A 56,356-nucleotide genomic window follows, 5' to 3' on the forward strand; every position below is an offset into this window, starting at 1 on the left:
TGATGCGCGAGAGCGTCGAGTCGCCCGCCGTCGACGTGACTTCGACTTCGAGGTAGCCCTCCTCGTTGATGGCGCCGGCGTACACCTCGTCACCTACCGTCTTGTCGACGGGAACGCTCTCGCCGGTAATCGGCGACTGGTCGACCGCGCTCTCGCCGTCGGTGACCGTGCCGTCGAGCGGGATCTTGTCTCCGGGGCGGACGACCACGGTCTCACCCACCTCCACCTCGTCAGCGGGCACTGTGACTTCCTCGCCGTCGCGCACGACGGTGGCCTCGTCGGGCGACAGCTCCATCAGCTCGCGCAGGGAGTCCCGCGCCCTATCCATCGCGTAGTCTTCGAGCAGCTCGGCAATGCTGAACAGGACGGCCAGCGTCGCCGCCTCGACGAAGTAACCGATACCGGTCGCCGCGATGATCGCCGTCCCCATCAGCAGGTCTATGTCGAGGCTTCGGTTCTTCGCGGAGTAGTACCCGCTGCGGACGACGGGGACGCCACTGGCGGCGACGGCGCCGAGGAACAGGATGTCGGCGACGTGAAGCGGGTAATCGAGGACGCTCGCCACCGCGACGTTCTGTGTCGTCAGGAGAAACTCGAAGAGGAGGCCGACCGTGACGAGTGCCGCGCCGAACCACGTCTTCTTCGCGCGGGGGCTCGTCCAAACCTCCGACGGCGGCGCGATGTCGACACCATCATCCGTTTCATCCGTCTCGTCGTCCGACCCTCCGACGACCTCGTAGCCGGCGGACTCAATCGCGTTGACCACGTCGGCCTCGCTGGTGCGATCGAGGTCGTACGTGACGTTGGCCGTGCCGGTCGTTGGCTGGAGCGTGGCGTCGACAACGCCGTCGACGCGCTGGAGGCTCTTGTCGACTTTCTGAGCGCAGGACGGACAGTCCATCTCGGGAACGACGAGGCGAGCGGTCAGCTCCCGTCGCTGGCCGTCCCCGCTCGCGTCCCCCGCTGTGTTCGGATTCTCTGTCATTACTTCACAGTAGGGGCGTCAGTTCGATAAGCCTTAGTTGGAATATTCCAAACCGAGAATCAGCGTGTTGCCGGGGTCTCTTCGGGCGACTTTTCGCCGGCGACGTGCTGCTTCGCCAAGTGTTCTTCCGCCCGACGGAGTCGGTAGGTGAGCGTCGATCGCGGCACTCCGAGATGCTCGGCCAGTTCGCCGACGTCGACCTCTCGGGGCGACTCGTAGTATCCGTGTTCAACGGCGGCCTGGAGTGCGGCCTCCTGATCTGGAGACAGACGATTTTGCCTCTCATCGACTCCCCCCACTGACGCTGTCATCTCCGTGGTTCGAAGCATCTCCATCTGGGCGCAGTCCCCGACGGCGACTTCGAGGGCGTCGAAGAACGCGGCTACATCGCCCTCTCCGGAGTGGATCAGCCGCCACGTGTAATGGCGACCCTCGTGACGGGTCTCGAACAGCACGCCATCGCCGAGGTGGTCGCGAGCGATGTGGGGGACAGATGCGCAGGAGGGGGTTCGCTCCCAGTCGGAGTACAGGACGAGTGTGTCGTCCATGCGGTCGAGAATGTGGGTGGTTTGGGTTGCGCCGCAGTCCTCGGTCACGAGGCAGTCGGCGTAGTAGTCGCTGGTGAGAAAGGCGTCCTCGATGGCGTCGAGTGCCTCCGGAGTACCGGTCGCGTGGTCGACCCGCCAGAGCTGCTCGGCAGTGGCGTGCAGCGAGAGCGAGCGGACCCGAGCGCCGGGGTGGTTGGCGAGGGCGTCCGCTACCCTGTTACACCCCGACTCGTATTCGAGGGCGAAAACGAGTTCGCGCATACTCACACGTAGAGGGTGGCTGGATATAACACGTCGGCTCGGAGCTTCCATCGTACTGATTGGAGTCCCACCAAATCGTAGTCTCATCTCTAGGCTGCCGAAAATAGTATAGCAGTATATGGTGTACACAATTTGAATTAGTCCAAAACGTCCTTTTTGATGCCTCAAGAGCCCTAATTCGAGCAATACGCGTTTGAGGCAAAGTGCTTACGTTTACTCCAATAAGCGTACTTTGTCCGACCAAAATCCCACGATGCATAGGACTCAATCCTATCCTCGATCGTGAATCCGACGGTGATCAGCCCAGTTGGTCAACCTGCGATGATAGATACTCTTGTAGAGCGCTGACCGTCTCTTCTCAGACAGCTGCTGCCCCGAAATCACTGCGATATCCGTGCTTGAATTCTTTCACTCGGTCATATTTCCAGTCCACGCTCAAGTTGCTCCTACAGCGCAGCCTCATCTCCTCGCCGCAGATGTGATATAGTACCCTTTGTTGTCGGCGAACCGTGGATAGTGACCGTTCGCTTGTGGGTTCTCGGGAACGACCTCGTCGTCAGTCATAGTTCGGCCTCGGTGAACGCCTGATCGATGACGTCCTCGCTGGGGGCGTTCAGGTAGGGCTCAATCGCCGCGAAAGAGTCCCACCCACCGACGGCCATCACGACACGGGGATTCATCTGTTCGTCGACGAGGAGCCGTTGAGCGAAGCGCCGGCGGAGATCGTGAGTCGAAACCTTCTCGAAGTCGTCATCATCGGTCGCGTCGGCTGCACGTGCAGCGGTTCGGCGCACGACGGCCCGGACACCCGGTTGAGACAGATCGATGTAGGGGTCGTTAGGTGCGATATTATGCTCGTTCTGGTAGCGCTGGAGCGCTCCCTCAACATCGCTCGGCAGATACGCGTCGCGAGGCTTTCCGCCGTTTCCGCCCGTGTCCTTGCCAGCGCGGACACGCAGTCGGTATTGCCCGCTCTCTGTTTCCTTCACGTCTTTCGGACGCACCTGCGGAATCTCGAACGCCCGCAACCCCACGAACGCGCCTAATTGGATGATGATGTCATCTCGTGTGCTGTTGGCGGCCCGACGGAGGTCCTCGATTTCCTGGTCGGTGAGCCACACCTTGTGTTCGTTCCCAGCTGTCGATTCGATACGCATTACGATTACTTATATTTCCGTTTGTAAAGTATCTAGTGGTTAGAAAAAGCGGGGGTATACACACCGGATTTCCGCTGTAAATCGCGGAATCTGTTACGACTTATCTAACAAGTCGTTACTGTATCGATATTCACACTGAGCGACGTTCCGGAAGGGTATCTTCCTGGCTTCAACCCCGCGCTTGAAGACTTAGGACCGGTCTCTACTCCTTCAGACGCTGAGGACTACTCGTTGTGGTAGATGTGAAGGTCGGCGAAGTCCTGCCAGTTCTGTAGGAGGTAGTCCCGCATCCGATAGAAGGAGTAGCCGTCATCAAGCCACACCTTCTTCTCTTCGTCGCTGTCAGGAGGTAGATACTCCTTGTCGAGATGTGGTTGACCGTGACGAGTATCCATCCCCACGATTTCGTCGTTTTCGTCGAGTGGTGACTCGGCTTTCTGGACGAGGGACCACCCGTAGTTTTCGGCGTCTTCTGTGGGATTGTAGTTATCGAAATCGGAGGGGTCGGGTTCGACATACCCGACAAGAAAGTAGTTGTCTCCCCGATAGTTTCCGAGGTCGATACTGTCAAATCGTTCCATCGACCATCACCTGTGCACCTGTCGCCGTTGCGTTTGTGTTCGTAATCATTCAACTCACCAGAGAATCCACTGCTCGCGCGCACCCGTCGCACCAGCATAGCACCCGCTCTGAATCTGGTGATTTCACGGTATAGAAGGCCGCTACTCAGACAGTAGATGGGTAGAACGCCGGCCGGCGTAGCAGAGATGCTCTCATTATACACAACGAGTGCTGGCCACTTAAATTTTTCGACAATATATTTAGAGACAAGATATTAGCTGAAAAGCCTAAATTCTGCACTATCGAAACACTCTTGACCGTTGCAGTTCTAACAACGGTTAAGGAGTAATGAATATGCCTGAGTTCGAAGACCCACCAGCTTCGGTGTCCGATCCGAACGACTTCGAGAGCGAGGAGGCAGACGTAGATGACCGTCTGAAACGCCGCGCTGCGTTCTCGGAAACGCTCACACAGCACGGATTCCCCGACACGCTTGTTCTCGCCCGGGAACGCGCCGAGGATATCTTCCACGACCGCCGCCTGGATCTGCTCGATTACTTGAAAGACCATGAGCCCAACTCGGTCCGCGCTCTCGCTGATGAGTTAGGTTACGACAAAGGTGTGATCAGTCGCGATCTTCAGAAGCTCGCCCGCATTGACGTCATTGAGTACGTTGAAGACGGTCGTGCGAAAGCTCCGCGGCTCAAGCACAACCACATTGCCATCGAACCGGTCGTCTGATCACACTCTATACCTTCTATTCTTCCTCTCTTTCTACGGCTCTGAAAAGCCGGGATACTCCGCCCAACACCGTTTGTTGGCTAAGCAGATACTTCGCCACGTTAACCAACGCTATCCGAGAGAATGACCGAATGTTGGTTAACGAGCCCTAAACACTCTAGGAACAGTAGCTAGTCCTCTTGACACGAGCACCGATGACCGACCGCACCTACCTCCGGGCGGCCCTCAAGGCGGGCTTCGAGGTCGCCGACCTCGCGAAAGCCCACGACGTATCGAAGAAATCCATCTATCGAGCCATCGACCGGCACGACCTCACACGAGAGCAGCCGCAGCGTAACGGCGCCGCCCGGTGGCTCTGGAACGCACCTCCGGATACGGTCCTGGGGGATGACTGATGGGCGCGATCGAACCGCTGTCCCCGAGAGCGCGAACGGCACCGTCGACGGCGAACTCCTCCAGACCATCGAGGCCGTCGAGGAAGGCGACTTTCTCGTGCTCAACAGCGACTTCCGGATTTGGGAGGTAACCGACGTGGTCGACCGCCCGATCGAGGACCCGGCTGACGACCGCCAGTCCAAGCACGTGCTCCGTCTGGCCAATTAGTACGCTACCTTCGGCCTGGAACTCATCGAGTATCCCGACTGCCACGAGGCAACTATCCACGTTCTGGAGACCAACGACTGCTACGAGGCCGACCAGACATTCTCCGTCGACGACGTCCAGGTGCTGGACCAGGAGGTCCCGTGGGTGGTCGTCGAGAACGCGTCGGCGTATCACTTCCCGGACCCACACGCGGCCGCCTACGGCGAAGCTGCGCCCGCATGTGGGGTCGGCGATGCGGACGACAGCTTTCGGATAACACGCATCAACACAGTCTACCCCGCCTACTCCGGCTGTCGGGACTGCTTGCGCCACGCCAAGCCCGTCAAACTGCAGCCGGTCCACTGTCCGAAGTGCAACAAAGCCACCTGCCACGGGATGTTTCAGGAGGTGGAGATGGCAGCCGTCGACGCCCTCTCAATCACGTGTCCGAGCGACTGATGTGACTTCGACGGTGTCGTCGAGCTCCCTTTCGAACGGTGACCCTGGGGGTGTGGTGTCCGATGTGGTACTGCTCTTGATAAACTATATCTGGCTATATGGAATTTCTCAACACCCTACAGTGATTGCTACAGGAAATTCTATAGCAATCCCTATATGCAGTTCAAGCAGCAATTCGGTAGACACCATCAGCGAGTCGCCTGCAAACCGCCGTTGTTTGGAGGTCGTTCAGCTGCTTAGACTGTATTCCCTCACTCCAGGTTCTTCTCGCGGTCCTGCTGACTACAGGGCACAAATATTATATAAATGGCGACGTATGTGTACGTATGCGTCCAGAGATACCATCGAATCTCGAAGAGCGAATTACAGAGGTCTGCTGGGAGGCTGGATATCCCTCGACTGGCGAGTTCGTTCGTGAGGCGACGAGGCGGCACGTAGATGATCTGAAAGATAAACAGGGACAAGGAGACTCAGGAGTTTTAGTTTTCGAGGATGATGAACTGGACAAGCCCCGACACAGGATTCCTGTTGAATTCCGTCTTGTAATGAGTAAGGATGGCGTCGAAATTGAAGCTATAAAGGTGACCCACGTGAACCGAGATGGGTACAACTGGTTCGACGGGGAAGAGCAAAAGCGCGTCAGAGACCACCTTACCCATGGTGGCAATACCCTGCTAAGTTTTCAGAATCTAAATCGAGAGTTCGAGATAGACCCGAAACTCACGTGGAAAAGAATAGACAACGATCAGTTCTCAGTGGTGGAGCTAGAACTTCTTAATCCCGTAACGTGGAAGTAAGCAAATTCAGCACGCTCCTTCTGTTATACGGTGAGGGTTCAGCAGCACTCCAAGTCTCTATAGCGAATCCTAAAGAATAGCCTATATTAATTCCTATAGTCCTTTTGTGGCCTGTTTTCGGACCGCTTCCCGGACGGCCTCGAATTGCTCCGGGGCTGCTTCTTGGAAGCCCACACGCAGTGCTAACCGAAGAATCGCACTCCGGTCAACATTACTCTCCTCGATATCGAGTCGCTCCTGGAGCCCATGACCGACTGCATCCAGATGATCTGGATTCTCCTCGAGGGCTCGGATGAAGGCCGCGAGCTGGCCGTCCCACACACTGACCGTCTTTTGCTGATCGCCGGCGTCGATAGCCTCGAGCTCGTCGACGATATCCTCGACGAGGTCCTGCCGGTCCATCTCCTTCGCTGCGGAGTCCAGTCGGTCACCCTGCGAGGTCTGTGCTTTCAAATCTTCTAGGTCTGGGTCGTCACTCATCGGTCTCACCGTCCAGCTGTTCGACCAGCGCGCTAGCGGCGTTCAGATACGCGTCACGGGCCCGGCCCGCAGTGGTCGAGGGTTCGGCTATCGCGAAGGCCGTCTCACCGCTCTCAGCAGCGTTGCGGATGTCCTGTGAGTACGGTACGTAGGCCGGCGCAATCGCGTCGGGATACGCTTCTTGGAACGATTCGAGATACTCCTCGGCGAGATTGGTCCGGGTGTCGACCTTGTTCGGGAGAACGAGCGACAGCTCGATATCGACGGCGAAGTTCTCGTCGATCTTCTCGAGGTCCTGGCGGAGTGCATCGGCTTGCTCGGCTTCGAAGGGTCCCATCTCGACAGGCGTGATGACGTGGCGAGCCGCCCAAAGGCCGTTGTAGGAGACGTTATTGGTCATGCCCGGCAGGTCGATGAGAACGACATCGTACGAGAGCGGGTCGACGTACTCGTCGAGGAACTGCTCGAGGCGACTGTACCGCTCGCGAGCATCGTCGATGTTCCCGAGCTCGGCATCAAGCGTGTCGAGCCCCGGGTGGGCGGGGATGAGGTCCGGCCCCTCGTCGGTCGCGATGACTAGGTCGGCGACCGCGTCGTCGCCAAGCTTGCCGGCGATGGTGTCCCAGGCATCGTCAAAGACCGTGCTGATGTTGGGCCACGCCTCGTCAGTGTCGATCTGCTCTCGGTACTGGCCCCAGACGCCGAAGTGTTTCGCGAGGTCGCCTTGCTTCCCGGCGAGGTCGATGAGGAGGACGTCGTGCCCCTGTTCGCTGAGTGCGACGCCGAGGTGGGCTGTCGTCGTCGTCTTGCCGGTGCCGCCTTTGTCGAGGAACGCGGCGGCGCGTAGTGTATCTGCCATTTGCTGTCCCTATAGTACTCACTATAGGATTTGCTGTAGGCTTAAATCTATGTCAGACATTTATTGAAAATGGAATATAGGTATTCCTATAGGTCCCCTTTAGTTACAATCTAACAGTTCGGATTACTACCGTTGATTGTATGCTTTTTCACCGGTGCTAGCCGTCGGCGGTCAGCACTGGTTGATGGCGCCAGTGAATCGGCCAGTCAAATTGAGACGAGCATTTCAGTCCAGCAAAAGCGATTCGTCAACATACTTCGGCTCGGGGAGGTCGATATCTGTGCCGATATCGTACTTATCGAATGCTTCGGGTACGAACCCACCTTTCAATTCTGCTGCCGAAATCTCTATCTCTCGATGGCGAGCGACCAAGAGATGGGCAGCGGTAGCGTGACTGAAAACTGCTTTCCACGTGTGAGCGTTGCTCAGACGGTCATTATGCGCATCGGCGAGTTGTTGGAGCGATTCACGCGTCGCTGCCTCGTCGTTCTCGAGAAGTGATTCGTGGAGGTTCGACAGAAGTTCCGTTTCCTGTTTGTCGTTATCGCAGACGTACTTGTCGAGGTACATTTTAGCCTTGCTGTCGTTGCCCTGACACAGATGTGCTAATGTCGAGAGCTTCCAATAGTTCCTATTGGAGCCGCTCCCCACGCCGTAGTCAGCTTCGAAGCGGTCAGCCATCTCCAGCAGGTCGTCCGTCAGAGCATCAAGCAAACGGCTGTCTCCCGCGAGCGTAGTAATGTACAGACACCATTTGAGATTGAAGCCAAACCCCATCCGATGACTCTTGCTGAGGTCGTCCCAACAATCGACGGCTTCCTGACGCATTGATCGGGCATAGAGACCAGCAGTTGCGTACTCTTCTCTAGCTCTGTGGACCTCACCTAACAGTACGGAACAGTTCCCAAATCTCCACCACTTTTGAAACAAACTCCGGTAATTACTATATATCGGTTTTCCATCATTTATTCTTTGTTTCAGGCCCCAGTATGCAGAATCGAGATCGTCTTCAAGTCGGTTCCGAAGTTGTTTTGCATCATCTTTACCATTCATGGTCATTCTGTCAGTCCTCCGGCTTTGAAATGATAGACGCGATCAAAAATATCATCCACATAATAACCCCGGGAACTGCCGGTAGAGATTGCTTTTTCGCTTCTGGAAGCAGTGCTATAAAAATATGTTTTATCATATAAATTCGCCTCTATTCTGCTACTTATGGCACTCTCAACTGATGATTGGCCTGTTCCTCTTTTAATTTCAGTTTTATGTTTAAATGAGTCACTAATATCGAGAGGGTTTGTTGTCCCTCTATTATCCCATGCATCCACTATCCATTCGTCAGTCATCTGCACTTTATTGCCTTTCCTTTCACCTAAGTCCACATTGGTTGCAGATTTATCGTTTCCAGTCCACTTAGATTCGACAATGACGAGCTGCTCATTATCGGGGTCCCAGGCCATAACATCAATACCGTTGTTCTGGGTCCCACAGCCGGTGTCGACACAGATGACGTCGAGATTATAGCGCTTCTCGAGTACGTGGGGTGTGAGTTTTTCTTCGACGAACTTCGCCCGCTGACCATCGTTGTCAAGTCCTTCCCAACTCTTTGCGGGCTTTTCTGGGTTCACGTATTCTCCACCGACTGCGTCCCCATAGTTACTCTTTCCTGCCGCAGTACCGAACACTTCAGCAGTGTCGCTTGGGTATAGTACATCTCCTCTGACAGTACTGCTTCCAGACCCAAAGTCACCTTCTAATTCGTAGCTAACTGTCCCATCCTTTGCGGAGATATCAGTGAACTCGCCGGGCTGCTTGGAGAGCTTCTTTAGGGGGAACTCCCCAGTGACAACAGCCTGCTTGAGCAGTTGTTGGTCCTGAACATCATCGGCCTTCTTGAAGAATTGCTGAACGTCAAAGTCATCGGCATCTGCATTTATTTCAGACATCTCCTCCAGATAACCCATATGGGAGACCTCGTCGCAGGGCCCAGCAACGGTGGGCGCCGTAAGACTATGTGCCCGGGCAGTTGCCACTGGTCGTCGCGGCGCTGCGCCGATGCTGGGACTTACACAGTCCGGGCTGAGGGCCCGTGATAGCGTCTCACTGTCTACTTCTTCGACCAACTGAACCCCATCAGCACCCTGCCGCTGGATGAACGTATCGAGCTGGTCTGCCTCAACCTCGTCGAGTTGCTTGTACCGCTTCGAGACGGTACCGATATCCTCGGCCGTGACACTCGGGTCATTCTTCCACGTGTCATAGAGCCGCTGTCGCTGCGACAAGTCGAGTCCCTCGTCAAGGAACGCCTGCTGATCACTATTACCCATCCGGCGTAGCATTTTGGAGACCATCCGAGGGTTGTTGCCATCCATTAACTCGCCAGCACGACCGACCCGCGCCGATGTCCGCCCACTCAAATCAGCATCCCGGAAATATCGGGCAGAGATTTCGTCAGCTTGATCCAGATAACTGCTTGTCCCCTCCGGAATTGTATCCGAAATGTATCTTCTCGTAGTCACGAGCTTGCTGACGGTTCGTGATTCACTTAGTGCGACTCTCGCGAACGGTCGTTTGGTCTGTTTGACCGACCATGACGCCGCTCTGCCTACCGCCTTGGCCGGTAGTTGCGTAGTTTTTTGTAGCTTTCGAGCGATTTCGACGGACTTGCCGAGATATCGGGTTTTACTGACTTTATTGGCGACTCTCCCAGCACGGCCCCCACTCCGTAGTGTCTTTGCGGCCACTTCACCGCTGAAGAATTCAATAACGAAGAATACCATGTAGCCATCGAAATAACCATTATCATATGACTGATGTTTATCGGTTCCCTCTTTGAACGGATTGTTTATACCTCGTCGTCTATCGAACTGGCGTTGAAGACTGTTGTACGTTTCATGGGCGTTCAGCGCCGCCTTTGGAACGTTTTTCATTGCCTTCGCAGTCTCGACAGGGTTGGTAATCGAATAGCCAAATTCACCGGCACCATGCAGATATCCCGCCGCTCGTCCGAATTGCCTCGCCTGTCGCTTGTTGATATTATCAAGTGACCCTTCGAGATTCTGGGCAATCACTGACGGTCGTTCGATAGGTCTGTAGACGGAGGGATTACCATGCCAATCCCTCGTCTTGATACGGACGACTGTCCCACCAAGAAGGGTCCCAACGCTCTGTCCAGGAGACGGCTTCAACCCGGATTTCTTGTATCGGAACGTCTCTGTCCCAACGGCTGGTGGAGAATCCAACCTTTCACCGCTCCGGTACACAATGCTTACATTAGACACACCACTGGGGTCTCTCAACTTGAAATCGAGAGAGTAACTCGCCCGACTGAAGGTTGGGTTAGAGACAACCCAGTCAATCCGTTGCATATTCGGGCCTCTGAAATCGTGTACTGTCGGGTCTGTCCCTTCCTGTATTTCTTCTTCATCTGACACTCCATCTCCATCAGTATCACCCCACCTACCGTCTGGATCTGTTCTCCATGCCCATTCTTGGGAATCGTTCAGTCCGTCACTATCAGTATCCTTCTCCCAAGGAGACGAAGTAACGTACTCAACCGAACCATGTTTCCGTAATTCTCCCTTTTCCGGGGGTTGTTCGCCTTTTGTCGCGTTGGATAGGGCATCTACTTTCTGGAGCGTGTCAAAAATAACAATCTCAGTTTCTTCGATCTCTCTGGCATCATTGAGACCGTCGCCATCGCTATCGGGCGTTTCCGGGTTCGAAAGGGCCTCTACTGGCTCTACCTGCAACTCACCGTCAATTACTGTTGGTTTAAATGCCACTTCTTCACCATCAGTGAGGCCATCGTCGTCGGTATCAGGATCCGTCGCGGACAGATTGAATTGCTCGCCGCTCCCCGTCGGCAGCCGCCAGGTTTGTTCCTCGACACTATCCCGGATGCCGTCGCCGTCGGCGTCAGCCGACCCACGTCGTACGACTTGGGCGCGCATGTTGATGCCGTCGACCGAGAGCGTCACGTTGGCCGGTCCCGTGTCGAGCGTCGAGATGTCGACACCTTCCTGAACCGTTCCGACGGTCCCAATCGAGAGGGATTCCGACACTGTGGTTCCGCTGGCGCCAGTTATCTCGATGGTCGCCTCGGGGTTGATATTCGTCTGCTCGGTCTGGTAGACGACGGCGAGGCTGTCGGTCGCCTCGGTAATTCGGTAGCTGGCGTTCACCGTGCCCGCGTCGCCGTTCGTCGAACTCGAGGTGTTCTCGTTGGGGTCACCGGGGACATGGATGGTGAGCTGTTTATCCATCGCCAGCGAGATGTTGCGCGGATCGGTCGCTCGCCCGGTGAGTGCTTGCCAGGCATCGACGGTACCGGGGCCGCCCGCTGGCACGTCAGAGGCGTCGTTGAACGCCGGCTCGATACTGATACTCTCGTTCGTGAGACCGCCACGGAAGGCTCCACCGTCGGTCCGTTTGGGGTTCCAGTGCCAGTTGATGTAGGTGCTGTTGACGTAATCCGGTGGGTCGTCACGGACCACCCATCGACCCCGGTCTATCGGTAGTCCGTCGAACGCCATGGTGACTGCACCGACGGAGTCGGTAGTCGGGTGATCGTGCAGTAAGACGAGACTCAAACCGTCCGGGCCCGACCAGAAGAACAACTGGCTCTTGTCGTCCTCGAAAACCGGCAGCGCCGAATTTACTTTGTTATTCCCATAATTATAGAAGTTCTCGATACGCTGACCGTTGCTCAGCGGCACGACCTCGTAGGTGTCGTTGCCCTGTTCAATGGTGATTTTCCGCGTCGAGGGCTCTCCGCCCAGTACGACCGTCTCGTTGCTGGTGAGGTTACAGGCGTTTCGACACTGGAACGAGTCACTGGCGGTGAAATCGATGGGGGTCCCGACCTCGATACTGGTGGCGCTGACCCACTCCTCAGTGTGTAGTACCGTGAAATACGAGAAGTGGTCAACGGTCGCTTTCGCAGTGCCGTTCTCGATGGTCGTTTCGACTTCCTTCCAAGTATCGTTTGTCGAGCCGCTCCACGTGTAGATGGAGAGGTTCTCGTACTCGTCGGCAGCGACCGACTCGGCGATTGGCATCGCGATAGTGGCGTTCTCGAACGTCGTCCGGTTCTCGATTCGAACCGTCGGCCCGGCGTGTGCTGAACTGTTCGAGAAGTAGCTCGGTTTCGCGTCGACGGTTGCGTTGGCCACCGCGCCCTCTGCTCGCAGTGTCAGCGAGACGTTGGTGGCGTTGTGTGCTTGCGTCACCGCCACGGTTTCGTTGGTGTCGTCAATTCCGTCCCCGTCGCTGTCTGCGACGAGTGGATCCAACCCCGCTTTGATTTCGGCGCCGTCGTCGATACCGTCACTGTCAGTGTCCGGGAGCGTCGCGTTCGTGCCGTATTCGTGGACCTCACTGCCGTCCTGAAGTCCATCGCCATCGGTGTCAGGCAGTCGACGACTGGTGTCGTAGACGGACTCGTTTGTTACCGAGAGGTTGTCCCCATCGAGGTCGTCGACCGGGTCAGGAACGCCATCGCCGTCGGTGTCGGACTCGGTCGGTGATATCCCCGAGATGCCGTCTTCCCGCCCGTCTGAGAAGCCGTCACCGTCGGTATCCGTTACCTTCGGGTCGGTCCCCACTCGGTACTCCATATACGAGATGAGTCCGTCGCCGTCCGGGTCTTCCGCACCGTCGATGCGACCGTCAGCATCGGTATCGGCGACCGCTGGGTCGGTGTCGGTCCAGTTGTGCTCGTACGCGTTGGGGAGGCCGTCGCCGTCAGTGTCGTTGACAGCGACACCTCGTGTCACTGTAAACAGCCAGAGGACGTCTCCGATATCGGTCCGGTTGTCTCGGGTGAAATCGTAGGCGCTCCAGTTTGCGCCGACAGCTGTGGCGTTCAGATTGCGCTGGAGTGCATCGCTATCGACGATGTTGATCTGTCCGTCACCGTTGACGTCCTCGTACAGGCTATCGTTGTTCGGATCAGTCGGTTGGTTCCCGACGACTGCATACGGCAAGCCGGGATTAGTTCGTTGGCCCAGCGAATCAATCTGGCTGGCGTTGGGCTCCGTTGAATTGTTCCATGTCATCTGGGATACCCCACCGCCGGTGGGTTGATTCCCGGCGACGCCCGTAGTGAGTTGGTTACCAGCGCCGATGGCCTGATTGCCAGCGTTTCCCACCTGGCCCGGCAGACCCCCGCCACCGGCACTCAGCCCAGACACAGGTCCCATAGTAATCAGTAGCAATGCCCCAAAGACCGCCTGTAGCTTCTGTCGCTGAGTCCCTGTCATCGAAGTTCCCCACAGTAGGTCCCGCAGTTATATTCATGAGATAACTCAAAGTATTTAAATTATCTAGATGTATATTTACTATCATAGATTGGGGCACTCACCAGCACTCGGTGTGGGGATAGCAGTCGTTATCGCAATTACAGCAGGCGTAGTACTTGGGGGTTGGCGGCCACTGTGGCCGTCCAACCCAAGTCGACGACGGTCACAACCGGCGAGACGATGACCGTGGGTATCGCCGCCGAGTCGGCCGACGACGGCGTCGGTTCGGTCGATCTCGAACTCACAGTGGCCGACGCCGAGATGAGCTGTGGTCGTCGTCTTGTCGGTGCTGCCTGTATCGAGGAACGCGGCGGCGCCTAGTATCTCGCTCGCTGTGTGACCTATAGTAATTCCCATAGCATTTGCTGTAGGATTAAATCTACGTCTGAAACCTGTTGAAAATGGAATATAGGGATTCCTATAGGGGACGCTGTAGAACGTATCTCGGTTTTATGCAATATCTAGTTACAGAGTTTCGAGGCGAAAACCCACGACTTCAGTCGTTGGGATTCAGTGTAGACTCCCGGCCTGGTCTCTGACCAGCCAGGAGAATAGCTTCCGTTCACGTTAACATTCCGCTGTATAAACCCGGGCTTCATCCAGAACCCAATCTCGGACAGTTTGCTCCTGTCATTGCGCTTGGTTTGCGAGATGGCTCCGAGAATCTTACCGAAGTTGATCCCGCTGCTCGGACAGGAACAAAACAAGGTCGTCGATTGCGTCCGCTGGCAGCTCCTGCTGTCGGAACACACCCTTGAACGAATCTTCGAACCCGTCCTGCTGGAGTCGATCCAGCACCATCTCGATCTGGCCATCGAGCTTCTCCTGATCACCCCGGTTGATGTGCCGCTCGACGCGGTCGAACTCCGCATGCAAGCTGATGACAACGAGATCGCGGGTGTCGGCTTTCCGACCGCTATGGAGTTTCATCGCGAAGAGGAGCGCCGGCTCTGGGATGCGACCATCGAGGTCTTCGGCGACATCGAGCGATTCGATAGTGCTGTATTCGTGGAGATACCGATACGACCACTCCGCATCGGTCTGTCGGCACCCCATTGCGTCGACGAGTGTCTCGAACTTGATTTCGTTCTCCCCGACCTGCTTCGTGTACTGGATCATCCGGCCTTCGTACTCGTTCGAGACATCCTTCTCGAACTGCTTCTTGTATCCGAGGTCACGGAGAAGGGTGTTGTACTCGTCGAGTGCTGTGTCCGGAATCACGGTGTCGATATCGGTTGTAAACCGTGTCTGGAACGCGGAGACGGCCCACCCGCCAACGAGAACGTACGGCAGCTCAGCGTCCTGTACCGCACGGTGCGTGTCGATGAGTTCGGATTGACGCTCGGAGAGACTCATTTTATTACCTCTGTTAGTCCGCGCTCATCGCGCTGTGGTGTGACGCGTCGATGTCCCTATCGTACTCTTTTCCGATGATCTCCAAGGCAGGCTCGTATGCCGGGCGGTTCTCCATCATCTGGTCGACGGCGTCGTCCAACGGAATCACGGGATTGCCGTCGACCCACTCAACGTCGATGCCGTCGGTCTTCGGGAACAACACGTAGTGAACGTTCCCGTCGACATCGCCGGCGTCCGGGCGCTCGTTGATCGTCATGTCGACACCGAACTGCTGGAAGAACGCAATCCAGCGTTCGACGTCACGCTTGTGGACTTCGATGAACACTGGGTAGTCATCGTGGCTGCGGGCGATCTGGTAGCCCCCGTGTGTCCAGACGTACGCAGCGTCGATTTCCGTATACGCAAACTCCATATCGGCGAAGTGCGGGACAACGTACGCATCCTCTTGGGAGATAGTGTCGCGGCTATACAATGCAGCCATCATGTCGGCATACTGCTGGCGCATCTCGTGGTCGGCAATTTGGATTCCATTATCGGTAGTAACGATAATTTCAGTGTCTTCCAACCGCTCAATCCAGTTGTACACCCACGAGTACGAGACGCCGATTTTGCTCGCAACACGATTGATAGAATCGCCACGCTGGACTGCTAAGACTATCTTCGCAGCCGTAGCATCCATTAATTCGGTCATTGTTGGAATTGCCTCCCAGTCCGCGCCGTTGGTATAGCTTCTAGCTATCGCTAGAGAGATAGCGACACATAGAACTTCCGCCCAACGGCGCAGTTGCGGGCTTGTTACTCTCGGAACTCGCTACCACAGGCCGGACAGGTAGGCTCGCCGTCGTCCGTCGACGCCGCCACGCTGAGCTGGCAGTGATTACACCACAGCCGCCGCTCGCAGGTGCCATCTGGCGTGTTGTGGGTCATGGCTGGGGCTACGTGCGCTGAGGGTAAGAGTCTCGATGACTGGTTAACCAACACGCCGGGGTGAACGATTCAGTGTTGGTTAAGGTCTGCTGGTGCTCCTCGAGCCGGTCCGAGAACTGTGTCAGCCACTGTTGGCTAGTTAGGTTGGCGACCGAGTCGGTGCTCCCAAGTTGTCACCACGAATCGATCAACAACCAGTCACCGGCACCTACCTACATGGGCAGTAAGCGTGGGGCTCGCCATATCAGTGTTCGGCGAGGCATGAGCTCGTCAAGCGCTATTCCTCCCAGATTTCCGCTTCGATTTCGAACCCTGGATAGTAAACTCTCGGCACGTCGGATGCAGGCTCCGCTGGAACTGCTGTCAGTTCCTTTCGGCCAGCCGCGGCAAGTACCATCGAATCGAGGATGTCGTTACGACGAACATCTTTCCGGAGATGTTCTCTGCAGGCCTCCTTGTACTGCACCCGTGGGATATCGAGTTCATCGCTCAGCAGATGCATCCGGAAGCGTTGCCCCCGCTGTGATGATTTCGAGTAGGCGATGGGTTGCCCGTTCAGTGCGGCAAAGCACAGTTCTGGATAGCTCTCTCGAATCGAACCATCGTATTCCCACCCAACAATCTCATTCACATCCAGAATTTTGTCGCCGATGCTGTAGGCCTGCATAGAGAGGCCATGGCCGATCTGGTCGTAACGAGCCTCGTTGGCCGTCTCGTAGTCGTCACATTCAACTGCTGTCCGGCATGGCGGGAAGAAGACGGAGTTCCCGCGGCTCCCGAGGAGATCACGTGCGGCGCTATCGCATTGCCGTCGGGCGCCTTCTTGAAACCCAATTGGAATATCGACGAGGACCTGTGCGTCTCCGAGATTGCTGGAGGCGACTTTCTCTAAATTCTCGAAGAGCCTCGTACGTATATCCGTCCCCTCGATAATCGTCGCAAACCACCCACCTGGACAGGCGTCTACGCCGACGACGGTCTAGTTTGTGCTGCTCATTGTCCCGTCATTCTGTTGCGGTGATATCTGCCGTTGTGAGTGCCTGTGCGAGATACTCGATGTCGTCACGAGACTCGAGCTGGTCGAGCCATCGGTCGGGAAGAGCTGTCGCCCCGAAGCGGGCACCGGCCAGCGCGCCTGTGACGGCGCCGAGCGTGTCGGTGTCGCCACCGCGGTTCACCGACGTGACGATGGCCGCTTCTGCGCTGTCAGCTGTCAGCGTGTCGTACAGCGATGTCTGGAGTGTGTGTATCACATAGCCGCTGTTCTCCAACCGGCTCTCGTCGACGAAGTCGGGCACGAGTCGCAATGTTTCTATCAGTTCGTCTGGGGCCTTGTCTTCGAGCCGCGCTATAGCATCGGTGAACGGGTCGTCGTCACCCCGGAGATACCCGGCGAATGTATGGTTGAGAAGCGCACTCCCATACTGACAGCGGGGATCGTAGTGCGTGATAGCTGCGGATTGTGTGCTCACCTGGGTCAGTACGGTCGGCTCATCGGCGAAGGCGACAGCGTGGGGCGCACACCGCATGATGCTGCCGTTGCCAGCGTTGGACCCTTCGGCACGCTGATGCCAGACCTCACGGCCGGCATCCCGCCACGACGTCCCCTCACGGTACTCCCGGATTGCATCGGCAGTCATCAGCCCGATATCGAACGGCCCGTTCTCGTACCACGTCTGGAAGCGGTCAGCGATATCCTGGCCATCGAAGGTTGCCTGCTCGACGAGACTCCGCGCGATGCACAGCGCCATGTCGGTATCATCGGTCACAGTCCCAGCCGGTTGCCTGTGCGTTCCGTGACCGACCATCTCGGTGAGCGTGCCGTACTGGTCTGCGATGGCCTCCGGTGAGCGAAACTCGACAGGACGGCCCAACGCATCGCCGCAGGCAAGCCCGAGGAGTGTCCCGACTGCGGCATCTGCTGAATCCGGCATCTGTCTGTCCTGCTATTGCTGGCAGCTACTTGTAGCTGATACCCTAGGTAACACGGAAAGAGACTGATTGGATGAGGAGTGATTGACTGAAGCGTTGCTTCACGGGTGTGTCAAGCGGTGCCTCGATGACGATGACGCCGAGGCAGAGTTTTTATCGCAAATTTCCGTTGACTAGATTATTTCTGTTGCTCCCGGAACTGTTGAACGGATTGCTTCCGTTTCCACTTCCGGTAAACCGATTAGAATTCGATGAATTTGATCCGGAGTTACCGTTGCTCTTGTGATTCCTAATACGGTATTCTGGTTTTTTGATGGTATATTCTATATTCCCTGCAGCTGTACTGCCGTCAAGGTTTTTGATTCGAACAGAAACATGGTATCTTTCGGGAATATCACCGCTCACCTCCACAAGAGAAATATTGAACCCACTGAGGCTGATTGTGGATGGCTGGTTTGATTTTTCGAAAGGATTCCGGATTTTCAGTAAGTCACCCTCTTCCAGTTGTAAAACAGTGTCCTGTGAATGATTTTTTACTGCTTCTGAAACAGTATTGTAGGGTAATACTGGGGACAATTCTGGGCTCTGTTCGAGGATTATTACGGAGTCACCTTCTGACCCATGCGTGAGGTGAAGATGGTCGGCAGATATATTGGAAGAATGTGTTATGAGATTGCCTCTTGAGTTTACATTGTCGATAGTGACTTGAATGAAATCTGGTGGAGAGTAGTCCGTTTCTAATTCACTCACTTTGGGATATGTTTGCAAACTTAGTGTATAATACTTTGGCTGCAATCAATCATAAATTATCGTCTCCCACTTTCGCCACCGGATGACCGTGAACGGCTTATCTGTGGTGTTGGGTTCTTCTGGGTCGGTGTTTGCTGGCATAGATGACTCTCTTCGTGGCCCCGATCTCCCGCACCGACACAAGTAATCCCCGCGAAGGGGCGCGTGTCCGTCGGCTGCTGGGTCACTCGGTAGTCGATGGGTGCTTCTGGTGTCCGCCCGTGTCTTGGCTGGGCGGGGCGGACACTGGTTCAATGCTCGCGAGCGACAGCGATGGCTCTCGGCAGTGTGGTCGCCGGGAGAAGTGCTGTCGCGGGCGTCAGCCCGTGTTTCGTCGGGAGCGTCTGCTTAGAGTGAAGGGGAATGCAGTATATAAAACGGCGTGACGCGCTGGGCAGGGGGCACGTGTCCTCTTCGTCGATGGATTTAGTAGTACCCACAGAACAGCTCGTGAAACTATCTGTTTCCTCAGGCAGCGCGTCGATACTTTTGTTCCTCGCGTCCGTTGACCCACGCAATTCAAGAGTCACTATGGGACGACAAGAAATCATCCAGCACATCGAAGCCGAACTCTCGGACCGTTCGGAGGAAACCACCGAACCTCAGGAGATCACAGAAACGTTGTGTCAGCACTGCGGGCTCGTGGTCGAGACGGAGGGACAACAGCCGGACGACTATATTGTCCATAGCATTCCCTCACACGGCGACTCGGGCCGGAGTTTCGTGTTCTATTGCGGCCCAAACTGTTTTCAAGACGCGATGGACGAACTACTGGATGTGTAGCCGCTGACAGTCGCCTCTATCGGTAGAGTTGGACGGCCAGCGGTGACGCGCAGTAGTGGTTCGCAGGGGTCCGGAAGACGATTTTCACGTACGGCCCCTTAGTCACGTTCGAGTTCTCGATGGCAGTAACGATGCGTTCCAGACGCTCACGCCGGTTGCCGAAGTTGCCGTTCGTCAGCCCCTGGAGTGCCTGACCCGGTGAGACATTCCGTGCGTTGGCCACGACCGCTCGGACAGCGGGGTCCTGCTGGGCGTGCTGGGCCACCTTGCGGAGTTCCTGGTTGACCATCTGGGAGACGCCCTGTCCGTTGACGACGCCCTTCTGGCCGTGGATGAGGTACGTACTCGGTCCCTGCTTGTACTTCTGGACCATCCCCATCTCGTTGTGCAGGCGCTCGATGCGGTGGTACGATGCTTCAGGACACTGGTTCTTTATGTCCGGTGTCTTGATAGTCGTGTTACTGTCCGTGTGGCCGTTCGTGATGAGGAACTCGACGATGTCGGTGAGTTCCGTCGCTATCTGCAGGTCGGTCTGTGCTCGCTTCTCGATGCCGCTCTTCAGTCGTGTGTAACTCATTTCTTGATGTCTTGTAGTTATATTTCGCCCGTCACAATCGAAGCAGATATACGAAAGCGAGTATAACGCCAAAGTGACGCAACCCCACTACCCCGTACTTCGCGTGCGGGGACAGGAAACGGCCGTTCCAGCGGCCGAGTCCCCGATTCTTCACCAATCTCGTACATATTCTTTAGTTGCTTCTCCTACCGTACACAAGGGGATGTGGGGCCTTAAAATATCGAGTTATTGATACGATTGAAGCGATATAACGGCCTTTTCTGGTCGTTCTGATACGTTCCGTTGAAGAAGCTACCCCAATTGAACCGATTTAATTTCTCATTAAATCGGTCTTCGGCTAACCAGCGATAGGACAACGTTCAGCTAGTTACTATTTTAATGTTACGCAGATACTATATCCACGTGTCAGATTATATCCCGCGACGTGTTCATATCGCTCCGCAAGGATTCGAGGATGAGCGGATCTCTATTCCCGCTATAGAGCGAGATGCAGATATTCTCATTCTCGTCGGGCATGACGAGCCCGATGAAACTGCTGTCCAATGCCGGCAACGGATTATCGACGAGCTGGACGAGCACGGAATCGAGGTCCAGGAGGATGCCACCTGCGACTTGTTCGACCTGAACGACTCGCTTGAGACACTCCTGACGCTAATTCGGGACCGAAACCCCGACGACACGGTTCGGGTGAACATTTCTGCCGGCTCAAAGATCACCGCCATCGCTGGGATGCTCGCTTGTATGTTCACCGGCGCTGACCCCTACTATGTTGTTCCTAAAGGGTACCACGACAACGAGGACGAGGGCGAATACCAGACTGTAAGCCACGGGATGGAGGATATCAAACCCCTCCCTGCGTACCCAGTTACCGAGCCCGACCTCCAGCTCATACAGGTGCTAGCGTTCATCGAAGAAGAGCAGCCTGACGATGGCCCGTATGGCGTGCTTCTGAAAGATATCGGGCGATACCTCCTCGAGCAGGATTTACCCGCTGTACATGGCAGTGACAAATCGCCTGATGAAGCCGAAGATATCTATCCAACAGTCAACGAAAAGATCGTCAACCCACTTCGTCAGCGTCGGCTCATCACTAAGACACGACTTGACGGGGGCACCCAGATACGAACCACGCAGGAGGGCGAGGAGATGCTGGCTCTGGCGGCGAGCCTCACTGGTGAGTAGTCTTCAGACTGGTTGGTTTAATTCGTGGCTCTGCATGAACGAGATATGCCACTGAGTTCGAGTGTACAAATCGCGCTGTCATTGCTGCAAGTGACCGGCCTCCTGCTCCCAATCGTGTTCATCGCGCTCCAACCATTCTATGAGCAGGTCGTTCAAGCCGGTGGTGTGGGTCCGGGTAGTCAACACCCGACCCCTAAGAAGTTTGACTTGTTCCCATCGGATGAAGATGGTAGCCCTGATTCCCTGGTATCCGATAATCCACCACGGGTTATCTACGCAGGTGCCGCAGTGATTGGGTTCTTACTTCTCTCAACAATCTTCGCTGTCCTTCGGATTCTCCTTGCACTCACCGATGATTGGTTAGTTATCCTGAGTGCGTCCTGCCTCCTTTTTGGACTTGCTGGGCTGGGCGTGCTGTATTATTTTATCCGCACTGAGTACCGGACTGTTCTTGACGCGGTATAGCTGTCCGTATACGCCTGTGTCTCATGTAGTGTCTCGGGAGCAGGAAGAGCGATCCAGGAGGGAAATGAGTGGGTTCACTGGTATGTCGCTGGAGATTAGAACGGCCACCGCTCCATGAGAGAGGCGATCATCTGGTCGATCCATGAGTCCAGATGATTTACTCGCTGGTTTGCCTCCCACCGTTCATAATCGATATCCCATCCATCAGTGTGGGCTGCCATCGATTCGACGTGCGCTTGCGCCCAAGTGTCTGCTTGGCTGTCAGAGACAGCAGAATTAGTGCCACTGGATGCATCGATAACTCCTTCTGAAACAATATCAACCGTCGTGACGATGCTCTGGTCGAATCCCTCGGTAAACGCCACTCTGATACCCCAGTGAATCTGGCTCAGAACCCACGAGTATGCCCGCCATCCGATGGAGCGCCCGACGACGTTGATGAGCTGCCGGTTGACCCAGCCGGTCGCACCGTAGGCAACGCGGTAGGACGCACCGATTCCGGCCGTCAGTAGCACGACCTCGGCGACGACCAGTGCCACATTTTGGAACAGTTCGACATAGTCCTTCTCAGATGGAGAGTTCCCCGCATCGATCTGGTCATGGAGCCCACAGCCCGTATCAAGTAGGGCTCTGACACTCGCCACTAGCGGAACGAAACGGGTGACCTCTCTCGCGTCGCCGGCGAGAGACTGAACCTCGTCTGCGATACCGTCCGGAAAGAAATCGACCCAGCTGAGGAAATCCGCGATATCCTCAAGATATCGCAGAATCCAGTTATAGGCGTCTGGGTTGTTCGCTAAGTCGCTCAATCCGATGTCCCCAAGTTCGCTCAGAAATCCATCTTCCTTCCCGCTGTCAACGTCTTCGGGATTATCGAATTTACCGTAGGCATAGCAAATGAAATCCACCGCTTCGTCAACCGCTCCTTCGAGGGCTGTATCGTCCCAGTCGTCATCGAAGAAATCAGCGACAGCAAAGCCAAACGCGTCGATGAAGGACGAGTCAGTCGATTCTCCGGAGGGCGTTATCAAACTCAGTGGCCCGATAGCAGCTGTAGACTGTAGGAATTGCCTTCGCTGCATTCGTTTCACTCTAATTACTCTCTCTGTTGTGATAAGATACGTGACTAGAGGGTTTGACTCATAGTCTTATTTGATAAAATTCTACAGGCACACAAAGCCTCGTAACACCTCTCAGAATCTACTTCGTCGGGGTAGACTGACGGGTAACAAATGGTTAGTAGCTCTTGCACGTATCTCACGACAAATATGGATGCAGAACTCGAACGCCTGATAGACGGCCTCCTAAATGACATAGCTTGCTACAGCTGCGGATCAGAATTCGTCATCCAAGCCAGTCGGCTCACCAGGGAGGACGAGAGGGTGTATACCGCCCCGCATTCCTGTCCTGGATGCGAAGCTGAGTACGAGGTTACAGTTAAAGACGACAATCAACTTCTTACTTATGAGGCCGATCGCCTCGATGAGACTGATGAACATCGAAACATGTTCTCCAGTGCTCGAAAAGAGGGACTCCAGAGACAGACCCATCCCATTAGGGAATTAGTAGAAGGATTCGGCGAACTCAGAGTAGCACTCAACGTGCTTTGGGAGAATCGAGAACGTATTCAGGACGCTTGCGACACCTTCCGAGACGAAGGATTAGACGACAGAAGTGCAGAATTTGACCGAAGGGTCAATACTGACGTACACAATTACATGGCAAGCGCGTATACGTTCAACCAGATTCTCCAAACGATAGACTCGAATATCCCGACCGACGGTCCTGTCGAGGCTGTAAAGGGGGAGTTCGAGGACGAGGAGCGGTTGATACTGGGGCTCAGAGTGTATGCGCAACACAATCTCTCACTCCCCTTCAGCTACGTTCACTTCACCGACGAGAACACAGGTAGTAGAGAAACGACATTGGGTGTGGAGTTAGAAGAAGTGAACGTCATCGAACCCGATATCGATACTTACGGCCCTGATGGGTACAAAGAGGGCTCAGACTACCACTATGAGAACGTCGAAGGCGATACAATCAACATCGAGCGACGTATCGACTTGCACTACGAGGCAGCCAAAGAGTTAGTCGACGCCGTCGGAACATATGCTGAGACAGAGCACGGCGACGAACTGGAAGACTTTCGTGAGGCAACGACGTACGACGCCGGACGGTGACGGGGGGATACAGACGCAACAACGCTATCCGAAAATTATGAGGTGTCACTCTGTGTCCGGTCTCCGAACATACTCATCAAACCAGCGTGATGCATCCATCTGTGAAATCTTTCTCAATTGACGGAGCCGCATAACCTCCTCAGCAATCTTCGACGGCTCCGATGGCAAGTCCCGCAGAACGCCTCTAAGATAATTATTACGCATCACGAGATTTCCGTAGTCGAGCCCGAGATTGGCCTCAATTTCTCGATATTTCGGGAGATTGTCGTGCTGATACTCACGGTAGCCTCGTTCGATACCACCCTCAACAAGTCCTTGCATCAGAATCTGTGTCTCCTGCTTGCCTCCGGCGTGCATACCGTAGCTAAAAAATTCGAAGAGAGACAGCCAGCTCCAGAGCAACTGGTCTACATCTGGATTACTCGAGGTTCGACCCTCTTCGTCCAATCGTCTGCGCTCTCGCGACCACTCGTATGCGGGTTCGAACACTTGGCGGATATCGGTGACTGGGAGGTTCTGGGCAATGATATGGAAGTCGTAAAGCGCGTTCTCGATTCGCTTGCGGATATTGTACCGACGCACGTTCCAAGCGTTCTCGTCGAGGTCGTCACCAACCTTGCCGAGAAGGAGTTCCCGGTCACGTTCGGTCAGGATACCTCGGTCACGCTCAACCCAGTCAAAATTATGAGTCATATATTAGTCTGTTAGCTAATGAAATGCGGATACTACTTAGTTGCAGGGCTTAGGCAACAAATCGGTTAATTTCATCCCTACGCTGGATGGTCGTGTATGTCCGCACTTGGACTGGTTGCGGCGGTAGCGATGTTCGCACTCACAAATGTCGTGGCTGGGATGCTCCCGTTCACGTTCACTGGTAATGCTCAGCTCGCGATCTGGCTGGTAGCGCTAATCGTGGCGATAGCAAGCTACGTGATTGTTGAACAGGCGATGGCAGGTGTCCGTCGGTAAGTTTCGTGAAGCTAGCCGCCGCATCGTCGTCATGGCCTCTCTTCCAGTCACCGGCCACTGACAGCTGTACTAGATGGCCTCGACCCGCACGAAACACCGTATGACCGCGGTTCGAACTCTCACCCCACTCCTACCAGTCCGCTTCGAGCGCTGACTTGGTGAACTTGTCCGATTCGGGGAACCACTTGTTCCCGTCGTGGTAGGCATAGTCGAGCCCCTCGAGCTCCCACAGGATCTGGCCAATCCGGCCGCGCTCGGACCCCGGATTGTCCGGGTCAAATTCATGGAACGGCGAGTCCTCGAACTGGTTTGCCGCTCGGTGGATCACCCGTCGCGCTCGGCCCCGATTCTGCACCAGAGCGCGGAACACGTACCGGTGCTCGTCGGACGGAAGATCGTCCAGCACCTCCTCATAGGATTGGGTCTCTGACTCCTCGTCGGCGGGTTCCTCGTTAGATTCGTTCTGTACCTCGACGGCCGCACCATCGCCACGCAGCTGATCTCCGACGAACTCCCGGACCGCGGCCGGAACCTTATCGTCTTCCTCTATCGTAATCGTTATCTCTGTCTTCATGGAGACTATCTACATTATCTTTGGATTTCTACTGTCTTAACTTCTTTCTAGAGATTATCTAGATGTTCTCAGGATAAGCGAGACTATCTCGAAGGGAACCATAACGATGACGTCCAGTCGTCTCGCCCCACTCTGGGAGAACAGTTGTACGCAGTTCGCCCACGTTCTGACCTGGCAATCCTGTCTCGAAAGAAAACCGACTGGCTCGCTCAAACCCGCCACATCGTCGTCACGACCTCCCGCCCGGTCACCCGCCACTGACACCCGTTCCAGACAGCCTCGACCCGTACGAAACCACCGTCACTCCGTGGCTCGATCCACCTTCCGCTTGGGCCACGAACGGGCTCGTAGACGAACCCAGGAGTGTCGGTGACACTGCAGTGCATGCCCCGCCACCTAGTGGCGACCGTCGACGAGCTCGCCGACACCTAGACCGTCTCAGCTACGCGACATAGTTAACCAACAGAACCGGGTGAGAGCGACCGACTGTTGGTTAACGGACGGTTGTAGTTGCTGAATGGGAGGGATACCAGTGAAAATCAGGCTACGGTCTCCATATTGTTCATCTCGCTAATGTAATTTATCGCCTCTGTGGACAGATTCGCTGCGATTTGGAGATAGATACGGACACCGAGAGAGAGACCATCTTCCCATTCATCAGAGATGAATTGCGACTCGACTGCTTTCGCAATCAACTCTTGATCATCAGTAACCTGAGGAGCCATCTGTTGAATCATCTCCTCAAGTGTCTGAACTTCTTCTATTTGTTCACCGAATTGTGAACCGAAAATTCGGGCATCAGTATCTGATTTCTTGAACAGTTTGTCCATCAAAGGAGAATATTCCGTCGACTCATTAACTGCATCACCCATATCAAGATTATCTGCTTGGGAGTACTCTTGCTGTCCCATCTCAAATATTTCGTCAAGAGCTTCATCAGTTGCTTTCTCTTCACTAGCTTCGGTCAGAGCCGCTAACTTCCGGAATACCACGTAGAGAGCCCGGACCTGCTCTGCGGCCTCGTCATCTACTCCATCGGGGTATGGATTTACCAGAGCTTTCAGTTTCTGTGCAGTCTTCGCTGCTTCGTTTGATATACTACCATAATTCAAATCTGAGCGGTCCCTGGCGCTTTCACAAACTCCGTGCCCCCGGCTGATTTGTGTGATAGCATCTTCATTCCATTCTGTGACAGCTTGCTGCTTATTCTGATATCGGTGGAAGCCATATCGAATTAGCTGCCCAAAGACAGCTCCTGCAATTGCCGATAGAATCGGAATCCACATTTATCGGATAATCCACCTGATAATCAATAGTTGCTGTGCCAAGAAATTAGGTCGATATCAGCGATATCAAGAATTATCACATTTCGCTACAGGTACAAAATATGGATTCAGGAACAGAAAATACAGACGGGAAGGATGTCTTCATTTCCTACTCACACTCCGATTCTAAGGAGATAGCAAAACTTCTAGGTCAAGAACTGAGCTCAATGGGAGTGGAGGTTTGGCTTGACGATATCAAAATGTCGATTGGAAGTAGTATCCGCGAGTCCATTGATGATGGCCTTACTCAATCTGAATATGGCGTCGTTATTCTCTCTGAGAGTTATTTTGAGGGTACTTCTGAATGGGAACTGAATGGTCTTGTTGAAAAGCACACGAATGAGGAGGATGTGATTCTCCCGCTCTGGCATGGAGTTGACCACGATTACGTTTATCAACAGAGCCCCAGTCTCGCTGACCTAATCGCGGAGGAAATCGACAAGAAAAACGTGCAGACCGTTGCTGCCTCAATCTATCAAATAGTAGAGGATAGAGGCGGAGACAATGATGAGTGGGGCGGAGACATAGGTGGCGGTCAAAAAACCGATTTCATAGATATAGACATCAGATTTCAGGGGCGGTTTGACCCCGAAGTCGGCAAAGAGGTCACCGTTGAATCGTGGCGCAATCATAATGCTCCTAATCTCACAGCACTCGAAGCGACAGAAATCCGGGACGAGGATAGAGAAATCGACTACACAAGCAGTTCAAAGGGCACAATAATGACGGTCAAGCGGATTGATGACGAGCCCCTCAACGGCATTATATCCGATATCCAAGAGATTCGCTCTGGGAAAACTGAGTTCACGATCCGGGTTGAGGAATCCCGATTAGAGGAACTTTCAGATGACCGTGACGACTACAAATCTGGTTTTGTCCAGTAAGTTGGTGACGTGCTAATTGAACATTCGCGCGACCGATAGATAGGAAGTAGAGTTGTGGATATCGAATCCGCCGCATCGTCGTCACGACCTCCCGCCCGGTCACCGCCACTGACACCCGTTCCAGACGGCCTCGACCCGCACGAAGCCACCGTCAGACCGCGGTTCGAACTCGATCTTCCGCTTGGGTCCACGCACGGGCTCGTACACGAACCCCTTCGCGTCGGCCACCGACGCGCCGTTTATGGGCGGACCTCGTGAATCGACGCTTCCGAGCACTCGGGGACCGTCTGGAACACGTCCCAGTCGGCCAGTCGCAACTCGTCGGTCACTACGTCGACGAGGACCCCTGGGACCAGTGCCGTACAGGTATAGAGGGGTAGATACCAGACTACTCTATTGGCCTTACTATTTCGCCATCGTGGCGTACCCGGCCGAATTCCGCAAGATACGTGACTCGATTCCGGACCACGTCAATATCCAATCCGAGCTCGGTAGCTAGTTCGTCGACGGTCATCGGTCCGTCAAGTGTCTGGAGAACTTCGAGTCCCCGGTAGTATCGGTCAGTCAGTTCCTGAACGCGGTCCTCAATTGGTGTGGTCACCCCGTACTGCTCTTCAAGATCGACTAGAGCCCCATTCGCAAAGGTGGCGAACTGGTCATCGTTGAGCCAGTCAATCTGTGCGTCGAGTTCAGCCCGGACGACGTCGTAGTCAAGGCCAGCCTGCACGAGTATGTTCATGTCCGCAATGTCGTCGTCACGTCCAGCAATTAGTTTGAACAGGAAGATATCCTCGTTGCTGACCAACCGGACCGTCAATTGGTCTGTGTCGAGAAACGGCTCACTCCGGTTACGCCTCCCGTCGGTCAGGACGAGCTTGTTCGCAACCTGCTGGCTGAAAATATCGAGGCGGCACCCATCGTCGTTCTCGACGCAGCTCGTCGTACCCAGTGCCCGGTAATCAGCGTCCAGCTATTGAACCTCAGTATATCCGAGATCCATCAGGGCAGCCCATAGCTGTCCGTACACGTCACCGTCGGCGACGACGAGGTCGATATCCTTCGTCGCTCCCTTGAGGTCGCGCAGCGACATCGCGCCGCCACCGATCAGATAGACCGTGAGCGGACCGGACAGCCCATCTGCGATTCACTGGAACTCGTTCTCGATGTACTCTCGTCCAAACGTTGGTCTCATGATGGTAATGGCACCTCGTAGTCAGCTGCTAGCTTCTGGAACTCGTCCCACTCTGGGAGGCGTTCCGTATCGACTGCGCCTCGCGTCTCAAGGTACTGCAGCAGGGCGTCGATTTCATCTTCGAGGCCGTACTTCTCCGCTTGCTCTTGGAGAGCATCCTCGTCGACGTCAACGTGGCTGAGCAACAGGAGACAGTATGAGCGGTGGCGAGAGTCGTCGTCGATTAACAACGTGTGACAGCAAAGCTCCGCTGGCGAGACTGTCTCCACGTCCTCAGAGTAGAGGTAGTAGCGGTGGCGGGTCAGCAGAAACTGGAGGTCGAACGCCGCAAACCGTGCGAGCCCGGTTTCGTGGAAGTGGGCGGCTTCGATTTCTGACTCAGTTTGTGCGAGAAATTCGTCGTGATCCTCCCAAAGAATCGTTCCATGCGGGGCGGCTGACTGGAGATACTGTCGGTGGAGATGGTGAACAAGTTCGCGAGCGAACTCGTGTAGTCGGTCGAAGTCACCGTTGAAGTCATATTGGCCAGCATCTGTGCCGACGAGGCCACGGTCGCGAAGTCGCTTGAGGACGCGATTGACGGTGTTTCGGTAGTTGTCGGTTCGGTCAGCGATCTCGGAGACGGTTCGGGGGTGGTCGAGGTAATACAGTACCACGAGGGCCTTGCTGGTCAACAGCTCAGGGAAGTCGATGTGGGAATGCTGGCGGACGAGGTCTTGGTAGACTTCGACGGCCCGGCTATCAGAGGGAATGACTCGCTTTCGGCGGCCGTCGCGCTTCGTGTAGACGAGCTCCTTCTCGACGAGGTCTGTCACGGCACGAGAGAGATAACTTTCGCTGTGGCCGAGTTTCGTTGCGAGGTCGGAAATCGTGTCACCACGTTCGACGGTAGCGAGGACCTCGAGTTCAATGCGTCGGAGCATAGTGTAACATATTACGAAACTTTTTTATAAATAAATTACTTATGATGTTACATTCCGTGGAGTCGGAAAACCAGCAGACCTGCTTAACCAACAACACTATGGATTGCAGACCCTATGTTGGTTAACAGAGAGCCGATGTCCTACGAACCACCGACCCCACCGGCGAACCTCTCCACAGAGGTCGTCGCCACTCTCAACGAGGCCCCACCAGACCGTCTTCGCGATGTCGCCCGCTACGCTGAAGCGTTGGCCGAACACAAGGAACGTGAAGCGCGTCTCGAGGAGGAGGCAGACGAGACCGACGCCGAGGACCGATCCGATGAGCTCCCGGACGACGTACCAGCGAAGGCGACGATCACTGTCAAAGAAATCAACGATAACCGGTACTACTACTGGCAGTGGCGGGACGGGGACAAGATTCGTTCGCAATACAAAGGCCCCGTCAACCCAAATGAGGAGTAAACTAACCGGGAGCTGTTGCAGTGAGTCTGCGATGTTCTCCACCACACACACCCCCCGTTTCGAGTGTTAATCGGTGAGCAGCCGTAGGAGGGGGTATAGGACCGAACGGGGCGTTTCATATATAAAGAGTGTCCCCACCACACCCCATTTCGAGTGTTTATCTGTGGAGAGAGAGCCCTACTACTACTACTAACTCTAGCTAGTAGAAAAGAATATAAATAAAGGCAGTAACAGTTTTCTGCCCTCCCGCTCCAGTACAACTGCCTAAAATGAAGATATAGCAGTAGAAACCCTCTATAGCCCGTTTCTATCTCTTTCCTCAACGTGTTTTCACCCATGGCCTCCTTCTTTCGCAGAACACTCGAAACGGGGGGTGTGTGTGTAACCTCCCTCAGTCTTATCGACTACTGCCACTGGACCGTCGCGGTGGGCATCATCACTTGGAGAACACTCGAAATGGGGGGACGGGACAAAATCAGAATTTCGACACGAAAAGCAGATAGGCTCTATAATCGATACAGGCACTATAACACTGTTTTACACTTGAAATGGGGGGTCCCCAATACCGAGAATCTCACTGAACACTCGAAACACTCGAAACACTCGAACTAGGAATTTATGTACCATCCTGTTGTGGTCACTCCTAAGATGGATTCCCCGTTCGACGAACCGGGCAAAATCTTCGCCGACAAGAAACCGTTCGACGAAGGGTATACTCCGGAAACGATTCTCTGTCGTGAAGAGGAGATCAGTCGCTACTCCGAAGCTCTGCAGGACGTTGTGGAGGGGTTCGGCCCCAACAACGTCTTCATATACGGTCAGACAGGGAACGGCAAGACCGTCGTCACAAAGAAGATGATGTCGTTCCTTCGGGAGGAGACTGCCCAGCACGATATCCCGCTCACGATTCTCGAAGTCAACTGCAACAAGGACGATAGTATCTTCAATGTCCTCATCTCACTGATCAACCAGCTCCGCCCCGGCGACGACCAGATCCCTGAACAGGGACCGACGAAGGGCTTCCTCTGGTCGACGCTGTACGAGGAACTGGACCAACTTGACGGTGATGTCGTCGTCGTGCTGGACGAGATCGATATGCTCGGCGCCGACAATGATAAACTGCTCTACGAGTTCCCCCGCGCTCGGAAGATGGGATCTCTCGAGAATACTCGCGTCGGCGTGATTGGTATCTCGAACAACCACATGTTCAAAGACTCGCTAGACCCGCGCGTCAAGAGCACCCTCTGTGAGTACGAAATCTTCTTTTCTCCGTACGATGCCAACGAATTGACCGACATTCTCTCTCACTACGCCGGACTGGTGTTCCGTGAGGGCATAATTGATGAGGGAGTTATCGAGCTCTGTGCAGCCCGAGCCGCCCAAGAACAGGGTGACGCTCGCGAAGCTCTTGACCTCTTAGAGACAGCTGGCAATATTGCTCGGAAACAAGACGAACCCCAGGTCACGCAGGAACACGTTGAGGAAGCCGGCAGTCGTGTGGAGGAACAGCGCGTCCTGACAATCGTTCGCGACCAGCTCACCTCGCAGATGAAACTCGCGTTGCTCGCGACGACCTTCCTCAATCTCGATGAGGAGTCCTCACCACGAGCGAAGAACATCTACGATGTGTATGAGAACATCTGTGCTGTCTGTGGCTACGAACCCCGGTCGAAACGTCGGGTCAACGATTTCCTCGACTCTATTCGTCTCTACGGCCTGCTCGAACGCGACGAGCGGAATCTCGGCCGAGCTGGGGGACGTTCGTACATTCACACGCTTGAAGTCTCTCCAGAGCTCGTTTTCGAGGGCCTGAAATACGATCAAGAAGGCGCTGAGTCGATGCTTGAGCGGTACGATCTCGTTCCTGATCCTGAGGATGCAGACCAAGCACGGTTGACTGCGTACATGTAATACTAGGCTTAACGAGCGAATTCGGAGTTTGGTGTGTCTCCCGCGAAATTGAACGCACAGGTTAACCAACAGTCGCTGCCTATCAGCCCCGATGTTGGTTAACTACCTGAGGCCTTTTCTGTGAGACGCCTGTCTCACAACCTATGAATACTGACACCGACGACGGCCGTGAGGGGGACGGCTCGACGAAAATCGACGTCCGTGTCCCGCAGAAGCTGGTCGACCAGATCGACGCGGAATACGAGAAGCATGGATACACGTCTCGATCCGAGGCAATCCGCGACGCACTCCGGGCCTGGGTGGACCCGCCGATTCGACTCTCCGAAGAGGTCCTCGAGGACCTCGAAACCAGTCGCAAGCAACGCGAACGTGGTGAGACATACTCTCTCGACGAGGTCGGGGACACATACGGTGTCGACGTCGACGAGTGACCGATGACGGACGTGGAGATTACGCCGCAAGCTGATGACATCTGGAGAGTCTTAATCCCGAGCCTCGAGAACGCTCTTGAAGAAACTTGCTGAGGCGCAAGACTGGACTGACCACCGGCTGGAGCCACTGACTGGCTGGCCATATTACAAACTCCGGGCAGGTGACTACCGGATGTCGATGCGGTTGATGACGACGCCACGTTCCTGGATGGCTATCTCGTAGTCGCGCTCGAGCGCGTCGATGTGATCGAACAGGAGCTCGAAGGCCCGCTTGCTCGTGTCTTCAGCCAGCGCCGGGATGGGGACGTTCTGGGCGGCATACATCGCGTTGTCCATCAGGCTCCCGAGGAAGGGCGGACAGTCGATGATGATGTAGTCGTAGTCGTCCTCGATGTGTTCGAGGGCGAGCGCGAGTTGCTCGCCTGACCGGCGGGAGAGCGTGAGCTCCGGCTCGACGGCAGTCATGTCGATGATCGACGGGTGACGGACATCTCCTCGTGCTCACGGACGAGCTCGCCGATGCGGTCGCGCTGCTCGGAGTCACTCAGGATATCGAACAGCGACGGTGGCTCACTATCGTACGCTTCGCGAAGCCCGAGATTCTCCGTGGCATTGCCTTGGGGGTCAAGGTCGACGAAGAGGACGTCTCGGCCACGGGCAATCAGCGCGCCGGCGGCGTTGATCGCGATGGCCGTTTTGCCCACACCTCTTTTCTGGTTACTGACTGTTATTTTGGCTGGTTCGGCCATACAAACCATCCGAACTACTTAGTGCTACGTCAGACGCTGTTGCTGATTTAATGTTCTCTCCGTGACTAATATTATAGAGTGTTTTGACACCATTGAGTCAGATACGGTTTCGTTCATGCTAACAACTCTAGCAGCACCTGCTGTTGGCTGTGCCAGTCCGCTATCCGGCGGAAATGGGGTAGCTATTTGACGATTAAAAGAAACAACTGTCTGTGAGCCATTCTGCTATTGTTGCCTATGCAAACGGCGATGGGACCTTTGATTTACACTACAGCCGCAATGGTGCAGAGCAATATCAACTTAAAGAAGTCTTAGATGGCTATCTTGAAGGGGAATATGAAAAGACGGGTTCCGATATGCCGCCGCTTCTTCCAACAGAAGTTGCCGAGTTTGCTGCAGATCAAGAGGGGTATGAGGTAATCGAACACGACCTCATTAAGCAGGATCCATTCGCAGAGGAGGTCGAATCAGCTGAAATACCGTTCTCACTCCCAGATATCTCTGCTGAAGTGCTCTTTGTCGTTCAAAACTGGCGGGTAGATGTCTTTTCTATTGTGCCTATCACATCCAGTTTACTCCCTCTTTTGGCGGATTCAGCGGAGGTAAAGCTCTATGACTGCGAACGGCTTGGTATTCGCCCGGAGGAAGCAACGGCTGACCAGCAGCCCGCTAGCTATTCTCTCTCTGGATCGGATTTTTTTGATCTTCAAATCTATACAGAGATGCCCCCCTCGTTGTATTTCCCGTTCTGCCAGTACCATTTAGATATCGTGCAAGGAATCAATATGGAAACTCGGGCTCAAAAGGCTGGGCAGTCTGAGTCACCGTCTACTGTGCTCTATCATGATGGGTGTGTGATAGAGTATAGCGGTACCCAACCCAGACAACTGATTCCTTGGTCTGCCATTTTTGTTGAAGTCTGGTCGGGGGACAGTGAGGCGCCATCTTATCCTTGGACCTACGACGGAAATATTCCGTCTCCCCGAGATTTAGCAAATGAATTGCGGCTTGAACTCAGTATGGTGCTCATTGAGGAACTACGACAGGATATCGCAACACTCCGCTTTGATAATCCAGGTGTCATTACAGGCATACAAGAGTACCGATCACGCGAGTTAACAAGATTCTCCACCACGATTGAATCCCACTATGGGGAGGCCATTTCAGAGGAATACAGTGATTTCACCCCATTCATGCCACTCCCGCTAAGCGAGGCATAGGCCCTGTTCTATCTATAAGTAATCGTGGGCGTAATCGGTTATCAACGAAGAACCATATTTGCCAATGACCGAGCCACCTTCTTCATCCCACCATCAGTTAGCTGAGCGTGGGGTCCGCTAAGTTTCTCCTCGCGAACAACATACGTCCCCCACGGCTCAACAACCGAATCACTCAGTAACGAATCTCCCGGCACAGTGTCTCCTGTGTCATCTAATGTCTGTGCCCAATCGTGATCACCAAACTCCTCAATCTGAGAGGTGAGCATAACGACATTGTATCGAATAGCACCGTCCTCATGCTTCGGCCGACGTCCATCAGATATAATGACCGCAGACCGTGTCTTATCATTTCCATACGGGTCATCAAGTGAAACGACATCTCGTCGATTAAATTTCATAGGTTTGATAGAGTCTACTTCGGAAATCAGTCAAGTAGTTCATCAATCTCATCTTCAGACGCGTGTGATTTAGATATATCCTCTGACTGGACACTCGTCTGTATATTCTCTTTCGGATGAGCCTGAGACTGCGCAGCGTTATGTAAGTCACCCAAGAGTCCGTTAATTTCTTTTTCTAAGTCTGGATTGACAAAATACCGGCCTGAGATACGATCAACTAGATCTTTCTCGTATAGCCGCTGCATGGTTTTCGTAATACTACTCTCGTTTATTCCGGTGCGTTCCGCAATTTTAGATGGTGGCCAGCCAAATTTCGGTTCGCTCGCTAAAAACCGGAGTGCCACCTCCTCGTTGGTGTCCGGATTAATCGGGAAGTCAATCTCTGTCTCTTCCCGTTTCTTGAGGTCGTCAACTGGTACTGGCTCCATCATTGTTGTCATTGTTTGTCATCGAGTGTCATTAGTGTTTGGATTCGCTCGGTTATCGAACGGCGAAATTGACTATTTCGACAGTCTAAACCCGCTCAAAACTGATTTTGTCACCTATTACAGGAGTTTGGTCAGTGCTGCGTACGCCATCCCGAGCAGCGTCGCTGCGTAGAACAGGTCTTGAATATGGTCTCCCACTTTCGCCACCGGATGACCGTGACCGGCTCATCTGTGGTGTTGGGCTCTTCTGGGTCGGTGTTTGCTGGCATAGATGGCTCTCTCCGTGGCCCCGATCTCCCGAACCGACAGCGACACACCGAAGGGTTACGTGTCCGTCGACAGCTGGGTCACCCGGTAGCCGATGGGTGCTCCTAGTGTGCCGGTGATCTTGGCGGGTTGGCGGCACACACTGGTTCGACGCTCACGAGCGACAGCGATGGCTCTCGGCAGTGTGGATCGACGGGAGGAGCGCTATCGCGGGCGTCAGCCCGTGTTTCGTCGGGAGCGTCTGTTTTGGCGTAAGCCCCCATGCAACAAAACGTCCCCGGTCACCAACCCGCCGTCGCTCCAGCCGTAAAGCTTCATTACCCAAGAGCTAGTCAAATGTGGTAGGTATCTCACGTGCCCCCGATTGATGAAATTGACCGACGGACTGATGTCGTTTTTATTCTCTTCTACCAGATGGAGTCAATTCGGGGTGTCACTAAGCTACAAAAACTCCTCTTCCTCATCGAGCAGGAAACGGAATTTTTCGAGGAATACGAGAACGATATCGCGTTCAATTTTGCCCCCTATAAGATGGGTCCATTCTCAGAGAGGGTATACGAGGAACTACATTTCCTTCTCCAACTGGGAGCAATTGAAGCCACACCGATGGATGACGGCCCACTTGCTGGAGTTGACGACAACGACCTCTCGAACAAGGAATTCAGTATCACACCCAAAGGAAAAAAGATCGCGTCGCAACTGGTTGAGATACTCGAACCTGAGTATCAGAGCGAGATAGAGAATTTGGTCGAATCATATGGAGATCTCTCGTTACCTGAGCTGCTTGAAGTCGTCTACACATCGTACCCATCATTCGCGACAGAATCCGAAATCAAAGACAAACTCCAACTGGAGGGCGACTGATGGCCGATATCGAACACGTCGAGCGGGAGTATACGGAACGGTGGGTCGAGAGTGAAGAGCAGCACCGCAACCAGTATATTCCAGAGAAGTATCAACTGGGTATTCTCGCAGACTATCTCCGCAGTGAGGATATCACCTTCACCACCGAAGCACGTGTCTTCTCGTACCCCATCGATATCCTGGGGATCGACGGCGACGAGACAGTTGCAATCGAGATGAAAGCCCGGAATATCGGCCGCGGCATCGAACAGGCCCGTCGAGATGCAGACGTGGTGGACTACTCCTATTTGGCTGTCTGGGAACACTCCATCTCCACTGAGCTCGAAGAGCGGTTCGAAGAGCTCTCGATAGGGCTCCTCAGCGTTGACGAGGATATCGAGGTTATTGCTGAAGCTGAATCTGTCGCGCAACAATTATGTAGAAAGGAGAACATTGTCAAAAAAGTATTAGACGATGTTCGAGACGATTGTTCGGTACAAAGCACCCAATGAGCGTTCTATTTTTGAAGACCACCATGAAAAATGGGACTCTGCACTTGTATCGGCACATCTCCTTGCGAATTCCAAAAAGCGGGTACCGAAGCTCCTCGCTGACCTGATAGAAGAACGGAGTTTGAGTTACTATATCGACCCCATCTTGGCTGAGTTCCGCCAGGGGAAGAGCTTCCGGTACGAGAACGGCAACCTCAGGCCATGGCACGAGGATTACGCAAATGAACTCGGTGACCCGTTCAAGCGACTCCTCGAGGATCCGGGGACGGTCAACGCTCGGTTTCTAGAGACAGAAACCATCGAGCAGATTGCCCAAGACGCTATTGAGTTTCAGGAAACTATCGTATACCGACGGCTGGACGAGCACCTGGGGAAATATGAGACACTGGATGTCAGCAGAGAGGAAGCCAAACCCGATGCGGTAATCCCCTGGGCACACAAACTCGAAAAAGACCAGGATTACGACGCTTTCCGGACGATTATCTCGGCTTCAAAGGTTCAAGCCACTCGTCCACTGCGGCCGGTGGTCTACACGTCGACGGCGAAAATAGGTCGCGGCAAGAATCGGACTGAGCTGGTCAATTTGCTCAGCAACGAAGATATTGGGGAGTGCTTCCTCCTGTTTGAGGACCTCGACAAACACGAAACCAACGAGTCAGAATACAAGCATATCATCGACTTCGTGTACGACCTCGCATCTGTGGGTATCGACCCGTACTTTTATTACGGTGATTTCTTCGCTAACCTCCTTCACGACTTCGGACTGAAAGGAACTGCCTACGGAACGCTTCATGGCGAAAAGTACAGTGAGTCGATTAAGCCCAAATCCAAATCAAGTTCTTCCGCTATATCCTCTCGGTATTATGCTGACAAAGTCAAAGACTTCCTCCAGATTCAGGCTGTGGTGGACACTATGTCACGGGCTGATGAGCCGGTGTGTGACTGTGAGTTCTGTAGTCGGCATTTCGAAAACTGGCGCGACTTAGCAGAGCTCGACCAGGCAGATGAGGATGAGGTTGAGACTGCGCTCCAGACAGTCGTAATGAAGCACCGGATTTTGACACGCTGGGAGCACGCGCGACTGGTCGAAGAAGACGAGGTCGAGGATGTGGTCGAGAATTTGCAGACGGATTTCAAGGAGATTGCATCAGAGTACCGCAGCTCACAACAGGTGGCTTCACGGAAGGAGTTACAGTATATGCAGCGGTGGCGGAAGGCTGTGGAGAATCGGACTGCATTGCTTGAGAACTAATCTGCGAGGAGGTAAGAGATATAATTGTCGCGTCTGCCGGTTCCACTTACACCCCGCTATTCGAACCATTAAGCCAATTTGGCGGTTACTTTCAGGCACCGTACGTGACTAGTGATGCCTTGGATTGCGATATACGACGGGCAAAAAGCTGCCCCACGACAAGTCCCGAAGCAGACCGATGTGGTATGCCCAGAATGCGGCGGGCAGATGCGCGTGTGGAGCAAATCCAGTGACGGGCGGGGTCGGCATTTCAAACACATCAAAAACATGGGTCGTGGTGGCGGTGGCGGTACAGCGTGTGAGTCTGTCGCTGAATCCGATATCCATTTAAAATGGAAATCTCTAGCCGCTGACCGGCTTGATGATGTCTTCGAGGGTAATGTCGAAAACTGCGAGATGGAGAGACAGCTCCAGGCACCAAAGTCCGACAAAGACCGACGGTTTGGCGACGCCGTCGTGACCTTCGAGCAGCGAGATCCACAATTAGGACAGGGTGTCGTAGTCGAAGTTCAGCACAAGAACGAGTCGAAGGACATCGACGCCGCGACAGCGGATTTTATCGCCCAAGACTATGCCGTTGTTTGGACGGACAAGGCGGATTTCGGGACCGACCAGTGGCGAATGGCTGCAATTGACATCAGGGCGCGGGCTCAGGAAGCCGCGTGGCCCGAACAGGTTCCAGAACAGACAGTGTGGTGGCAACCGGGACAGAATCACCGAGCGCACCGGAGCGAATGGCAGGCCGCATACCGGGAGCTACAGTCGGTCGACGTGCCAGCAACACTGCCCCGTGAATGGCACGACGAGCAGGCTCGCGAACTGTGGAAGCAACAATCATGGCATGAGTTGTTTCCGACATGGGTAGAGCAAGGAGCCGAAGAGTATCCCGCCGAAACATATCGTGATGAGGTTCGTGCGGGACTCTTGGATGGGAGCGAACCGACGATACAGCTGCCTCCCACTGTCACAGAACCGTTGCTATTCCGAACGATATCATGGGAGAAGCTGTTTGAATCTGGTGTGGAGTTACCGCATGTGGCGCGTGCCGATATTTCTATGGCGATTGATTTCGCGCCGCTCATTGAGCGACAGACGTGGAGAAAGTGGTATCGGAGTGGTGTTCGTGATCGACAGTCCAAGCGAGACGATATCAATCCCCCACCAACGGGTCACGACGATGTCCAGTGCCACGAGTGTGAGAGTTACTTCTACTGGACAGACGGGTATGAGGTGTGCCAGACATGCGGGACCACAATCGATTGGGAGTGGAACGTGGCGACGCAGCGAATTTCTCCCGAATCGGTGCCTGAACACATCGAAATAGAGTTCGAATAGCACTGCTGTCGTTATGATAATCGGTTCTTCATAGAGGCGAGCAGCGTAGACGTATATTCTTTAAATTTATAGAATCACAACGTTATGAAGACGACTCTGTCTTTGGAAGCCAGGGTTCCATTCGCTGTACGAGTCCCAAGACAAAAATGAGTCCAAAGCCGAATACGTACAATACTATGGCTGTATCGGCGTAAAAATTCCCTGTTAGGTCAAATTCCGATATCAGCGTCGTGGCTTCGGTAACCAGTCCAATCATAAGGAACACGACGCTCGTGAAAATCGCACCCGATGCAAGATCCCGGACACCAGTCCGGTCGCGGAGAGTCGCTAATTCGACGGGACTCGCATCTTTGAGCCGACCACCATCAGTTACGATTGGGTCATATGTTAAGTCGTATAGAGCAAAATTTCCATAATCGTATCGCTTCAGAACATCAAGTTCAACCAGTTCATCGAGTCTGTCTTGAACTGTCTTTTTCGCTGGATCATCAGCAAGATGTTGCTGAATCATGTAGCGCGACCATGGTTTTGATTTAGGTGTTTCGTCCATGACCTGAACGATATCTGCATGCTGCACAGCCCACGCTTGGTCTGCGTCCAACTTGTCTTCAATCTCTTCTGGAATCGCCATATCCACCCCTTCTATATCAAGTGTAATAAATGGAATATTTGGTTTAGTCCATGAGGTTCGATACACGGACGATAAGTGGGGTTATACGCGCGGTGAAATCGGTTTATTCGGGCGTGTAAGGCTTTATTCGGCCGAATAGCGGCTAAAACAGTAATATCCACTTTTGAGGGGTGATGCACTCATTTAGCATGCATGATAGCACACTTTACAACCGAACTGTTCACCGCATTCATTTACGGCGCTGCTGGTCTGGTTGGCGGTGGGATGCTATTTGAGAGTGGCAAGAGATATGTTAAGACTGCCGGCAGTACCCAATTCAAGGGGAAAGTGGAGGCGCTCCCATTCTTCGGTGGCATGGTCTGTTTTGGATGGGGACTTCAACAACTTGACCCGGTTGTCACCGATTTCGTATCCACTGTTGCCCCACTGACTCGGCTGGGGATAATGATTCTTGGTGCGATGGCGTTATTCAATTATTCCGTGGACTACTTTACCTACACAGACCCGAAATCTATTGCTGTGTACGCTGTTGGTACGGGGTTGATTCTTATTGCGTGATTGAGCATTTTATTCTTAAATTCACCATGAGACCAGCTAGGGTCTACGGTTCAACGAGGACGAGCCGTTCCACAATTTGGTCAAGACCCACAGTGAATGCCTGCCTGATGGCTGGGTGATACACCGCTAGCGAACGCGTCGCGTCCCGACCGTCGCTCGCAGACGCGTGCCGTCGACGACTCACTTTCCATGAGCGGCAAGTAATGTTGTTGCTGGTTCTGGCGATTCTGTTGTGGTATGGTATCCAGCTCGGGACGCTGTATCTTGGCTGAACGGTCGCACAGTGGAGTGGGTGTTCACGACAGAATCGTTCCCGGTGCTGTCGCCAGGGCTTGTCTTTGCGATTATCTCGCATGACCTTCCGTACAATCTGAGCCATCTCCTCGGGAATGTTGTCTTCCTTGGCTGTTCGCCGGCGAGAGCGAGCAACACATGCGGGCCGTCAAGCTTCTGGCTTCTTCGTCACGACGGCGCTGGTGTCGGTGACGCTTAGCTCGGCGGGGAGAGAGCACGGCTAGGCGTGAGTCGTGTTGCACTCGCGTTCGCGGGCTTCTATGGGGCATATTGTTCTCACGTATCGAGACGTCTTGGAACTGGACACGACCGACTCTGCGTGGCGTGAGCCAGCGACGCTACGAACGGCGTGGTATGCGGTCATGGTGGCGGTCCCACTGGCTATCACCGTGTACTCCATCGGGCAAGCGGTTGGGATTCTGGCAGTAGGGCGGACGGCCGTACTTGGGCATCTCACCGGTCTGGTGGTCGGTGTCGGGTATGCGGTGGGGCGGGAGTGAGTTCGTATGGAGTCAAATTGTTAACCAACGCTGGCGATACTATAGCTAGTCTGTTGGTTAACCCGATACAGCCTGTTGTCCTTGATGTATGAGGTGGTACGTCGCGCCATCATGACATAGTCACAGATGTTATCAATCCAACTCGAATGTATTCTATCTAGCCAATTCGACCGCCGTCTCAGTGAGTCGGTAGCGTTGAGCAGGAGCTCGAAAAACAATCCGTCCGTAGTCTCCATCCGGGTCAACGCCCTGACTGTCCTCAATCGCATCGACAGCTCTATTCAGTTTCGATAGACGGTCTCCGTCCCTCAGATACGTCTCGACATCACTCCGTGGAATATCGAATTCGTCCGAAAGAATAGAGCGAATTGTTTCACCGGACCCATCTGACATAATCACTCGATCTCCCGACTGGAACTCATCAACCGAAACAATTGGCTCATCAAGATACGTCACCATGTCATCGATCAGGTTTTCGAGCTCCTCTTCGACCGTCTCCTCAACCTCGCCATTGATGATCTCTTGTCGTCGCTCGCTAATCGCATAGGTTGACGGGCCTGGGGGCTCGATTGCTTCGAGAAGATTACTATCCACGAGATGCTGAATAACGGTGCCTGGTGAGTGGTCAAACCCAATGCGCTCAGTAATCTCTTGTCGCGTAACGCCCTCGTGGTCAGGGCCAATACCCGCTTCAGTCAGGGTTGTGAGAATGGCAATCTGATCAGTGACTGTTTCACTGTTGCCCGTGTTCTCGATATACTCACGCAGCGGGTCGATGCCACTGGTCGACCCACTCGCCTCCCGATCCGGACGGGGGGCAGAGGCGTACTTCTCGATCTGTGGTGTCGTCTCCAACATCGAATACATATCTTGTAGCGTTGGTTCAGCACCGAGCAGATCAGCGTCTTCCAGCAACTGTCGTCCAGCCGCTGTCAGCCCATAGAACTGCCACGGGAGATCGCGCTGTCGCTTGTCCTCCGGCAACGTGACTTCCTCGACGATGTCCGCCTCGATGAGCCGTTCCAGATGTTCCCGAATCGTGCTCTGGCTTTTGCCAGGATTCACGTAGTCCAGCTCTTTGAGCGTCGGCAGCTGCTCAGGATGGGACAGGATGTTCTGGATCAGGACGAATCTAGTTTCCTGTGTGATGAGATTCAGTTGCTCTCGTCGGTCGGTGGACTCATTGTGGGCGTCTGGCTGTTTTTTTAGGCCGTTGGACATAGGGTGCGTAGCGACTACGGCGGGTTGCCCCACCGTAGGTTTGTTTTGATTAGTCCAGGGTCGTGCCTTGGCAGGGGCCCGTTCCGGACTGGCGCTTCTACCACGTAGCTCTGCTTTACCACCTCCGGGCTGGTGAGTCGTCGAAGGGTGGTGAAGCGAGGCTGTTGTAACGTCGTCTGTGTACCAGTGTACCACTGCAACGCGAATAAACGTTTTGGCTGCAACCAAAATGGTCAAAACCAATTTGGTCGAAACCGTTTTAAATAGGGGCGACTAATACTGCATAATGTCAGGTTCCTCCTCTGATCCAGAGGACGATGATACGCTCCTGTCGCGGGCCCGCCGTCAGTATCCTGGATCTCTCCGTCCGAGAGACTACGAAGCGCTCACACACTACAAGGCTGACTGGGCCAGTCTTGCGGCGGGGGCAGACCACAGATTCTTCATTCTGGGAAGTTTTGCGGACGGAGACAGAGCGCGCCTCACATCGCTCAAAGCCTATATCAATGGGGAGTTGGGGCCGAACTACGTCGCCTACACGATGGATGATTTCATCGCGGACGTGGACGCGACGCTCAATGCTATCCTGAAGTTCCAGTTGCTTGCTGCGGACTCACATCATATTCTGGCGGTCTGTGAACACGACCATGGCGGGCAACTTATCGAACACGGCCTGCTCATCGGACGCCGTTCGTATCTCGACAAGACGCAATTGCTCAAACGGGAATACGAGGACGACGTGGAGAAAGACATCTACAGCTGGATGCAAGCGTTCGGAGTGTTCGAAATCGTCGAGTATCATGATCGGCTTCACGAGTGGGAGACAATCGAGGAGTACGAGCAACTGTACGAAGACCTCGTTCAGGGTCTGATCTGAGGGTAGTCTCGTTGCGATAGGTACGGGCACAGCGATGGCTCTCAGTAGTTCGACGACGGGAGAAGGGTTTGGAGATTCAGACTGGATTTCAGCCCGCTGACGACCTTTTCGCTCCACTTGGCCGCTGTTTCTGTTACGCTGTACTCCTCGTCAATCAGTTCGAATATTTTGTGTGCCATTTGCTTAATCGTGAATAGTAGTATCTCCTCCATGCCGCCCGTCACCACAACTGTGCTGAGTTTCAACAGTACTCTGCCCGCCGACTGGGCGTACTGCCCAATCCCTTCCAGGGGGTTGCACCCTGCTGTTTCCCAACGGCAGTAAGTTGGTTTACCGGTGCGACAATCGTCCTATTATACTCTGGCTCAAAAATGTATCCACGCTACTGGATAATTACTGACGGGTATCTTAGTTTGCAGACAGAGGTACATCGGGACAACCCTTGGTCGTGTAGTTTGGTCGCCGCAGTTCAGAGGTCTGCTTCAGAAAAAATCAGAGTCGTACTGTTCGCCTCAAGCCACTCTGAATGCTGTTTGTACTCGGCTTCGTACTCGCCGACAATCCGCCAAAACTCCTGTGTGTGATTGGCTTCGATCAGGTGGGCAAGTTCGTGGATGACCACGTAGTCGATGATCTCTGGCGGCGCCATGACCAAGCGCCAGTTGAGACTGAGCGTGCCCGTCGTCGAGCAACTGCCCCAGAGCGTTCGCTGATTGCGGAGCTGAATCTGCTTGTACTCAACACCCATTTCGTCAGCGTAGTGGTCGACACGGTCGGCCAGATGCTCCCGGGCATGCGTCCGGTAGAAGTTTTCCAGCACCTGCTTCAGCGACGACTGGGTAACGGCACTTTGCCGGAGCCGAATCTCTCCGTCGACGGCGTCATGACGGACCCCTGGCTCAACGACGACCGTGTGGTCCTCACCAAGATATGGAAACGTCGCACCCGGTTCGAAGGCCCGGTCAGGGGCCTGTTGTCGGTGCCGGTCGTACTTCGACTTCTTTTCGAGCACCCACATCGCGTTCTCACGCAACAGTTCATCCGGGTCCTCCTCCGAGTCCTCGGGAAGGGTCACCTGAACACCGCGGATGTCGACGTCGATTCGGGGCTCTGCAGCGTCGGCACTCCGGCGAATTTCGTACTCTACAGACTTCCCTGCCAGTGATGTCTCACGTTTCGCGTCCGCTTCAGACATAGTTCTCGATGAGGTACCCACGGACCGAGTCGACGAGGGCGTCATCCTTCGCTAGCTCGGGGCGCTTGTGATCCTTCAGCAGTACATCGAGTAGGAGCTTGTGGATTTCCTGGACTGTCGTCTGGTTGCGCTCCCAGCCCGGGTACTCGTGGTCGACGCGGTCTTCGAACTCTTCGACGATATCCTCGACAATCGCTTCGGCTTGCTCGTCGTCGACTGCGTCGTCCAGCTCCTCGGTCAGGTGAGTGCGAATAGCGAACTCCGCTTGCTCCCGGCTCTCGTCACCGGCCTGCTCGTCGACGTCGAGTACCTCTCTTTCGACTGCTTTGAGCGCCTCGACGGCTTCCGGGTCGGTCCGGTCGCCTTGCTCCCACTCCTCGACGATGGCGTTGACGCGCTCACTCAGGCGCTGATAGCGGGGGTTCTGTCCCGTCCGTGGCTGGAGATGGTCGCGAGTCGCGTGGGCGACACTGGTCGCGGCGGTCGCAGGTTCGCCCATGTCCTCGACTGCCTCCAGGTGTTCGGTCCCGATTTCGTAGACGGGGAAGTCCCGCTTGATTTCGCCGACGTCGACGTGCTCTTCGATTATCTCCTTGGTCTTCTCCCGCATCGCGTCCTCTGGGCGGTCCTTGCGGTTGTGTTCCCGCTGGACGGCGGTGTAGACGCGAGCGAGCCACGTGTACTCGTCCTGAATCCCCTCCTCGACGAGCCTGCCGTCGGGGGAGACAGATTCATAGAGGTTCTGTAGCCGGCGGAACCCCTGCTTGAAGTCGCCCTTCTCCGGGTGCGTGCTAACACGAGCGAGACACTGGTCGATTGTCTCCTGGGTGTCGTCCTTGGGGATGTCGTCGAAGATGTCCAGGACAAATTCGAGTTGCTCCTCCAGCTCGTCGAAGAGTTCCGCCTTGTCGCGAGCGGCGTAGGCCTGCGTCTCCGCGTCGTAGTCGAGCGCCTCTTCGATGTTCTCGAAGACGCCCTGGAAGTCGACAATCTCGCCGTTCTCCTTCCCCTCAGCCACCCGGTTGGTCCGGGCGATAGCCTGCATGAGGTTGTGGTTCTTCAGGTTGCGGTCGAGATACATCGTCTTCAGGACCGGCGCGTCGAAGCCCGTCAGCAGCATATTGTGGACGATGAGGAGCTTCGGGTCGTCTTCCTCTTTGAACCGCTTGACAATCTGGTCGCGCTCGTCGTTGTCGGTGTGGAACTGCTGGACGAGGTCTTTGTCGTCGCTCGTCGCCGTGTAGAGTACCTCTATTTCGTCCTCGCCGCGGCGCTCGATGAGGCGCTCGCCGTACATCGCTGCGGATTCACGGCTCGGTGTCACGACCATCCCTTTCCAGCCGTTTTTTTCGACCCCATCGTAGTGGCCGTCGATCTCCTCGACGATACGCTCGACGCGGGGTTCGAGCTCGGCTAAGTCCCGACTGGTGACGTTATCCTTGATGAACTTTCGCTTCTCGTCGGTCGTGAGACCAGCGAACTGCTGCTCGAACTCCTCGTCGAGGCCCGCTTCGTCGACGTTCCACTCCATCTGATGCCGGAGCGTGAAGAACACGGGCAGAATCAGGCCGTCATCGATTCCCTGCTTGACCGAGTAGCGGTGTAGATACTGCTCGCCCTCGGGGGAGAACTCCCGGAAGGTGTTCTTGTCGTCCTCGTCCTCGCCCTCTCGGACAGGGGTGCCGGTGAAACCGAAGTGGAAGTTCTTCGGGATGGCGGCCTTGAGCCGGCTCCCGAGGTCCTTCTCCATGAAGCGGTGGGCCTCGTCGGTCAGCACGACCACCTCGTCGTTGCCCTGCGTGTTTGGCTCCACGTCCTGAAACTTCTGGATGGTCGTGAGTACGACCCCGCTCTGGCCTTGCTCGATGAGTTCCTGCAGGTGGTCGATGCTCTCGGCGACGACGGACTGCTCGAAGCCGATATTCGAGAGCGTGTCCCGCATCTGGCTAGCGAGCTTGTCCGTGTCGACGATGATGAACACCTGCGGCGTGCTCAGCGCGCCCCGAGAGAGCAGGTTCTCGGCGGCGTAGAGCATGGTGAAGGACTTTCCCGACCCCTGGGTGTGCCAGACGAGCCCGCGGTCGAGTTTGCCCTCCTCGGGTTCAGAACTGGGTTCCCCTTCCTCGACGCGGTCGAGGACTTCGTTGACCGCGTAGTACTGCATGTACCGCGGGATAATCTTCGCGTCGCCGCCGGCCCGGCGCTCGTAGAACACGAAATTCTTCAGGATATCCAGCACCGTCTCGGGGTTGCACAGCGCCTGAATGGCCTGCTTGTTACTGTTCTCGTCAGCGTACTCCGGCGGGGCGTCGGCCCACTTCATATAGAATTGCGTGGGCGCACCGACGCCACCGTAGCGCAGCTCCGTCGAGTCGGCGGCGACGTTGAACAGCCCTGAAACGAACAGCCGGGGGATATCGTCCTCGTAGGCGTGGAGGTCGCTGATAGCGTCGTAGTAGTCGTTGTCCTGGGCGAGGCTCTTCAGCTCCATCGTCACCAGCGGGATGCCGTTGACGAACAGGGTGATATCGGGTCGGATGGTCGTCCCGCCACGCGAGACGGAGAACTGATTGACCGCGTGGAAGCGGTTGGTCTCCGGTATCTCGTGGTCAATCAAGTCGACGTAGACAGTGTCTTTCGAGCCGTCGTCACGCTGGACGGAGAGCGTCTTGCCCTTGGTGAGCAGTTTGTGGAACGCCTGATTCCCGTCCATCAGGTTCTCGGTGTCGAGGTCGCGCTTCAGCGAGGAGATGAACTTCCCGACGTTGTCCTCGGTCACGTCGTCGTTGAGCCTGATTACCTGCTCTTCGAGCAGGTCCCAGTAGATTACCTCGTTACTCCGGCGCTCGTAGGCGTCGTCCAGCGTGTTCGCACCCCAGTCGCCACCTTGTCCGTGTGTCTCCCATCCGAGGCCATCGAGCCACGAGAGAAATGAGCGCTCGACGCCACCCTCGGACGGGGTACTAACCATGCTGCATGATATGTTCGGGCACCTCTATGTTAGTGTCGGTCGTTCGGACTTTGCCAGAGAGGAGGTCTTGCATTAGACCCTGTTTGAGGCGTTTTAATCGGTTCTTTTGGTTGATTTCATTCTGGAGGGCATCATCTATCTCGGAAAGATGGGACACGACCGCCTCTTGCTTCTTTGAGTCTATTTTTGGAACAAGAATTCTCTCTATAATATCTTTTGTTAGATGAATCTGAACTGCTCCTCCTTGAGATAATGAATATAAATCGCTCATTCGGTAATCGAGATAATAATAGAGATATTCACGTCCCATGGAGGTTTTTGGGTCAAGATTATAGATATGTTGATTAAGAAGTGCTTTTTCACCATGGTAGATGTGGACTCCAATTGAGGATTTCATTCCTGCCCAAGAAAAGAGCAGGTCTCCATCTTCGATTACTCGCTTCTCATCATAGTCACCGTCGTACTGCCAATATGCCTCTTTTTCGCCCGTGAGGTTACTAATACGAACGATTTTCAGACCTTCCTCAGATAGGTTGTCAGTTTTCCATGCTTTTCCAGGCTTAAAGTTAACTAGATTTGAGAGTTCTACCATATCCACAGAGTCTGGATTTTCTTCACGGCGGATTGTATCATAATCCTCGAAATAATGTTGTGATACTGCCGATTTAACACGCTTAGTCTGCTCGATAATTTCATCCGTCTTCTCAATCGCCCGATCAACCGCGTAGAGTACGGTAGCAATTCTGCGTTGTTCTTTAATCGGGGGGACCGGAAGGTCAAGATGCTGAAGGTCGCTCTTTGTTACAGATTTAAATGTACTTCCTGTAGCAAGCCGTGAGAGCCATCCTCTGCGTTCTGCAAGGTGGTAAAATAGATACAGTCCATTTATATCCTCGGGTCGGAATGCCGCAAGTCCTCGCCCGATACAACAATGCTGGTCAGCAATATTCAAGTCTCCGACGGGCGCTCTAATACTCATTAGCACATCATTCGTCTTAGCTTCCTTCCGTGGGTCAGAACACCATGTATCTGCCACTGGATGGAAATGACCGAACTCCGAGTTACCTTGGAAGAATGGCAGACCTTCACCATCCTCGTTGTAGGTTGATGACGGGGGTGAGTTTCCAGGAATGATTTCGGTAGATTCCGAAAGCGGGTGAATGTCCCATTCTGCCGGTATTTTTCCTAGACCAAACAATTCTCTCTCTTCATCTGGTTTTTCGATTTCAACAATACCGCCTTCATCTTCAACTTGGTCTGTGTCAGCAAAGTCATCCAACGTAGCATCCTCACTCATATTTCAGCGCCTCCATGTGCTCCATCATCGTCTCTCCTATCTCGTCCCGTTCAGCCTGCAGCTCCTGCAATTTCGCCAATTCGCTCTCCACATCAATATCTTCCTTTGACTCGGTCGTATCGACGTAAAGCGCGATGTTGAGGTTGTAATCATTCTCCCGAATCTCATCCAACTCCACCGTCCGACTGACACGCTCCTCAGTTGTCCAGCTCCGGAAGTTTTCAACAATGTGGTCCAACCCCTCCTCGGTCAGCTCGTTTTGATTCGATAATTCATTATAAAACCCTTCATCAGCGGCATGAATGAATTGCACTTCTCCGTCACGCCCAGTGGGCTTGTTGGTATTCAACACCAGAATTGCTGAGGGAATCCCGTTGTTCTGAAAGAGGTTCTCGGGAAGACCGACAATAGCCTCAACGATATCATTTTCCAACATCGGCTTCCGGTAGCGACTCTCGTGTGTCCGGAACAGCACACCGTGGGGGATTACGATAGCCGCCTTTCCACCCGTGTCGTCACTTTCTGGCGTTTTCAATTGCTTCACCATATGCATAATGAAGGCGTAGTCACCGCGGTCGGCCCGGGGAAGCTTTTCATGCCAATCAAAGCGCCCATACGGGTCGTCCTGCAGGTCGCTCTTGGCCCAGTCTGCCGAGAATGGGAAGTTAGCCAGCACACGGTCGAACCGCTCCAGTTCGTCGCCGTCGGTGAACGCCGGCCGTAGCAGCGAGTCCTCGCGGCGAATCTCACCATTCAGCGCGTGCAGTGCGAGGTTCATCCGGGCAATCGCCGCGATGTCGGGGTTGATCTCCTGCCCGGTGAAGGTGAGCTTCGACGGGTCGCCGCTCTGCTCCTCGCGGTAGTACTTCGACGCCTCGGTCAGCATCCCACCGGAGCCGACAGTGGGGTCGTGGAACGTCATGCCGTCCTCGAACTCGTCGACGAGTCGGATACAGAGCTGGACGATGTGGGGCGGCGTGAAGAACTGCCCGCCGGACTTGCCCTCTTCCTCGGCGAAGTGACGCACGAGGTCCATGTACGCCTCGCCGAGCATGTCCGGCGGGACGCTGTCGCGGTCGAGGTCGTAGGTGTCGAGATGTTCCAGGAGCTTGGTCAGGCGGTCGTCGGTGAGGGCGTCAGCGTCGGTGTAGCTGGCATTGAAGATGCCCTCAAGCTCCGGATTCTCCGCAATCAGCTCGTCAAACGCCGCGTTGATAGCCTGGTCGACGTTGTCGCTGGTCTGTCGGAGATCGTCCCATCGATGGCCTTCCGGGACAACAGGCACGTCGTAGAGTTCGTTATCGTCTGCAAAGTCCTCGCCGTACTCCTCGACGATGTCCTCGCGTTCCTTCTCGAACTCGTCGGACATCGCCTTGTAGAACACGAGCGGGAGAATGAATTCCTTGTAATCAGTTGGGTCGACGGCGTCTCGAATGATATCGGCGCATTTGAAGAGGTGAGAATCAAGCTCTTCGAGCTTCAGCGACATAGCAAGTGAATACGCCGTCAGTGTCTTAGGTCCAGCGGTCGGTGGCTTACTCCGGCGCTAGTGTTTTGAGAAAATACGTATCAGCGTCAAGATTCACGATATTCACCGGGGCTGCCTCATGTTGCAGTCCAGTACGAGGTCCGTTGAACCCTCACTCACGTCTTCCCTCGCCGGAACGAGGACGCTGGCACTGTGTTCCGGGCTGGCGTGGCTGCCGGGCTTTCACCCATCCGGCACTCGGGCGCTCGCTCGGGACAGGGCTCTCCCGCAGTAAAGATTGGACCGCAAGGTGGTGGTTTGTCAGGACTGGGGCACCCACCAAAGACCGGTTTTTGCGGCACTCTGTTGGGTAATAGACGAGAAATTGCCCGAACAAGATACCTGAGACGGCACCGAAGTACACTACGGAAAGTTCGACCCCGAAAGACTGCAGTATCATCGCACATTGTCTGAGACGTCCCACTTATTGTCGTTTAGTATTGTTTCGCTCGCAGATTGTGTAATGCAGTTTCCAATTTTAGTGCGATATTGGGTACTCTAGTATGCAACTTCAGACTAATATTGTTAACTCCATCAGTGTGGGTTTCAGTTTCACTTTGGTATACTAACCATTAAGACACATATCCCCGAATTGTCAGGTGTCTCCCACTGAACAAGACTGGAGACTGTATCCCAATGGCAGCAACCAAACTCATTCCGTACAAAGTACAGCTGCATCGACAGGGCGAGCCAGACGACCTGTGGAACTTGCAGGACCTCGGACAGTACGAGACACATATTCAGCGGGATATTACATCGATGGAGTCGGGATCGACTCCGGTAGATGCAGACACGTTTGCCGAGCTGTTTACGGCGTTCTGTGACGAACAGGAAGGCTCCTTAGCGGATCTTGGCGAACGATTCGACCAGTTTGACAACGTCACACTGGAGGTAAGTGAAGAGTGGGCAGCCGACGAGCAGGTCGTCGAGGGGAATCTCTACTTGGGCAACTACGGGGTGGCACGGAATCTGGTCGACAGACAAAGTGGCGTACGGCAGGAACGTGGCCGCGATGTCGACACTTCAGAGGAAAAGCCGCTGTATTTCATGGCCTATATGCCACGTGGGAATCCCACGACCGCATACATCATTTTGGAGCGGTCTCGCCGGTATGGGCTGAAGAAACCGATTCACTGGGCCTTCGCTGACTGGGTCCAGAATGCGTATGCTGATGAGCTCGGTGTCTCGATGAAGCCAGTCACGACACCGGCAATCTTCGAAAAACTGGAGGATGCTGATCGGACCACACGATTACGACTGGAGAAAGAGCGACGACCCGCGGACCTACACGACGCCTTTGGCCCGGTGTTTGACCAGTCAGAGATGCGCCAAGCCATCGAGTTCCGGCCATCCAGTGGCGGAGATATGGGCGTCGTCGTTGATGAGTTGCGGGCGTGGTACGAGTCTGAGGACGACGCGTTCGAGGAAATCGACGGCGTCGCCTACAATAACGTGAAGCTCACTGTCGAAACAGATGGCTCCGAAGAAACGATTTCGCTGACCAAGGGGGAAGCACCGGTTCGGAAGACCGTTGATTTAGATTCGGTTGCTGAGGAAGCTGATCTGCCGGTTCTGTCCGAGATGTCGCGGACAGCTCACGGATTCCTGACAACGGTGACCGGTGGGGAAACCGGGACTACGAGTCTGTTTGAGTGAGTCTTGTGGGTGGTTACACTCTGTCGAAACCTGGTTCCTGTTTATACACTTGTGAGTAGCTCACTCCTCGCCGTCTGCAGTGCCCCTATGATGGATATAACAGCTTAGGTACCTCTCCTCGATATTGCCATCGAGAAAATCATATTGAGCGGGATTTGAAATTCGCTGAAAACCGAGTTTTTCCAGAATATGGGCCATCGCAGAGGATGTAACCGGAGTAGTGGTCACCACATCGTAATTTTGTGAGACCATGTTTTTCAAATATAATCGAAGAGCCTCAGTTCCGTATCCCTTATTTTGATACTCATGCTTGATGTCCAGTTTCTCGATATGGTTGTCTTCGAAAACGAACTGGCCGATTTCAACACCATCGTGCATGACCCTGTTCGACTGGAGCTGTACCATTGCAGGGGTTAGTATTCTGAGCGGCATATATGGACATAAAATTTCAGCATGAAGCCCTATTGTCCGGACAATGGTCACATACATTCCAGCATACCTACGGCCGTTGAGCCAAGGTCGAATGGGAAATCAATTGGGTGTTGACAGAAAAGCTGAAGCTGTAGACCACATCTCCTGTCCAAATAAAGTTCGCTTGGAATTTATCCAAATGAAAGCGCCTGAGTTCTGGGTAAACAAACAGGTTCACCAAGGGAAGAAGCATGCCACAAATGATAGTAAATCATGCACAAGAAACAGTTGATTATATATGAATAGCGAAGAGGTGAAAAAGCGCATAGCTGAGATCCTCGAGCAACATCAGGGGTCCTCAAATACAATCACGTCGCGGGAGATTCGTGAACAATTAAATCATGAAACCGATGAAGCCCCCAGTAAAGTTCGCAAATTAATCTCAGAATTAGTTTTGGAGGAAGAACTGCCGGTCGCCAGTAACTCAAATGGGTACTATCTAATACAAGATGAAGATGAACTAGAAGATTATGTCGATAAGCTTGAAAAACGAGCTAGGGGAATTAACGAGCGTAAATTGGGAGTTCAACGGGCAGTCGGGACTATGGTTTTTCGAGGGGAATCGAGAGATTTTGAACTAAAGGACAAGCGGAGTGATCGAGCTACTATTGTCAAGGAGTTGGTAGCACTTGGTAATACGGAAGGTGGAACACTGGTAATCGGTGCTAGTGAACAGGGTGAGGACATTGAAATACAGACCGTTGATGACCCTGACCAGTGGGAGGAAAGCGTAAATCAGTGTCTTGTGGAACTTGCAGACCCTCCTTTTGATATTGAATATTCTGAAGAAGAAATTGGCGAAGGAAGAGTTGTTATATTCAGGGTGGAGCAATTCAGTACACTGCGGACATATAACCCAGGAAACGAGAAACACTGTGTTCCTAGTCGTGCCGGTACTACCACTACCTATCTTACCGGTGGAGAGATCCAACGATTTTACGATGATTCTTCGTAAGTCTCAATCACTCACCTTACTATAAAATCACAATCGGTTTTATTCCCAATTATAGATGGATAGATTTGTCTAACTATCATCGGTTAGTACCGAAAAGACTAGATACGATAAAATATAATTACGCTATATGTCCCGCCAACTTTGCCCAACAACAGTCCGAAAACCAGTGCCAATTGAAGTGCCAGATGAGCGCGAATATGATATAGAGTCGAATGCGGACTTGGATAGAGCATTAGCGGAGGCAATAAGAGCAGCTGAGGATACGGATGATGATTATTTGGTCACCCTATTGGCAAACGAATTGGGTAGCCATTATTACAGCAAGCAATGATTCCGTATTCTATACTCTTGATATGTATGATTTAGCTAGTGATTTATGTATCTAGTTACGCATTGATATACCATGTCTGATGATGCCCGAGAATTAGTCAAAGAAATGTTGTTAGAACACCGCGGTGCTGATAGTCCTATCTCTTCTCGTGAAATTAGTGAGCGACTCGAAGAGAATGAGGTCGGCTCATTCCCGAAGACGCGAATGATGATCCGAGAAATTATGCTTGAAGATCAAATCCCAATCGCTTCAAGTAACAACGGCTATTATGTTATTGAGAGTGAAGAAGAGCTACAAGATTATATCGACCAGCTTGAAAATCGAATTCTGGGCATTTCTGAACGAAAATTCGGCGTGCAACGGGCTGCAGATCAGTGGGATGGCGAGATAGAGACCGACGACGACCTTGATTTATTGTAGGTTTATTATCAGTGCAGATTTTGGCCTTTTAGAACCCGCACTCATGCCCTCCCTCGCCGGAACGAGGACGCTACGCTGTGTTCCGGGCTGCAGTGGCTGCCGGGCTTTCACCCATCCGGCACTCGGGCGCGCGTTCGGGATGCTTGTGCAACCGCACCGCAGTAAGGATTAGACCGCAGGGTTGGAGGCCGGTCAAGGCAGATAATGTTAACCAACAAATGGCAGTTGATTGCGGCCAGTGTTGGTTAAAGCCAGTGAAAATGCCCACCGGTTCACGAGCGAGTTCCCAAGAAAACCAGTAACAGCTCAGATTCGCCGCATCGTCGTCAAGACCTCCCGGCCGGTCACCCGCCACTGACACCCGTTCCAGACGGCCTCAACGCGCTCGAAGCCACCATCCCACCGTGGCTCGAACTCAATTTTTCGCTTGGGACCACGAACAGGCTCGTACACGAACCCCTTCGCATCGGCGGCAGTGAGTTCGGTCATGCGCGGAGCCGATGAATCGTGTCTTCGGAGCACTCAGAAACAGTGCGGAAGACGTCCCAGTCGATTAGCCGAAGATCGTCGGTCACGACGTCGACGACGACAGAGCGATCAGTGTCCTGTGCCTGTGCATCTACCGTGCCGACAGCTTTACTGCCGGTGCGCTGCGTAGTTGCCATTGGTTCGTATCGGAACCACGTGCCTCGGTGCGCCAACACCGGGGCAATCTCCTAAACTGTAGAAATCGCCCAGCAGCACGTGTGTTCCTATTCTATACATTGTATTTGGACCGCCATAAAATTTTTGCTATTGGTAAACAGATAGGCTGCTATGACACGGGGGAAGCAGACCGTTTCGGACAGGGAGATCCTCGCACTGTTCGCAGCCGCAGATGCACCTTTCTTGACTGCTCGGGAAGTCGCAGATGCATTCGATCTAACGCGGCAGTGGGCACACAATCGGTTACAGACATTGCATGATGACGGACACCTCAACCGGAAGAAATCGGGTCGGAATACCGTTATCTGGTGGGTTGAGCACCCCTAGCCATTGCGGGTGTCGATTAAATGCTGCTGACCAGCTGATGTAATCCAGTAGAATCGTGCTCGACCACCAGGATTCTTACTTTGAACCAGACCATCGCTCTCCAGTTTCTTCAGCTGTTGGTCGCCCCACTGCCGAGTCTTATCGAATTCTTCAGCGATTTCTGCAGCTGTAAATGCTGGGTCCGGAGACTGCGTCATAAACAAAAGAATTTCGCGCGGTGTGGCTGCAGGGTCTGGTCCGGGAGGCACGTCCGTTCGTGCGCATGGGTGAGAATAAAGGCCTGTGGTGCTATCGTTTTACTAATAGCAAAAGTTAAGGAATCAGAATTATAAGATACGGATACGCGTCACCCGGAATCAAGCGGTGTCGTCGCCCACTCATGACAACACGCGATTCATCGATTGAGGAGTCGCATCGCCCGCCAGCCCAGTGGTACACCTGCTCGGGCTTCCAGCGCGATCTCCTGCTGGGCGTCGTCACCCACGACCGCCTGGACGAGTCGCCCTACGGCGTCGCCTTGCAGGAGTGGCTCGGGGCCCGCTACCCCCGCGATGTCGTTCGCTCTCGAGTGTATCACAATCTCGGCGAGCTGGTCGAGGCAGGCCTGCTCGCACGGGACGGCAGCAGTGCCTACAGAACCCCCTATCGACTCACCGACGCTAGCAAACAGTGTTTGGCCACCCACGGCCAATTCGTCAACGCGCTGGATCTCCAGGCACTGGTGCCCGATACGGAACTAGAATAACCGCACCGAGAGCCCGTGCCGTGGTCGGCGTCGCCCGGTTCGATTCCGGGCACGGGCCCTCCACATGCCCAGTGGT

The 56,356-nt window shown here is 54.2% G+C and carries 56 protein-coding genes and 3 pseudogenes; 25 read left to right on the plus strand and 34 right to left on the minus strand.

What is annotated here, in order from left to right; genetic code table 11:
- The 4 genes from NDI56_RS20885 to NDI56_RS20900 form a co-directional block, all read right to left on the minus strand.
- A partial coding sequence (locus NDI56_RS20885; protein ID WP_310921690.1) for a heavy metal translocating P-type ATPase occupies positions 1-985 on the minus strand: 985 nt, incomplete at its 3' end.
- A 59-nt stretch (positions 986-1,044) separates the two neighbouring features.
- On the minus strand, positions 1,045-1,794 hold the full coding sequence (locus NDI56_RS20890; protein ID WP_310921691.1) for a helix-turn-helix domain-containing protein: 750 nt from the start codon (positions 1,792-1,794) through the stop codon (positions 1,045-1,047).
- A gap of 560 nt (positions 1,795-2,354) precedes the next feature.
- The gene (locus NDI56_RS20895) at positions 2,355-2,951 is read right to left on the minus strand and encodes a site-specific integrase (RefSeq protein ID WP_310921692.1); all 597 of its coding nucleotides are present in this window, start codon (positions 2,949-2,951) and stop codon (positions 2,355-2,357) included.
- 224 nt (positions 2,952-3,175) lie between these two features.
- Positions 3,176-3,532 carry a hypothetical protein gene (locus NDI56_RS20900; RefSeq protein WP_310921693.1) on the minus strand — a complete coding sequence of 119 codons (357 nt, stop codon included), beginning with the start codon at positions 3,530-3,532 and terminating at the stop codon, positions 3,176-3,178.
- A gap of 334 nt (positions 3,533-3,866) precedes the next feature.
- On the opposite strand from NDI56_RS20900, the gene NDI56_RS20905 reads away from it, so the two are divergent.
- The 5 genes from NDI56_RS20905 (at position 3,867) to NDI56_RS20925 (ending at position 6,091) form a co-directional block, all read left to right on the plus strand.
- The gene (locus NDI56_RS20905; protein ID WP_310921694.1) at positions 3,867-4,253 is read left to right on the plus strand and encodes an HVO_A0114 family putative DNA-binding protein; all 387 of its coding nucleotides are present in this window, start codon (positions 3,867-3,869) and stop codon (positions 4,251-4,253) included.
- Positions 4,254-4,447: 194 nt separating this feature from the next.
- Positions 4,448-4,648 (plus strand): hypothetical protein, encoded by a 201-nt coding sequence (locus tag NDI56_RS20910; RefSeq protein ID WP_310921695.1) that lies wholly within the window; start codon positions 4,448-4,450, stop codon positions 4,646-4,648.
- Positions 4,641-4,856, plus strand: coding sequence for a hypothetical protein (locus NDI56_RS20915; protein WP_310921696.1), 216 nt, complete (start codon positions 4,641-4,643; stop codon positions 4,854-4,856). Before NDI56_RS20910 ends, NDI56_RS20915 begins: the two co-directional genes overlap by 8 nt.
- 120 nt (positions 4,857-4,976) lie before the next feature.
- On the plus strand, positions 4,977-5,294 hold the full coding sequence (locus NDI56_RS20920) for a hypothetical protein (RefSeq protein ID WP_310921697.1): 318 nt from the start codon (positions 4,977-4,979) through the stop codon (positions 5,292-5,294).
- A 326-nt stretch (positions 5,295-5,620) separates the two neighbouring features.
- Entirely contained in the window at positions 5,621-6,091 is a 471-nt protein-coding gene (locus NDI56_RS20925) for a hypothetical protein (RefSeq protein WP_310921698.1), read from the plus strand.
- A gap of 93 nt (positions 6,092-6,184) precedes the next feature.
- On the opposite strand, the gene NDI56_RS20930 is transcribed toward NDI56_RS20925, so the two are convergent.
- From NDI56_RS20930 to NDI56_RS20945, 4 genes are all read right to left on the minus strand, one after another.
- Positions 6,185-6,571: a DUF8115 family protein gene (locus NDI56_RS20930; protein WP_310921699.1), complete on the minus strand. Its 387-nt coding sequence runs from the start codon at positions 6,569-6,571 to the stop codon at positions 6,185-6,187.
- Entirely contained in the window at positions 6,564-7,430 is an 867-nt protein-coding gene (locus NDI56_RS20935) for a ParA family protein (protein ID WP_310921700.1), read from the minus strand. Before NDI56_RS20935 ends, NDI56_RS20930 begins: the two co-directional genes overlap by 8 nt.
- Before the next feature lie 225 nt (positions 7,431-7,655).
- Positions 7,656-8,489: a hypothetical protein gene (locus NDI56_RS20940; RefSeq protein ID WP_310921701.1), complete on the minus strand. Its 834-nt coding sequence runs from the start codon at positions 8,487-8,489 to the stop codon at positions 7,656-7,658.
- Positions 8,486-13,489, minus strand: a complete 5,004-nt coding sequence (locus NDI56_RS20945; protein ID WP_310921702.1) for a dockerin type I domain-containing protein — start codon at positions 13,487-13,489, stop codon at positions 8,486-8,488. The genes NDI56_RS20940 and NDI56_RS20945 overlap by 4 nt, the downstream gene beginning before the upstream one ends.
- 378 nt (positions 13,490-13,867) lie before the next feature.
- Between NDI56_RS20945 and NDI56_RS20950 the strand changes: the two genes are divergently transcribed.
- Entirely contained in the window at positions 13,868-14,053 is a 186-nt protein-coding gene (locus NDI56_RS20950; protein WP_310921703.1) for a hypothetical protein, read from the plus strand.
- Between the two features lie 345 nt (positions 14,054-14,398).
- On the opposite strand, the gene NDI56_RS20955 is transcribed toward NDI56_RS20950, so the two are convergent.
- From NDI56_RS20955 to NDI56_RS20985, 7 genes and pseudogenes are all read right to left on the minus strand, one after another.
- Positions 14,399-15,088 carry a hypothetical protein gene (locus NDI56_RS20955; protein WP_310921704.1) on the minus strand — a complete coding sequence of 230 codons (690 nt, stop codon included), beginning with the start codon at positions 15,086-15,088 and terminating at the stop codon, positions 14,399-14,401.
- Between the two features lie 13 nt (positions 15,089-15,101).
- Positions 15,102-15,767 (minus strand): helix-turn-helix domain-containing protein, encoded by a 666-nt coding sequence (locus NDI56_RS20960; RefSeq protein ID WP_310921786.1) that lies wholly within the window; start codon positions 15,765-15,767, stop codon positions 15,102-15,104.
- Positions 15,768-15,883: 116 nt separating this feature from the next.
- The gene (locus NDI56_RS20965; RefSeq protein ID WP_310921705.1) at positions 15,884-16,015 is read right to left on the minus strand and encodes a zinc-ribbon domain-containing protein; all 132 of its coding nucleotides are present in this window, start codon (positions 16,013-16,015) and stop codon (positions 15,884-15,886) included.
- 277 nt (positions 16,016-16,292) lie between these two features.
- Positions 16,293-16,973: pseudogene (locus tag NDI56_RS20970) on the minus strand (DUF429 domain-containing protein); the annotation flags it as partial.
- A gap of 46 nt (positions 16,974-17,019) precedes the next feature.
- Entirely contained in the window at positions 17,020-17,949 is a 930-nt protein-coding gene (locus tag NDI56_RS20975; RefSeq protein ID WP_310921706.1) for an ADP-ribosylglycohydrolase family protein, read from the minus strand.
- 151 nt (positions 17,950-18,100) lie between these two features.
- Positions 18,101-18,697 (minus strand): hypothetical protein, encoded by a 597-nt coding sequence (locus NDI56_RS20980; protein ID WP_310921707.1) that lies wholly within the window; start codon positions 18,695-18,697, stop codon positions 18,101-18,103.
- A gap of 838 nt (positions 18,698-19,535) precedes the next feature.
- The gene (locus tag NDI56_RS20985; protein ID WP_310921708.1) at positions 19,536-20,096 is read right to left on the minus strand and encodes a hypothetical protein; all 561 of its coding nucleotides are present in this window, start codon (positions 20,094-20,096) and stop codon (positions 19,536-19,538) included.
- A 402-nt stretch (positions 20,097-20,498) separates the two neighbouring features.
- Between NDI56_RS20985 and NDI56_RS20990 the strand changes: the two genes are divergently transcribed.
- Positions 20,499-21,278 (plus strand): HFX_2341 family transcriptional regulator domain-containing protein, encoded by a 780-nt coding sequence (locus NDI56_RS20990; RefSeq protein ID WP_310921709.1) that lies wholly within the window; start codon positions 20,499-20,501, stop codon positions 21,276-21,278.
- Between the two features lie 45 nt (positions 21,279-21,323).
- The gene (locus NDI56_RS20995; RefSeq protein WP_310921710.1) at positions 21,324-21,743 is read left to right on the plus strand and encodes a hypothetical protein; all 420 of its coding nucleotides are present in this window, start codon (positions 21,324-21,326) and stop codon (positions 21,741-21,743) included.
- A gap of 95 nt (positions 21,744-21,838) precedes the next feature.
- Here the strand turns inward: NDI56_RS20995 and NDI56_RS21000 are convergent, their stop codons facing one another.
- Positions 21,839-22,774, minus strand: coding sequence for a hypothetical protein (locus NDI56_RS21000; protein WP_310921711.1), 936 nt, complete (start codon positions 22,772-22,774; stop codon positions 21,839-21,841).
- A gap of 237 nt (positions 22,775-23,011) precedes the next feature.
- Between NDI56_RS21000 and NDI56_RS21005 the strand changes: the two genes are divergently transcribed.
- Positions 23,012-23,923 (plus strand): hypothetical protein, encoded by a 912-nt coding sequence (locus tag NDI56_RS21005; protein ID WP_310921712.1) that lies wholly within the window; start codon positions 23,012-23,014, stop codon positions 23,921-23,923.
- Positions 23,924-23,968: 45 nt separating this feature from the next.
- Here NDI56_RS21005 and NDI56_RS21010 read toward each other — a convergent pair whose 3' ends face one another.
- From NDI56_RS21010 to NDI56_RS21020, 3 genes are all read right to left on the minus strand, one after another.
- Positions 23,969-24,616: a DUF8102 family protein gene (locus NDI56_RS21010; protein WP_310921713.1), complete on the minus strand. Its 648-nt coding sequence runs from the start codon at positions 24,614-24,616 to the stop codon at positions 23,969-23,971.
- Between the two features lie 406 nt (positions 24,617-25,022).
- The gene (locus tag NDI56_RS21015) at positions 25,023-25,466 is read right to left on the minus strand and encodes a hypothetical protein (RefSeq protein WP_310921714.1); all 444 of its coding nucleotides are present in this window, start codon (positions 25,464-25,466) and stop codon (positions 25,023-25,025) included.
- Between the two features lie 539 nt (positions 25,467-26,005).
- The gene (locus NDI56_RS21020) at positions 26,006-26,752 is read right to left on the minus strand and encodes a hypothetical protein (protein ID WP_310921715.1); all 747 of its coding nucleotides are present in this window, start codon (positions 26,750-26,752) and stop codon (positions 26,006-26,008) included.
- Positions 26,753-26,853: 101 nt separating this feature from the next.
- Here NDI56_RS21020 and NDI56_RS21025 point away from each other — a divergent pair, with 101 nt between their 5' ends.
- Positions 26,854-27,675, plus strand: coding sequence for a toll/interleukin-1 receptor domain-containing protein (locus NDI56_RS21025; RefSeq protein WP_310921716.1), 822 nt, complete (start codon positions 26,854-26,856; stop codon positions 27,673-27,675).
- Positions 27,676-28,063: 388 nt separating this feature from the next.
- On the opposite strand, the pseudogene NDI56_RS21795 reads toward NDI56_RS21025, so the two are convergent.
- Together NDI56_RS21795 and NDI56_RS21035 are read right to left on the minus strand one after the other, a co-directional pair.
- Positions 28,064-28,819: pseudogene (locus NDI56_RS21795) on the minus strand (DUF6036 family nucleotidyltransferase).
- Between the two features lie 44 nt (positions 28,820-28,863).
- Positions 28,864-29,790: a MarR family transcriptional regulator gene (locus tag NDI56_RS21035; RefSeq protein ID WP_310921718.1), complete on the minus strand. Its 927-nt coding sequence runs from the start codon at positions 29,788-29,790 to the stop codon at positions 28,864-28,866.
- A gap of 135 nt (positions 29,791-29,925) precedes the next feature.
- Between NDI56_RS21035 and NDI56_RS21040 the strand changes: the two genes are divergently transcribed.
- The 3 genes from NDI56_RS21040 (at position 29,926) to NDI56_RS21050 (ending at position 32,594) form a co-directional block, all read left to right on the plus strand.
- On the plus strand, positions 29,926-30,252 hold the full coding sequence (locus NDI56_RS21040; protein ID WP_310921719.1) for a DUF6788 family protein: 327 nt from the start codon (positions 29,926-29,928) through the stop codon (positions 30,250-30,252).
- Between the two features lie 648 nt (positions 30,253-30,900).
- Positions 30,901-32,163 (plus strand): Cdc6/Cdc18 family protein, encoded by a 1,263-nt coding sequence (locus NDI56_RS21045; protein ID WP_310921720.1) that lies wholly within the window; start codon positions 30,901-30,903, stop codon positions 32,161-32,163.
- Between the two features lie 143 nt (positions 32,164-32,306).
- A complete protein-coding gene (locus NDI56_RS21050; protein WP_310921721.1) occupies positions 32,307-32,594 on the plus strand; it encodes a ribbon-helix-helix protein, CopG family in 288 nt (95 codons plus the stop codon).
- A 168-nt stretch (positions 32,595-32,762) separates the two neighbouring features.
- Here the strand turns inward: NDI56_RS21050 and NDI56_RS21800 are convergent.
- Positions 32,763-33,343 (minus strand): annotated as a pseudogene (locus NDI56_RS21800) (ParA family protein); the annotation flags it as partial.
- A 212-nt stretch (positions 33,344-33,555) separates the two neighbouring features.
- On the opposite strand from NDI56_RS21800, the gene NDI56_RS21065 reads away from it, so the two are divergent.
- Complete coding sequence (locus NDI56_RS21065; RefSeq protein WP_310921724.1) at positions 33,556-34,563, plus strand: DUF6735 family protein; 1,008 nt, start codon at positions 33,556-33,558, stop codon at positions 34,561-34,563.
- A 41-nt stretch (positions 34,564-34,604) separates the two neighbouring features.
- Here NDI56_RS21065 and NDI56_RS21805 read toward each other — a convergent pair whose 3' ends face one another.
- Positions 34,605-34,961, minus strand: coding sequence for a type II toxin-antitoxin system PemK/MazF family toxin (locus tag NDI56_RS21805; protein ID WP_417936054.1), 357 nt, complete (start codon positions 34,959-34,961; stop codon positions 34,605-34,607).
- Positions 34,962-34,987: 26 nt separating this feature from the next.
- Positions 34,988-35,392, minus strand: coding sequence for a replication/maintenance protein RepL (locus NDI56_RS21070; protein WP_310921725.1), 405 nt, complete (start codon positions 35,390-35,392; stop codon positions 34,988-34,990).
- A gap of 678 nt (positions 35,393-36,070) precedes the next feature.
- Here NDI56_RS21070 and NDI56_RS21075 point away from each other — a divergent pair.
- The 4 genes from NDI56_RS21075 to NDI56_RS21090 all read left to right on the plus strand — a co-directional run bounded on the left by NDI56_RS21075 (position 36,071) and on the right by NDI56_RS21090 (position 39,598).
- Positions 36,071-36,520, plus strand: coding sequence for a DUF4065 domain-containing protein (locus tag NDI56_RS21075; protein WP_310921726.1), 450 nt, complete (start codon positions 36,071-36,073; stop codon positions 36,518-36,520).
- A complete protein-coding gene (locus tag NDI56_RS21080; RefSeq protein ID WP_310921727.1) occupies positions 36,520-37,011 on the plus strand; it encodes a hypothetical protein in 492 nt (163 codons plus the stop codon). Before NDI56_RS21075 ends, NDI56_RS21080 begins: the two co-directional genes overlap by 1 nt.
- Complete coding sequence (locus NDI56_RS21085; protein ID WP_310921728.1) at positions 36,974-38,263, plus strand: hypothetical protein; 1,290 nt, start codon at positions 36,974-36,976, stop codon at positions 38,261-38,263. Before NDI56_RS21080 ends, NDI56_RS21085 begins: the two co-directional genes overlap by 38 nt.
- 114 nt (positions 38,264-38,377) lie before the next feature.
- On the plus strand, positions 38,378-39,598 hold the full coding sequence (locus tag NDI56_RS21090; RefSeq protein WP_310921729.1) for a hypothetical protein: 1,221 nt from the start codon (positions 38,378-38,380) through the stop codon (positions 39,596-39,598).
- An 82-nt stretch (positions 39,599-39,680) separates the two neighbouring features.
- Here the strand turns inward: NDI56_RS21090 and NDI56_RS21095 are convergent, their stop codons facing one another.
- Complete coding sequence (locus NDI56_RS21095) at positions 39,681-40,229, minus strand: hypothetical protein (protein ID WP_310921730.1); 549 nt, start codon at positions 40,227-40,229, stop codon at positions 39,681-39,683.
- 192 nt (positions 40,230-40,421) lie between these two features.
- Between NDI56_RS21095 and NDI56_RS21100 the strand changes: the two genes are divergently transcribed.
- Positions 40,422-40,787 carry a hypothetical protein gene (locus NDI56_RS21100; RefSeq protein ID WP_310921731.1) on the plus strand — a complete coding sequence of 122 codons (366 nt, stop codon included), beginning with the start codon at positions 40,422-40,424 and terminating at the stop codon, positions 40,785-40,787.
- A 947-nt stretch (positions 40,788-41,734) separates the two neighbouring features.
- Here the strand turns inward: NDI56_RS21100 and NDI56_RS21105 are convergent.
- Entirely contained in the window at positions 41,735-42,802 is a 1,068-nt protein-coding gene (locus tag NDI56_RS21105; protein WP_310921732.1) for a winged helix-turn-helix domain-containing protein, read from the minus strand.
- A gap of 286 nt (positions 42,803-43,088) precedes the next feature.
- Here NDI56_RS21105 and NDI56_RS21110 point away from each other — a divergent pair, with 286 nt between their 5' ends.
- Complete coding sequence (locus tag NDI56_RS21110) at positions 43,089-43,679, plus strand: DUF8170 family protein (RefSeq protein ID WP_310921733.1); 591 nt, start codon at positions 43,089-43,091, stop codon at positions 43,677-43,679.
- Between the two features lie 41 nt (positions 43,680-43,720).
- Here NDI56_RS21110 and NDI56_RS21115 read toward each other — a convergent pair whose 3' ends face one another.
- From NDI56_RS21115 to NDI56_RS21135, 5 genes are all read right to left on the minus strand, one after another.
- A complete protein-coding gene (locus tag NDI56_RS21115) occupies positions 43,721-43,924 on the minus strand; it encodes a hypothetical protein (protein WP_310921734.1) in 204 nt (67 codons plus the stop codon).
- 224 nt (positions 43,925-44,148) lie between these two features.
- Positions 44,149-44,874 (minus strand): M48 family metallopeptidase, encoded by a 726-nt coding sequence (locus tag NDI56_RS21120; RefSeq protein ID WP_310921735.1) that lies wholly within the window; start codon positions 44,872-44,874, stop codon positions 44,149-44,151.
- On the minus strand, positions 44,867-47,845 hold the full coding sequence (locus NDI56_RS21125) for a type I restriction endonuclease subunit R (protein ID WP_310921737.1): 2,979 nt from the start codon (positions 47,843-47,845) through the stop codon (positions 44,867-44,869). Before NDI56_RS21125 ends, NDI56_RS21120 begins: the two co-directional genes overlap by 8 nt.
- Entirely contained in the window at positions 47,838-49,142 is a 1,305-nt protein-coding gene (locus NDI56_RS21130; RefSeq protein ID WP_310921738.1) for a restriction endonuclease subunit S, read from the minus strand. The genes NDI56_RS21125 and NDI56_RS21130 overlap by 8 nt, the downstream gene beginning before the upstream one ends.
- Positions 49,135-50,631, minus strand: a complete 1,497-nt coding sequence (locus NDI56_RS21135; RefSeq protein ID WP_310921739.1) for a type I restriction-modification system subunit M — start codon at positions 50,629-50,631, stop codon at positions 49,135-49,137. Before NDI56_RS21135 ends, NDI56_RS21130 begins: the two co-directional genes overlap by 8 nt.
- A gap of 675 nt (positions 50,632-51,306) precedes the next feature.
- Between NDI56_RS21135 and NDI56_RS21140 the strand changes: the two genes are divergently transcribed.
- A complete protein-coding gene (locus NDI56_RS21140; protein WP_310921740.1) occupies positions 51,307-52,326 on the plus strand; it encodes a hypothetical protein in 1,020 nt (339 codons plus the stop codon).
- A gap of 60 nt (positions 52,327-52,386) precedes the next feature.
- On the opposite strand, the gene NDI56_RS21145 is transcribed toward NDI56_RS21140, so the two are convergent.
- Positions 52,387-52,731 (minus strand): GNAT family N-acetyltransferase, encoded by a 345-nt coding sequence (locus tag NDI56_RS21145; protein ID WP_310921741.1) that lies wholly within the window; start codon positions 52,729-52,731, stop codon positions 52,387-52,389.
- Positions 52,732-53,035: 304 nt separating this feature from the next.
- On the opposite strand from NDI56_RS21145, the gene NDI56_RS21150 reads away from it, so the two are divergent.
- Together NDI56_RS21150 and NDI56_RS21155 are read left to right on the plus strand one after the other, a co-directional pair.
- The gene (locus tag NDI56_RS21150) at positions 53,036-53,752 is read left to right on the plus strand and encodes an AlbA family DNA-binding domain-containing protein (RefSeq protein ID WP_310921742.1); all 717 of its coding nucleotides are present in this window, start codon (positions 53,036-53,038) and stop codon (positions 53,750-53,752) included.
- Between the two features lie 403 nt (positions 53,753-54,155).
- On the plus strand, positions 54,156-54,503 hold the full coding sequence (locus NDI56_RS21155; protein WP_310921743.1) for a hypothetical protein: 348 nt from the start codon (positions 54,156-54,158) through the stop codon (positions 54,501-54,503).
- 306 nt (positions 54,504-54,809) lie between these two features.
- On the opposite strand, the gene NDI56_RS21160 is transcribed toward NDI56_RS21155, so the two are convergent.
- Positions 54,810-54,992 (minus strand): hypothetical protein, encoded by a 183-nt coding sequence (locus NDI56_RS21160; protein ID WP_310921744.1) that lies wholly within the window; start codon positions 54,990-54,992, stop codon positions 54,810-54,812.
- A 327-nt stretch (positions 54,993-55,319) separates the two neighbouring features.
- On the opposite strand from NDI56_RS21160, the gene NDI56_RS21810 reads away from it, so the two are divergent.
- Positions 55,320-55,535: a helix-turn-helix domain-containing protein gene (locus NDI56_RS21810; RefSeq protein WP_417936055.1), complete on the plus strand. Its 216-nt coding sequence runs from the start codon at positions 55,320-55,322 to the stop codon at positions 55,533-55,535.
- Here the strand turns inward: NDI56_RS21810 and NDI56_RS21165 are convergent.
- Positions 55,532-55,783 carry a helix-turn-helix domain-containing protein gene (locus NDI56_RS21165; protein ID WP_310921745.1) on the minus strand — a complete coding sequence of 84 codons (252 nt, stop codon included), beginning with the start codon at positions 55,781-55,783 and terminating at the stop codon, positions 55,532-55,534. The two genes, NDI56_RS21810 and NDI56_RS21165, sit on opposite strands and share 4 nt — an antisense overlap.
- Before the next feature lie 131 nt (positions 55,784-55,914).
- Between NDI56_RS21165 and NDI56_RS21170 the strand changes: the two genes are divergently transcribed.
- A complete protein-coding gene (locus tag NDI56_RS21170; RefSeq protein WP_310921746.1) occupies positions 55,915-56,280 on the plus strand; it encodes a DNA-binding protein in 366 nt (121 codons plus the stop codon).
- Positions 56,281-56,356: the final 76 nt, after the last annotated feature.

Source organism: Halomicroarcula saliterrae (genome assembly GCF_031624395.1).
In the GTDB taxonomy this organism is placed as follows: domain Archaea; phylum Halobacteriota; class Halobacteria; order Halobacteriales; family Haloarculaceae; genus Haloarcula; species Haloarcula saliterrae.

Excerpts from the sequence above, each read along its gene's own strand:
- NDI56_RS20890 (WP_310921691.1), bottom strand. The coding sequence starts at position 1,794 with ATGCGCGAACTCGTTTTCGCCCTCGAATACGAGTCGGGGTGTAACAGG.
- NDI56_RS20895 (WP_310921692.1), bottom strand. The coding sequence starts at position 2,951 with ATGCGTATCGAATCGACAGCTGGGAACGAACACAAGGTGTGGCTCACC.
- NDI56_RS20900 (WP_310921693.1), bottom strand. The coding sequence starts at position 3,532 with ATGGAACGATTTGACAGTATCGACCTCGGAAACTATCGGGGAGACAAC.
- NDI56_RS20905 (WP_310921694.1), top strand. The coding sequence starts at position 3,867 with ATGCCTGAGTTCGAAGACCCACCAGCTTCGGTGTCCGATCCGAACGAC.
- NDI56_RS20910 (WP_310921695.1), top strand. The coding sequence starts at position 4,448 with ATGACCGACCGCACCTACCTCCGGGCGGCCCTCAAGGCGGGCTTCGAG.
- NDI56_RS20915 (WP_310921696.1), top strand. The coding sequence starts at position 4,641 with ATGACTGATGGGCGCGATCGAACCGCTGTCCCCGAGAGCGCGAACGGC.
- NDI56_RS20925 (WP_310921698.1), top strand. The coding sequence starts at position 5,621 with ATGCGTCCAGAGATACCATCGAATCTCGAAGAGCGAATTACAGAGGTC.
- NDI56_RS20930 (WP_310921699.1), bottom strand. The coding sequence starts at position 6,571 with ATGAGTGACGACCCAGACCTAGAAGATTTGAAAGCACAGACCTCGCAG.
- NDI56_RS20935 (WP_310921700.1), bottom strand. The coding sequence starts at position 7,430 with ATGGCAGATACACTACGCGCCGCCGCGTTCCTCGACAAAGGCGGCACC.
- NDI56_RS20940 (WP_310921701.1), bottom strand. The coding sequence starts at position 8,489 with ATGACCATGAATGGTAAAGATGATGCAAAACAACTTCGGAACCGACTT.
- NDI56_RS20945 (WP_310921702.1), bottom strand. The coding sequence starts at position 13,489 with ATGACATGGAACAATTCAACGGAGCCCAACGCCAGCCAGATTGATTCG.
- NDI56_RS20955 (WP_310921704.1), bottom strand. The coding sequence starts at position 15,088 with ATGAGTCTCTCCGAGCGTCAATCCGAACTCATCGACACGCACCGTGCG.
- NDI56_RS20960 (WP_310921786.1), bottom strand. The coding sequence starts at position 15,767 with ATGGATGCTACGGCTGCGAAGATAGTCTTAGCAGTCCAGCGTGGCGAT.
- NDI56_RS20965 (WP_310921705.1), bottom strand. The coding sequence starts at position 16,015 with ATGACCCACAACACGCCAGATGGCACCTGCGAGCGGCGGCTGTGGTGT.
- NDI56_RS20975 (WP_310921706.1), bottom strand. The coding sequence starts at position 17,949 with ATGCCGGATTCAGCAGATGCCGCAGTCGGGACACTCCTCGGGCTTGCC.
- NDI56_RS20985 (WP_310921708.1), bottom strand. The coding sequence starts at position 20,096 with ATGAGTTACACACGACTGAAGAGCGGCATCGAGAAGCGAGCACAGACC.
- NDI56_RS20995 (WP_310921710.1), top strand. The coding sequence starts at position 21,324 with ATGCCACTGAGTTCGAGTGTACAAATCGCGCTGTCATTGCTGCAAGTG.
- NDI56_RS21005 (WP_310921712.1), top strand. The coding sequence starts at position 23,012 with ATGGATGCAGAACTCGAACGCCTGATAGACGGCCTCCTAAATGACATA.
- NDI56_RS21010 (WP_310921713.1), bottom strand. The coding sequence starts at position 24,616 with ATGACTCATAATTTTGACTGGGTTGAGCGTGACCGAGGTATCCTGACC.
- NDI56_RS21015 (WP_310921714.1), bottom strand. The coding sequence starts at position 25,466 with ATGAAGACAGAGATAACGATTACGATAGAGGAAGACGATAAGGTTCCG.
- NDI56_RS21020 (WP_310921715.1), bottom strand. The coding sequence starts at position 26,752 with ATGTGGATTCCGATTCTATCGGCAATTGCAGGAGCTGTCTTTGGGCAG.
- NDI56_RS21025 (WP_310921716.1), top strand. The coding sequence starts at position 26,854 with ATGGATTCAGGAACAGAAAATACAGACGGGAAGGATGTCTTCATTTCC.
- NDI56_RS21035 (WP_310921718.1), bottom strand. The coding sequence starts at position 29,790 with ATGCTCCGACGCATTGAACTCGAGGTCCTCGCTACCGTCGAACGTGGT.
- NDI56_RS21040 (WP_310921719.1), top strand. The coding sequence starts at position 29,926 with ATGTCCTACGAACCACCGACCCCACCGGCGAACCTCTCCACAGAGGTC.
- NDI56_RS21045 (WP_310921720.1), top strand. The coding sequence starts at position 30,901 with ATGGATTCCCCGTTCGACGAACCGGGCAAAATCTTCGCCGACAAGAAA.
- NDI56_RS21050 (WP_310921721.1), top strand. The coding sequence starts at position 32,307 with ATGAATACTGACACCGACGACGGCCGTGAGGGGGACGGCTCGACGAAA.
- NDI56_RS21805 (WP_417936054.1), bottom strand. The coding sequence starts at position 34,961 with ATGAAATTTAATCGACGAGATGTCGTTTCACTTGATGACCCGTATGGA.
- NDI56_RS21070 (WP_310921725.1), bottom strand. The coding sequence starts at position 35,392 with ATGATGGAGCCAGTACCAGTTGACGACCTCAAGAAACGGGAAGAGACA.
- NDI56_RS21075 (WP_310921726.1), top strand. The coding sequence starts at position 36,071 with ATGGAGTCAATTCGGGGTGTCACTAAGCTACAAAAACTCCTCTTCCTC.
- NDI56_RS21080 (WP_310921727.1), top strand. The coding sequence starts at position 36,520 with ATGGCCGATATCGAACACGTCGAGCGGGAGTATACGGAACGGTGGGTC.
- NDI56_RS21085 (WP_310921728.1), top strand. The coding sequence starts at position 36,974 with ATGTTCGAGACGATTGTTCGGTACAAAGCACCCAATGAGCGTTCTATT.
- NDI56_RS21090 (WP_310921729.1), top strand. The coding sequence starts at position 38,378 with ATGCCTTGGATTGCGATATACGACGGGCAAAAAGCTGCCCCACGACAA.
- NDI56_RS21095 (WP_310921730.1), bottom strand. The coding sequence starts at position 40,229 with ATGGCGATTCCAGAAGAGATTGAAGACAAGTTGGACGCAGACCAAGCG.
- NDI56_RS21100 (WP_310921731.1), top strand. The coding sequence starts at position 40,422 with ATGATAGCACACTTTACAACCGAACTGTTCACCGCATTCATTTACGGC.
- NDI56_RS21105 (WP_310921732.1), bottom strand. The coding sequence starts at position 42,802 with ATGTCCAACGGCCTAAAAAAACAGCCAGACGCCCACAATGAGTCCACC.
- NDI56_RS21110 (WP_310921733.1), top strand. The coding sequence starts at position 43,089 with ATGTCAGGTTCCTCCTCTGATCCAGAGGACGATGATACGCTCCTGTCG.
- NDI56_RS21120 (WP_310921735.1), bottom strand. The coding sequence starts at position 44,874 with ATGTCTGAAGCGGACGCGAAACGTGAGACATCACTGGCAGGGAAGTCT.
- NDI56_RS21125 (WP_310921737.1), bottom strand. The coding sequence starts at position 47,845 with ATGGTTAGTACCCCGTCCGAGGGTGGCGTCGAGCGCTCATTTCTCTCG.
- NDI56_RS21130 (WP_310921738.1), bottom strand. The coding sequence starts at position 49,142 with ATGAGTGAGGATGCTACGTTGGATGACTTTGCTGACACAGACCAAGTT.
- NDI56_RS21135 (WP_310921739.1), bottom strand. The coding sequence starts at position 50,631 with ATGTCGCTGAAGCTCGAAGAGCTTGATTCTCACCTCTTCAAATGCGCC.
- NDI56_RS21140 (WP_310921740.1), top strand. The coding sequence starts at position 51,307 with ATGGCAGCAACCAAACTCATTCCGTACAAAGTACAGCTGCATCGACAG.
- NDI56_RS21145 (WP_310921741.1), bottom strand. The coding sequence starts at position 52,731 with ATGGTACAGCTCCAGTCGAACAGGGTCATGCACGATGGTGTTGAAATC.
- NDI56_RS21150 (WP_310921742.1), top strand. The coding sequence starts at position 53,036 with ATGAATAGCGAAGAGGTGAAAAAGCGCATAGCTGAGATCCTCGAGCAA.
- NDI56_RS21155 (WP_310921743.1), top strand. The coding sequence starts at position 54,156 with ATGTCTGATGATGCCCGAGAATTAGTCAAAGAAATGTTGTTAGAACAC.
- NDI56_RS21160 (WP_310921744.1), bottom strand. The coding sequence starts at position 54,992 with ATGACCGAACTCACTGCCGCCGATGCGAAGGGGTTCGTGTACGAGCCT.
- NDI56_RS21810 (WP_417936055.1), top strand. The coding sequence starts at position 55,320 with ATGACACGGGGGAAGCAGACCGTTTCGGACAGGGAGATCCTCGCACTG.
- NDI56_RS21170 (WP_310921746.1), top strand. The coding sequence starts at position 55,915 with ATGACAACACGCGATTCATCGATTGAGGAGTCGCATCGCCCGCCAGCC.